The sequence below is a fragment of the Pseudomonas sp. SDO55104_S430 genome (genome assembly GCF_054070595.1).
In genome coordinates this window covers 1-54163 of record NZ_JBSVXG010000010.1, presented here as the reverse complement: position 1 = coordinate 54163, position 54163 = coordinate 1, and the positions used below count along the sequence as shown (strand labels likewise).

The following is a 54163-nucleotide window of genomic DNA, read 5'->3' as shown; positions in this document are numbered from 1 at the left end:
GCGCAACGTGCTGACCGATCTCGGCCTGGTCAAGGAGGGCTAAGCATGAAGCATTTAGTGACCCGCCTGGCATTGGCGGCAGGTCTGGCTGCGCCGATATTGCTGGCGCAGGCCGATGATCAGGTCAAGCGCGGCGAATACCTCGCCCGCGCCGCCGATTGCATGGCCTGCCACACCGCGCCAGGTGGCGCGCCGTTTGCGGGCGGTCTGCCGATCGTCTCGCCGTTCGGCACCATCTACGGTACCAACATCACCCCGAGCAAAGAGCACGGCATCGGCCTGTACAGCGATGACGAGTTCTTCGCCGCGCTGACCGAGGGCAAGCGCCGTGATGGCGCCAACCTGTATCCGGCGATGCCGTACACCTCGTACCACCTGATGCCCCGTGAAGATTCCGATGCGATTCATGCCTATCTGAAGACTTTCGAGCCCATCGAGCGTGCGGCACCGGTGACCAGCCTGAGCTTCCCGTTCAACGTGCGTCCGGGCCTGATCGCCTGGAACATGATGTACGGCAAGGATGTGAAGCTGGAGTCGACCGAGGGCAAGAGCGAAGCCTTCAAACGCGGCCAGTACATGGTCGACGTGCTCGGGCACTGTGGCGAATGCCACACGCCTCGCGGCCAGACCGGAGCGATGCAGCAGGACAAGCGTCTGACCGGCGGAATTCTCAACGGCTATCTGGCACCAAGCCTGCTGGCCACTGACCTGGCCGCTCGCGGCTGGAATCACCAGGACCTGAGTGCGTTCCTCAAGCACGGCATGAGCGCTCAGGGCACGATGTTCAACGAGATGTTCCCGGTGTTCCACAACAGCACCCAGGGCCTGAACGATGCGGACCTGGCGGCCATGGCCACCTTCCTGCTCGGCGATCAGCCGCCAGCGGCGAAAGTGCTCACCGACGTGCCGGTGGACAAGCTCACCGCCAGTGCCCAGCGCGGCCGTCAGGAATATTTGAATGTCTGCGCCGGTTGCCACGCGCCTGAAGGCGAAGGCAAACCGCACATCGCCGTGGCCATGCGTGGCAACACCACGCTGCGCCTGGAAGATCCGCGCAACCTGGTGCGGGTGATCGACGACGGTATCGGCGAGCAGAAATTCGCCGGCTTCGAGCACATGCAACCGATGCCGGGTTTCGCCGAGAAGCTCAGCCACGAGCAACTGACCGACCTGCTGAATTACCTGCGTCAGGGCTGGGGCGGTCAACCGGGTGATCTGGCAGTCAATGCCGTGCAGACGCTGCGCGCCGATGCGCCGCCGCTTGAGCACAAGGCCCACTGACATGCAGCATCTGGATCTGCAAGTGGTGCGCCGGGCGCTGGAGTGGTCGGCAGCGGGGCAGCGCATCTGGCTGTGCACGGTGCTCGCCACCTACGGCTCGGCGCCGCGCGCGCCGGGCTCGTTGCTGGCGGTGAACGTCGCTGGACAGTGGATCGGTTCGCTGTCCGGCGGCTGTGTCGAGGAAGACTTCCTTGAACGCGTCGCCGAAGGCGCCTTCGATCAGGCGGTCAGCGTCGTGCGCTATGGCGAAGGCGATGATCCGCGCTCGCGGGTCAGCCTGCCCTGTGGCGGCGTGCTGGATGTGCTGGTCGAGAAGCTTGAGCCTGATTGCGAGGTGCAGGCGCATTTGCGCGAGCTGGAGTCGGCCCTGTTGGGTCGTCGACGGCTGATCCGCGAAGTGGATCTGGCCAGTGGCGCCCGCAGCCTGTTCGATGATCGCGAGCAGGGTGTGCGTGTCGAGCGCGAGATCGACCGGGTTCGCTTGCGCATCGGTGCGGCTCAGCGTCTGTTGCTGGCCGGGTATTCCAGCGTGGCGCAGGCCTGCGCGGAGTTTGCCGTGGGGTTGGGGTTTGAGGTGATTCTCTGCGATCCCCGGGACGAGGTGCTTGAAGGCGTCGTGCTGGACAACGTGGAGATTCGGCGCCAACTGCCGTCGGTGTTCATCGCCGATGGCGGCTGCCACCGTGACACGGCGGTGGTCGCCCTGACCCACGATCCGCGCATCGACGATCTGGCGATGATGGAAGCGGTGCGCACCGAGGCGTTTTATATCGGTGTGATGGGGTCGGTGCAGACTTCGCAGAAGCGCTTTGAGCGTCTGCGGCGGATTGGCGGGTTGGGGGAGGCGGATTTGGCGCGGGTTCATGCGCCGATCGGCTTGAACCTGGGCAGCAAGACGCCGGCGGAGATTGCTCTGGCGGTGCTGGCGGACATACTGCGGATCCGCAGTGGCATTGCTCGGGATCGTCTCTGACACATCCCCCTGATCTTGCCCTTGTGGGAGCGAGCCTGCTCGCGATGAACCCAATGACTGCGCGGGGCATCTGATGCCCCGCGTTATCGTTGACCTCCATCGCGAGCAGGCTCGCTCCCACAGGGGTTTTGTTCAATAGCCGAACTTGTCCCGCAACCCGTAATACCACGCCCCCAGCGCCGCAAATGGCGTACGCAACAATTGCCCACCCGGGAACGGGTAGTGCGGCAAGTCCGCAAACGCATCAAAACGTTCCGCCTGACCACGCAATGCCTCAGCCAACACCTTGCCCGCCAGATGGGTGTAAGTAACGCCGTGGCCGCTGCAGCCCTGTGAGTAATAGATGTTGTCGCCCAGTCGCCCAACCTGCGGCAGGCGCGACAGGGTAAGCAGGAAATTGCCGGTCCAGGCGTAATCGATCTTCACGTCCTTGAGCTGCGGAAAGGCCTTGAGCATCTTCGGCCGGATAATCGCCTCGATGTTCGCCGGGTCCCGCGCGCCATAGACCACACCACCGCCGAAAATCAGGCGCTTGTCGCCCGTCAGGCGGTAATAGTCGAGCAGGTAATTGCAGTCCTCGACACAGTAATCCTGCGGCAGCAGGCTCTTTGCCAAGGCATCGCCCAGAGGTTCGGTGGTGATCACCTGAGTGCCACACGGCATCGACTTCGCCGCCAGTTCCGGCACCAGATTGCCCAGGTACGCATTGCCGGCCACGATAATGAACTTCGCCCGAACCTTGCCCTGTGGCGTATGCACCACCGGATTGGCGCCGCGTTCGATACGCACCGCCGGGGATTGCTCATAGATGGTGCCGCCCAGCGACTCCACAGCCACCGCTTCCCCCAGCGCCAGGTTAAGCGGGTGAATATGTCCGCCGCTCATGTCGAGCATGCCGCCGACGTACTGATCGCTCGCCACCACCTCACGGATGCGGCGCTCGTCCAGCAGCTCGAGCTGCGTATGGCCGAACCGCTCCCAAAGACGCTTCTGGGATTCCAGGTGCCCCATCTGTTTGGCTGTGATGGCGGCGAATACGCCACCGTCTTTCAAGTCGCACTGGATGTTGTACTTCGCAACCCGCTCACGAATGATCCGCCCGCCCTCGAACGCCATCTGCCCCAGCAACTGCGCCTGCTTGGGACCGACACTGCGTTCGATCACATCGATATCGCGGCTGTAGCTGTTGACGATCTGTCCGCCATTGCGCCCCGACGCACCGAAACCGACTTTCGCGGCTTCCAGCACCGTGACCTTGAAACCGCTCTCCAGCAAAAACAGGGCAGAGGACAAACCGGTATAACCGGCACCGATCACACAGACATCAGTCTCAACGTCATCCTGCAAAGCCGGGCGCGGCGGCACAGCATTGGCCGATGCGGCGTAGTAGGACTCTGGGTAGGGGGTGTTCGCCATCCTGCTGCCTCTGTTTAATATATTTTACGAGTGCGTGGATCCTACCCGAGTTAAAAAACCTCCGCCAGCCACCGCAAAATCTTCTTTGCAGCGCCGAAATTAAATATTTTGCATATTCATAGGGTTAGCGCGAAAAAAGGTGTTGACACCCCTACGCAATTCCGTAGAATGCCGCCTCACAGCAGGCACGTAGCTCAGTTGGTTAGAGCACCACCTTGACATGGTGGGGGTCGTTGGTTCGAGTCCAATCGCGCCTACCAAACAAAATCCGCTCTGCTGGGCGGTCTAGAGGGGTCACCGGAAACGGTGACCCTTTTTTGCTTTCTGCGATTTGCAAAACTCCTCTCAGTGCCCCTTTCCGCGCGTAAAGCCTCCGAATGAAAACCAATTCGATTAGAAATTGAACTGTGTGCGCTAAATCGTATCCAACCCTGACAGACCAGATTTTTCGCTGATTTTCTAGCGGGAGAGCGATATGGGGAGGCGAGCGATGTTCAAGTTCTTTGCGGCTTACCTGTCCGTTTGCCTCTTGCTCCAATGGACGGTGGTAGAAGCGTCTCCGTGGATCGCCTCTCATGTGCTGCTCAGATGGATCCTCTAGCCGATTTGGAGGCGGATCGACGTCGCCCCGCTGCTAAATGAACAGAGCCCAGCCATTTCGCCGGGCTCTGTTCATTTGGCCTTTCACCGATGCGTCAGACGATCAGCTCGACCTTGCCTGTCGCCAGACGATACACACCACCCACTATTTTCAACTTGCCGCTGCCGAGTGCATCGGTCAGTAGCGGTGTGGCGTTCTTGAGGCGCTCTACCGAGTTCCTGACGTTTTGCGCGGTTGCGTTTGCCACCAGGTCTCCGGGTTGTTTGATCACTTGTTCGATCGAGGGCTTGAGTGCGTCCGTCAGTTTCGGGATTTTTCCGGGGAAGACGGTGTGATCCTTGACGGCTTTAATGCCGGCCTCGATGGCGCCACAGCTTTCGTGTCCCAACACCAGAATCAACGGTGCGCCAAGCACGGCGACGCCGTATTCCAGGCTTGCCAGGCCTTCATCCGTGACGAAGTTGCCGGCGACGCGGATCGCGAAGAGGTCGCCTCGTGCGGTGTCGAACGCGTATTCGGGAGCGATGCGCGAGTCGGAGCAGCTCAGCACTGCCACGAACGGGTTCTGGCCGGAAACCAGCGCTTCGCGTTCGTCCTTGAAGTCGTGGGTTTCCGAGTTGCCGCTGACATAGCGTTCATTGCCAGCCATCAGTCTTTTCAGTGCCTCATCCGGGCTGATGACGTTTTTCGGTTTGGGCGGCGTGGAGGTTTTCTCGGCTGCCTCAAGGATCCGATCGGGGAGGGCGCCAGCCAGGAGCAGCGCGCCGGCTCCTAATCCGGCAAGACGGAGAAAACGACGGCGTTCATTGTTGTTGGAGGCAGGGTTGGAGGTAGGGTTGGAAGCAGAGTTTGAATCACATGATTTACACATGATTTTGTTCACTCGGGTCAATGCGGTGGGAATTACTGCGGTTGGGGGCAGTGCGGACGCGAGAACATGTCGCACTGGCGTATTGGAGTCTAGTTGGACTCTGTAACGCGATGTCTTGGGCGACCTGCGGTGCAGATCGGTACGTATTTGTTAATCATTGACCGAATGCAAGTCAGCGATTGATGAGCTACTACTGACAGGCTCGATCAACTTGGTCCTGACAGGAGTTACCCAATGCTGGCTCACTGGCTTCTTGCGGCGCTTCACCTATTGGCATTCGGTCTGGGGTTTTGGGCGGTGTTGACCCGAGGTACGAATTTCCGGCGCCTGGCGACTGGCGCAGGGCAGGCTCGCAGCGTGTTGATCGCTGACAATCTCTGGGGGATTTGCGCGCTGATCCTGTTGGTCACCGGTGGTATGCGCGCTTTTGGCGGGTACGAAAAGGGTACGGATTATTACCTGCACCAGCCGTTGTTCCACCTGAAGATGACACTCTTCGTTTTGATTTTGCTGCTCGAAGTGGCGCCGATGGTGACGCTGATCAAATGGCGGGTGGCGCTGGCTCGCGGCGCGGCAATCGACACCGGGCGCGCGACGCTGTTCGCACGGATCAGTCATGTGGAAGGTTTGCTGATGTTGCTGATGGTTATCGCGGCCACTGGCATGGCGCGTGGCTTCACGTTCGGTTAGCCGGATGACGATGACCTAGTGCGGGAGAGGGTGTTGCGGCGCATGAATCTTTAGCCAGCCGTCGTTGCAGGGCCAACGGGCTGGCTACTGACTGCATCAGGATTCAAGGGGTCGGCGGTTTCGCCGGAGCGGTCAGGCCAGCCTGAATGCGCTGATAGATTTCTTCACGATGCACCGCAACGTCCTTTGGAGCGTTGATGCCAATCCTGACTTGCTGACCGCTTACGCCGAGGATGGTGATCGTAATGTCATCACCAATATTTATGCTTTCACCGACTTTGCGGGTGAGTATCAGCATGGTCTTCTCCTTAATTGCTTCGTGGGGCACCTGATTCGGACAGTGCAGAAGTCGGTGGTATGTATAGATTAGTGCGAACTCTCACGGTTTGGGTGCCTCTTTCTGACGCGCAGATACAGCATTAATTCCCAAGGCGTAACTATACAGAGGCCGCATCCATCATTCTCGTTGTTTTGCGCCCATTTTGCGGCACTCGGGAAGTATCCATGAGTGCTAAAATCCGCGCTTTTAGCCTTCAGAGGAAAACGCTGTGCGCAAAATGGTCTTGGTAATGGCGGTATTGGCACTGGCGGGTTGTGGTGATGACAAGCGTACCGAGGCGCCCAAGCCCGCGCCGGCCACGCAAGTCGCACCGGCTCAGGCGTCGGCACCGCAATGGGATCTGGAAGTGCGCGGAGCGACGCCCCAGGCTGTGAGCGACCTGAGCGGCTGGATGATCGAGCACCAGTTCATGGCCAATGTCATCCGGGAAGCCGATGGCAAGACCCGAATCCTGATGGGCCCTTACGCCTCGAAAGCTGAAGCCGAAGCCAAGCAGGCAGAAGTGAACGCAGCGATCGTGCGGGCAAAGAAACAGAATATCGAAGTGCTGGTTCTGGAACGTCCTGCGGCTCAGTAAGGCTTCGACAGCAGCGTACAGTCAGTAAAAACACAAAGGCCTCGGAAACAATTCCGAGGCCTTTGTGTTTTCAGGCGCGGTCAGCCGCAGGTTTTCATGTCGACGGGACCGACAAACTCGTTGCCGCGTCCCATGACGCACGCCACGCGTTGATTGCGTTGACGTTCCCAGGCCTGGGCCGGATAGGTCTTGTTCCAGGCCTCATACAGCTGCCGATCCTGTTTCGACAGGCGCAACCCATACTGCTTGCTCATGTAGAAATACGTCCGGGCGATCATCCCGCGAATGGACGGGCGCGGCATGACCTTCTTCGCCTTGAAGTCGATCTGAGTCAGGCACGAACCGTACTGACCCGATTGCTCCGGCAGCCAGCCGAAGCTGAAATTACTCCGATCGCCGTTCACCTCACCTATGCTCGGCACCAGGTTGTGCAGGTCGGCCTCCGCCTTCTGATAGACCGAATCGTAGCGGGTGCAGTTCTTGCGTCCGCCTTCCTGCCAGCACTGGCGCTGATGGCCGATCTGCCAGGCCGGGACAATGTGCTCCCACTCGATGCGGGCCGCGCGCTTGGCATTCTTGCGCGGCACATATCCGCAGGCCGCCAGGTTGACCTTGTTGCCCGTGTACTTGCAGCCGCAATAGAACTCGGTGGACTGAGGCGCATACAGTTTCCAGGCGACTTTCTTGGCTTCGGTGAACGTGCGCGGCGCCTCGGCCTGGGCGCCCACGGTGAACAGCAAAAACAGCAAACCCAAACAGCGGACACTCTTCAACTCAATCTTCCTTCGGCACAACCCAGAAAACCTGTACACCGCCGTCGTCGCGATAGGCGAGGGTGACGTTGTCGTTTTCATCGATTTCTTCGAGCAGTCGCTCCCATTCATCCATCGGCTCGTCCGGCAGGCGGAAAATCAGCGCGGCCTTGGCTTTTTGAGCGGTGGGAGAGTTGATGATTTTCTGAACGCGCAGGCCCATGCGGACATAGGCATCAGCGGAAGCGGAAGTGGAGTCCATCGAATTATCCTTATTAAGCTGTACGTGCATACAGTATTTAACTGTAGGCATTTTCGCAACTGCTTAAAATTCATGAGAATCCTCTGACAGCAACTTTTCCCATTCGATGTAGGACAAAAAGAATTTTTTTGCAGGAAGGAGCCACTCGCCAAGGCCGGCGAGTGGCGGAACCGGTGCCCGAACGGAATCGCTCGGGCGAGGGCGAATCAGTATTCCCAGAACATCCGCTGCAGTTCTTTGCTGTCGTTGGTCTTGGTCAGGGCGACCATCGCCAGGATGCGAGCCTTCTGCGGGTTCAGGTCATGGGCCACGACCCAGTCGTACTTGTCGTCAGGCTGCTCGGCGTTGCGCAGTACAAAACCGCCGGCGTTGACGTGGGAAGAGCGGATGATTTGCACGCCGTCCTTGCGCAGTGCCTGCAGGGTAGGGACGACGCGCGAAGAGACCGAACCATTGCCGGTGCCGGCGTGGATGATGGCCTTGGCACCCGATTGAGCCAGGGCCTTGTAGGCGGTGTCGCTCACGTTGCCGTAGCCGTAGGCGATTTCCACGTCGGGCAGGCTCTTGATGGACTTGATATCGAACTCGGAATCCATGGTGTGACGCTTGGCCGGCAGGCGGAACCAGTAGGATTTGCCTTCGACCACCATCCCCAGAGGACCCCAGGCGCTCTTGAAGGCCTCGGTCTTGATGTTGACCATCTTGCTCACATCGCGACCCGACTGGATTTCATCGTTCATGGTCACCAGCACGCCTTTGCCGCGCGCCTCTTTACTGCTGGCCACGGCCACGGCGTTGTACAGGTTGAGCATGCCGTCAGCCGACATGGCGGTACCCGGGCGCATGGAGCCGACCACGATGATCGGCTTGTCGGTTTTTTCCACCAGGTTCAGGAAGTAGGCGGTTTCTTCGAGGGTGTCGGTGCCGTGGGTAATCACGATGCCATCGACGTCATTGCTGTCGGCCAGTTCCGCTACGCGACGGCCCAGTTGCAGCAGGTTTTCATTGGTGATGCTCTCGGAGGCGATCTGCATCACCTGTTCGCCGCGAACGTTGGCCAACTGGCCCAGTTCCGGCAGGCCGGCGATCAGTTTGTCGACGCCGACTTTTGCCGCTTGATAGGTCGCGCTGTTGGCGCTGCTCGCCCCCGCGCCGGCAATGGTACCGCCAGTGGCAAGGATCACCACGTTGGCCAGTTTCTGTTGGGTTTCGGCTTCTTTTGCCTGGGAGGCAGTCGGCAGTAGCAGCAGGAGGGCGAGGGCGCCCGGGAGGATGGTCTTGAAAGCAGATGTCATTATTTTTCTCTCTAGTGGTGACGGTGCAGATGCAGGTTCATCTAGATGCGCCCAAACGAATCTGAACGTTTGGAGGCATTGTTGAAGAGCAGGATCTATACCAGTCACATCATGTGTAGAGAAAAGCGTTTAACTGGCTGATTTGTTTATGTTTTTAAACAAACTGAAAGAAGCGCTGCGAGTCTGCTCCGTCCGGGTTTCCGACCGCACGCCGCGATTTCGTTCGGCTCCCCGAAAACATCTTTGTAAATCCTTGCTAAAGAAACCGCTGCCTCGGCCGATGCGGCTGTAAAGGATCTTTTTATCAGGAAGTTCACATGTCACTGACTATCGGTTTTCCACAAGCATCGGTCATCAATATCGGCGGGAAGCCTTCATCGACGACCGACACCTTGAGTGAATCGACCTCGGACACCGCCGCGCAAAGGCTGGGGGTGGAGGAGGAGAAATCCACCATTCTGGGCAAGGACATCAATCGCACCGAGAAAGCTGAAAGCGCCGACAGCAACCAGAGCCCGACCGTGAAGGAACTGCTCAAGCGCATGCGCGAACTGCAGGAGCAATTGCGCGAGCAACAGCAGCAACTGGCGGCGACTCAGGCCGCGTCGTTCCCGACGCCGGAAGCGAAAACCACAGCGATCATGGCGATTCAGGCACAGATCATGTCGACGACTGCGGCACTCATGCAGGTGGTGGCCAGTCTGGCGAAGGAATTGGCGGGCTCCGGAAACGTCGTCAACACTACGGCATGATGTACGTTTGTCTCCCGACTTCGGCAGGAGCAATTCCTGTCGTTGACAAATTTCGACAAGATTCGCATAGTTCGGTCTACGCAAACGTTTGCGAGATGTTTCCGGTGGGCAAAAACTGCCGGTAAAACACCAAGCAGTTTACGTCAGCAAGCGTTGCTCACAATAATCATAAGACCGGAGTAAATCCATGAAGCTGCCATTCGCTGGACGTTTTCTCGCTGTCGCTATGCTGGCTGCCGCCTCCGCCGCGCTGCCAGTCTCTTCCGCATTCGCCCAATCCCCGGAAAAACCCAAAGTCGCGCTGGTCATGAAATCCCTGGCCAATGAATTCTTCCTGACCATGGAAGACGGCGCCAAGGCCTACCAGAAAGACCACTCCGGCGAATTCGACCTGATTTCCAATGGCATCAAGGACGAGACTGATACGACCAACCAGATCCGCATCGTCGAGCAGATGATCGTTTCCAAAGTCGATGCGCTGGTCATCGCGCCCGCTGATTCCAAGGCCATGGTGCCGGTGATCAAGAAAGCGGTGGATGCCGGTATCACCGTGATCAACATCGACAACCAACTGGACCCGGCGGTACTCAAGAGCAAGAACATCAATGTTCCTTTCGTAGGCCCGGATAACCGCAAGGGCGCGCGCCTGGTGGGTGACTATCTGGCCAAGCAGCTCAAGGCCGGTGACGAAGTCGGCATCATCGAAGGCGTTTCGACCACCACCAACGCCCAGGCCCGCACCGCAGGCTTCAAGGATGCGATGGAGGCGGCGCAGATCAAGGTGGTTTCCGTGCAGTCCGGTGACTGGGAAATCGACAAGGGCAACAAGGTTGCCGCTGCCATGCTCAGCGAATACCCGCAAATCAAGGCCCTGCTGGCCGGTAACGACAGCATGGCGGTCGGCGTGGTTTCCGCCGTGCGCGCCGCTGGCAAAGCCGGCAAGGTGCAAGTGGTCGGCTACGACAACATCAATGCCATCAAGCCAATGCTCAATGACGGTCGCGTGCTGGCCACGGCCGATCAGTTCGCTGCCAAGCAAGCGGTATTCGGCATCGAGACGGCGCTGAAGATCATCAAGGGCGAAAAAGTCGACAGCGCCAATGGCGTGATCGAGACGCCGGTAGAGCTGGTTACCAAGTAATCCTCTGGCGACACACTGGCGCTCGTCCGTCCGGGCGAGCGCATGGAGAGTTTTATGTCCGTTCATGCCCCGAACGCTGTCCTGTCGGTCAGCGGTATCGGCAAGACCTATGCCCAACCGGTTCTGACCGGCATTGACCTGACGCTGATGCGCGGTGAAGTGCTGGCGCTGACCGGTGAGAACGGCGCCGGCAAAAGCACGCTGTCGAAGATCATTGGCGGGCTGGTCACGCCGACCACCGGCCAGATGCAGTTTCAGGGGCAGGACTACCGCCCCGGCAGCCGTACCCAGGCCGAAGACCTGGGCATCCGCATGGTCATGCAGGAACTCAATCTGTTGCCAACGCTGTCGGTGGCGGAAAACCTGTTTCTCGACAACCTGCCCAGCAACGGCGGGTGGATCAGTCGCAAGCAATTGCGCAAGGCGGCAATCGAAGCCATGGCCCAGGTCGGGCTCGATGCCATCGACCCGGACACCCTGGTCGGTGACCTGGGCATCGGTCACCAGCAAATGGTCGAGATCGCCCGCAACCTGATCGGCGATTGCCACGTGCTGATCCTCGACGAACCGACCGCGATGCTCACCGCCCGCGAAGTCGAGATGCTGTTCGAGCAGATCACCCGCCTGCAGGCCCGTGGCGTGTCGATCATCTATATCTCCCATCGCCTCGAAGAACTGGCCCGGGTCGCCCAGCGCATTGCGGTACTGCGCGACGGCAATCTGGTGTGTGTCGAGCCGATGGCCAATTACAACAGCGAGCAACTGGTCACGTTGATGGTCGGTCGCGAGCTCGGCGAACACATCGACATGGGCGCGCGCAACATCGGTGCCCCGGCGTTGACGGTCAAGGGCCTGAGCCGCGCCGACAAGGTGCGCGACGTGTCCTTCGAAGTGCGTACCGGCGAGATCTTCGGCATTTCCGGCCTGATCGGGGCAGGGCGCACCGAGTTGCTGCGCCTGATCTTCGGCGCCGATACCGCAGACAGCGGCACCGTGGCGCTGGGTTCGCCCGCGCAGGTGGTCAGCATCCGGTCACCGGTGGATGCGGTGGCTCACGGCATTGCCCTGATCACCGAGGACCGCAAGGGCGAAGGCTTGCTGCTGACGCAATCGATCAGCGCCAACATCGCGCTGGGCAACATGCCCGGCATTTCCAGCGGCGGATTCGTCAACCAGAGCGATGAAACGTCCCTGGCCCAGCGCCAGATCGATGCCATGCGCATCCGCAGCTCCGGCCCGGCCCAGTTGGTCTCGGAACTGTCCGGCGGCAACCAGCAGAAAGTGGTGATCGGCCGCTGGCTGGAGCGCGACTGCTCGGTGCTGCTGTTCGACGAACCGACCCGAGGCATCGACGTCGGCGCCAAGTTCGACATTTATGCACTGCTCGGCGAGTTGACCCGCCAGGGCAAGGCGCTGGTGGTGGTGTCCAGCGACCTGCGCGAATTGATGCTGATCTGCGACCGCATCGGCGTGTTGTCCGCCGGGCGCCTGATCGACACCTTCGAGCGCGACAGTTGGAATCAGGATGACTTGCTTGCCGCCGCATTCGCCGGCTACCAAAAACGTGATGCGCTGCTCAACGAAGCAGCGCCTGGGGACCTTCGATGAATACCGCATCTTCAGCCGGCAAACGCAGCGGCAACTTTTACGGCCTGGGGACTTACCTCGGCCTGGCCGGTGCCTTGCTGGCGATGGTCGTGCTGTTCTCCATCCTGAGCAGCCATTTCCTGTCCTATGACACCTTCAGCACCCTGGCCAACCAGATTCCCGACCTGATGGTGCTGGCGGTCGGCATGACCTTCGTGTTGATCATCGGCGGCATCGACCTGTCGGTGGGCTCGGTGCTGGCGCTTGCCGCGTCGACCGTCAGCGTGGCGATTCTCGGCTGGGGCTGGAGCGTTCTGCCGGCGGCTTTGCTCGGCATGGCGGCGGCAGCGCTGGCCGGCACCATCACCGGTTCGATCACTGTGGCTTGGCGCATTCCGTCGTTCATCGTGTCCCTGGGCGTGCTGGAAATGGCCCGCGGCGTGGCCTATCAGATGACTGGCTCGCGCACCGCTTACATCGGTGATGCCTTCGCCTGGCTGTCCAATCCGATCGCCTTTGGCATTTCGCCGTCGTTCATCATTGCCTTGCTGATCATTTTCATCGCCCAGGCCGTCTTGACCCGCACCGTGTTCGGTCGTTACCTGATCGGCATCGGTACCAACGAAGAGGCGGTACGTCTGGCGGGTATCAATCCCAAGCCCTACAAGATTCTGGTGTTCAGCCTCATGGGCCTGCTGGCGGGGATCGCGGCGCTGTTCCAGATTTCCCGCCTGGAAGCGGCGGACCCGAACGCCGGCTCCGGCCTGGAACTGCAAGTGATCGCCGCCGTGGTGATCGGCGGCACCAGCCTGATGGGTGGTCGCGGTTCGGTGATCAGTACTTTCTTCGGCGTGTTGATCATTTCGGTGCTGGCGGCGGGGCTGGCGCAGATCGGCGCCACCGAGCCGACCAAGCGCATCATTACTGGCGCGGTGATCGTGGTCGCGGTGGTGCTCGATACTTATCGCAGTCAACGCGCAAGCCGGCGGAGCTGAGTCATGGCAACAATCAAAGATGTGGCGGCACTGGCGGGCATTTCCTACACCACGGTTTCCCACGTGGTGAACAAGACCCGGCCGGTCAGCGAAGAGGTGCGGATCAAGGTCGAGGCCGCGATCAAGACCCTCGACTACGTACCCAGCGCCGTGGCCCGGTCGCTCAAGGCCAAAACCACGGCCACCATCGGTTTGCTGGTGCCCAACAGCCTCAACCCGTACTTCGCCGAACTGGCCCGGGGTATCGAGGACTACTGCGAGCGCAACGGCTATTGCGTGATCCTCTGCAACTCCGACGACGACCCGGACAAGCAGCGCAGTTATCTGCGCGTGCTGCTGGAAAAACGCATCGACGGGCTGATCGTTGCATCGGCCGGCGGCGATAGCGGATTGGCCGAAGGTCTGGCGGGTGTGCGTACGCCGATGGTGATCGTCGACCGTGGACTGGAAGGCGTCGATGCCGATCTGGTGCGGATCGATCACGAATACGGTGCCTACCTGGCGACTCGGCATCTGCTGGAGCTGGGCCATCGCGACATCGCCACCATCAGCGGTCCTGCAGCCACCAGCGTGGCGCAGATGCGTCTGGCCGGTTTTTGCCGGGCACTGAAAGACGCGGGGCTGAAAGTGCCCGCCGAACGCATGGTGGAAAGCGACTTCACCAGCACCGGCGGCTACAACGCTGCCGCTACGTTGCTGGAAGGCAAGCCGCCGAGTGCGATTTTCGCCGCCAACGACATGATCGGTTTCGGCGTTTTGCGGGCCGCCGCCGAACGCAACATCCGCGTCCCGACGGAACTGTCGGTGATCGGCTTCGACGATATCCAGATGAGCCGTTATGTCTACCCGGCATTGACCACCGTGGGGCAGTCGATCCTGCAACTCGGCGAGATGGCCGCCGGCGTGCTGCTGCGCCGGATCGCCACGCCGGCCCTGGCTACCGAGCAACGAATCGTGACGCCGAGCATCGTGATGCGCGAATCGACTGCACCGCTGGCCGGTGTGTTCACCGAATACCGCTAAAACCGAATGAATGAGTAGTGAGAAATGCCAGCAAAAGTAGTGGTGATAGGCAGCCTGAACATGGACCTGGTGACCCGGGCGCCTCGGCTGCCGCGAGGCGGTGAAACGCTGATAGGCCAGTCGTTCGCCACGGTATCGGGCGGCAAGGGGGCCAATCAGGCCGTGGCCGCCGCGCGACTGGGGGCACAGGTGTCGATGGTCGGTTGTGTGGGCAGCGATGCCTATGGCGCCGAGCTTCGCGCGGCCCTGATGGCCGAGCAAATCGATTGCCAGGCGGTCAGCACCGTGGCCGGTTCCACCGGCGTGGCGCTGATTGTGGTCGACGACAACAGCCAGAACGCGATCGTGATCGTGGCCGGTGCCAACGGTGAGCTGACGCCCGCGCTGATCGGCTGCTTCGATTCGGTCCTGCAATCCGCCGATGTGATCATCTGCCAGTTGGAAGTCCCGTATGCCACGGTGGGCCACGCGCTCAAGCGTGGTCGGGAACTGGGCAAGACCGTGATCCTCAATCCGGCGCCGGCCAGCGGTCCACTACCGGCGGACTGGTACGCCAACATCGATTACCTGATTCCCAATGAGAGCGAAGCGTCGGCCCTCAGCGGCCTGCCGGTGGATTCCCGGGAGACGGCTGAAACCGCCGCGACGCGCCTGATCGAAATGGGCGCCGGCAAAGTGATCATCACCCTCGGTGTCCAGGGCGCGCTGTTCGCCGACGGTCAGCGCTTCGAGCATTCTCCTGCGCCGACGGTGAAGGCGGTCGATACCACCGCCGCAGGCGATACCTTCGTCGGCGGTTTCGCCGCCGCGTTGGCCAACGGTAAAAGCGAAGCCGAGGCGATCCGCTTCGGGCAGGTCGCTGCCGCGTTGTCGGTCACACGCGCCGGCGCGCAGCCGTCGATTCCTACCTTGTCCGAAGTCCAGGCGTTCAACACACCATGAAAAAGACCCCTTTGCTCAACGTCGCGCTGTCGCGACTGATCGCCTCCCTCGGTCACGGCGACAAAGTAGTGATCGGCGACGCGGGGCTGCCCGTGCCGCCGGGCGTCGAATTGATCGACCTTGCCCTGACCCATGGCGTACCGGATTTCATCGGCACCCTGAAGGTCGTGCTCAGCGAAATGCAGGTCGAAAGCCATGTCCTGGCCGAGGAAATCCTGCAGAAGAAACCGACGGCCCTGGTGACCCTGGACGAGCTGAATGCCGAAGGTGCGCTGGGCCGGCGCGAGTTGCTCAGTCACGAGCAGTTCAAGGTGCTCAGTCGACAGGCGAGGGCGGTTGTGCGCACCGGTGAATGCCAGCCGTACTGCAACATCGTGCTGGTCGCCGGAGTGACGTTCTGACGGATTGTTGTTTTCCATTTTGCACAAGGAGTGCGCCATGTATCGTTGTGCCCGCAAACTGCATCACCTGTTTCGGAGTCTGCTGCTTTTGTCCCTGATGACCGCCACTGGCGCCCACGCGGCGGAAAAAATCGATCTGATCATCGACACCGATCCTGGTGCCGACGATGTGGTGGCCTTGCTGTTCGCCCTGGCCTCGCCGCAGGAGTTGAACATTCGTGCGCTGACCACCGTTGCCGGCAACGTGCGCCTGGACAAGACTTCGCGTAATGCGCGGCTGGCGCGCGAGTGGGCAGGGCGCGAAGACGTGCCGGTCTATGCCGGGGCCAAGAAACCGATGATGCGCACTCCCATCTACGCCGAGAACATTCATGGCGTGGAAGGGCTGTCGGGCGTGCCTGTCCATGAACCGAAAAAAGGCCTGGTCGACGGCAACGCCATCGATTACCTGATCGATACGCTGATGTCGGCCAAGCCGCACAGCATCACCATTGCCATGCTCGGGCCGCAGACCAACCTGGCGCTGGCACTGATCCAGGAGCCGGGCATCGTTCAAGGCATCAAGGAAGTGGTGATCATGGGCGGTGCGCACTTCAACGGCGGGAATATCACGCCGGTGGCCGAGTTCAACCTGTTCGCCGATCCGCAGGCGGCCGAGGTGGTGCTCAAGAGTGGCGTGAAACTGACCTATCTGTCGCTGGACGTGACCCACAAGATCCTCACCAGCGATGCTCGTCTGAACAAGATCGCCGCGCTGAACAATCACGCCAGCAAGCTGGTGGTGGATATTCTCAATGACTACATCAAGGCCGACATGGCGCACTACGGCATTCCGGGTGGCCCGGTGCATGACGCGACGGTGATCGCCTATCTGCTCAAGCCCCAGTTGTTCACCGGGCGCGAGGTGAACGTGGTGGTCGATAGCAGCGAGGGTCCGGCGTTCGGCCAGACCATCGTCGACTGGCACGACGGCCTCAAGGCGCCGAAAAACGCGTTTTGGGTCGAGGGCGGCGATGCCGATGGTCTCTTCGATCTGCTGGTGGAGCGTCTGGCGCGGTTGAAGTAGCAGGTTCTTATGCCGGGTCCGCTATGCGACACTGGGTCTTTGAGGACTTTTCAAGGACTGCGCTGTGCAGATCGATCTGAACACCCCTGACGGTTTGACCCTTGAAGCCGTGCGTCAAATGCTCGCGTCCGCCAGCGATGATGAACACACGCAACTGCGTGTGACCAAGGGCGGCATCGCCTATATTTCATCAGGAGTCGTCGGCGGCACCGATATCGATGGCTTGTTGTTTCGCCTGGAAACCTGGGCCAAGGGCTCGGGTTATGTCGGCCGGGTCGCTGCCAGCGACGAGGTCTGGGTCATGCAGATTTTCAATGCGCTGAAGCAGAATTGGCCTAAGCCGGCGTTCGACTATATCGACGTCTATTGAGCGCTGTTCATATTCAGTCACGATTGCAGTGTGAAGGGCGGGGCGATGCTCAGGCAAACTCGCCGTTTATCATCGATAACGGCCTGTGAAACCAATCGCCATATTGGCGGTCGCAAGATCTCAGCTTATCTCTGGAAATAAGGAGGCTTCATGCCTTGGAAGTTCGCGTCATTGGGTGCTTTGTTGGCCGTTGCCATGCTGTCGGGCTGCAGCACAGGTACATCCGAGTCGACCACAAACCCTGAAACGACGACTGACTCGGGTCATAGCCGTTGTGAGGCCAAGGCGGCCGAATTTGCCGTTGGCAAACAGGCTTCGCCCGAACTGCTGGAGCAGGCGCGTACCCGTTCCGGTGCGCAAATGGCCCGGTTCCTCCAGCCTAACGACATGATCACGCTGGAATACCGTTCCGACCGTCTGAACCTCAACACCGATGCCAGTCGGGTCGTGATCCGCGTCAACTGCGGCTGATCATCCGGACGTTTGCATCACCCACAAAAAACCCCGTCACATGGACGGGGTTTTTAGTGCGCCTGGAAATTACTCTGGGCGAACTTGAGCAGCTTGCATACCCTTTTGGCCTTTCTCAGCCACGAAGGATACGGTTTGGCCTTCTTTCAGGCTTTTGAAACCGTCGCTTTCGATAGCTTTGAAGTGTACGAACAGGTCGTCACCGCCACCTTGAGGAGTGATGAAGCCGAAGCCTTTTTCATCGTTGAACCATTTAACGGTGCCGGTTTGGCGATTAGACATGGTGTATCTCCAAGAAACATATATTTTCAGTAGTACTGTGCTGCTCAGGCCAACTGGGCACACCCGGGTATCATAGTCGAAATGTTCGCTTTGGGAGCCCCCCGAGGCAGCTGTTTGCCCTACAGTCGCACATTCTTTGTTGCCCGTTATCGCTGAAAGCCCCGTTTTAAAAGGCTTTCAGCCGAACGTAAAGACGATAAAAAAAGCTGTAAAACCTGCATAAATCACAGGAAAAACGACCTTTCCGGGACTTTTTCCCCTCGGAAAACCCGTTTGCAGGCTCAGTCAGGCTTATTTTTTCGCCGGATTGTTGGCCTTGCACTTGCTGATCTGGGTCAGGGCCTGTTGTTTCAGGGCGTCACTGGCCTGGTTGTCCATCAGAGCCTGAAGGTCCTTGGCCGGGTACGATTTGATCGCGTCGGCCCCGCAAGCGCAGTGGGCTTTTGCCGCGGCTGCACCGATCTGTTGCTCGGCAGCCTGGGTGCACTGCGCCATATACTTCTCGCGCTCGCCCTTGGGCCAGTCGGCGTGGGCGGCCAGCGGTAGCGACAGAACGATAGGTGCGACTACAGCGAATAAACGATTCAGACGCATGCCGGGATGCTCCTTGTGGGTCAATGTCTTGTTATCTGAGGGGTAAAGCGGCGATCTAGTTCATCACTCTGGCATAAAAACGCCGGATTTGCGCCGTCGCCAACCTTCGCGCCGCCACGACCGTTCATCTGTGCTAGGATGCTGCGCTCGGGCGCTTGCAGGCGCCGGTCGACCTTCAGTCCCGGCCGCGGCAGAAACCCGAATAATCCTGATTTGAATCCCAGTCACTCTGGTTCGGTTTCCGGTTGGCCGCAAGGCTCCTGCCGCTGTAAGGCAGGCGTTCGTCATTGAATGGCCTGGATCGGATCTTGTACTGGCTCATCCCAACCCACGTGACCTTTGGTAGGGGTCACCACTAGGAGAGGAGGCGCCATGCCAACTATTACTCTTCCCGACGGCAGTCAACGTTCATTCGACCACCCGGTGTCCATCGCCGAGGTCGCCGCATCCATCGGTGCGGGTCTTGCCAAGGCCACCGTGGCCGGCAAGGTCAATGGCAAGCTGGCCGACGCCAGCGACATCATCGACAGCGACGCTACGCTGCAAATCATCACGCCAAAGGATGAAGAGGGGCTGGAGATCATTCGTCACTCCTGCGCTCACCTGGTTGGCCATGCGGTCAAGCAGTTGTACCCGACCGCCAAAATGGTCATCGGTCCGGTCATCGACGAAGGCTTCTATTACGACATCGCCTACGAGCGTCCTTTCACTCCGGACGACATGGCGGCGATCGAGCAGCGCATGCAGCAGCTGATCGAGAAAGATTACGACGTGATCAAGAAAGTCACTCCGCGCGCCGAAGTGATCGAAGTGTTCAAGGCCCGTGGCGAAGATTACAAGCTGCGTCTGGTCGAGGACATGCCGAATGAACAGGCCATGGGCCTGTACTATCACGAAGAATACGTCGACATGTGCCGTGGCCCGCACGTGCCGAACACCCGCTTCCTGAAATCCTTCAAGCTCACCAAGCTGTCCGGCGCCTACTGGCGCGGCGATGCCAAGAACGAGCAATTGCAGCGCGTCTACGGCACCGCATGGGCTGACAAGAAGCAGCTGGCCGCCTACATCCAGCGCATCGAAGAAGCGGAAAAGCGCGATCACCGCAAGATCGGCAAGCGCCTGGGCCTGTTCCACACCCAGGAAGAAGCGCCGGGCATGGTGTTCTGGCACCCGAACGGCTGGACCCTGTATCAGGTGCTCGAGCAGTACATGCGCAAGGTGCAGCGCGACAACGGCTACCTCGAGATCAAGACGCCTCAGGTCGTTGATCGCAGCCTGTGGGAAAAGTCCGGCCACTGGGCCAACTACGCCGACAACATGTTCACCACCGAGTCGGAAAGCCGCGACTACGCCATCAAGCCAATGAACTGCCCTTGCCACGTGCAGGTGTTCAACCAGGGCCTGAAGAGCTACCGCGAGCTGCCGATGCGCCTGGCCGAATTCGGTGCCTGCCACCGTAACGAGCCATCGGGTGCCTTGCACGGCATCATGCGCGTGCGTGCGTTCACTCAGGACGATGCTCACATCTTCTGCACTGAAGAGCAGATGCAGGCCGAATCTGCCGCCTTCATCAAGCTGACCATGGATGTCTACGCCGACTTCGGCTTCAAGGACATCGAGATGAAGCTGTCCACTCGTCCGGAAAAACGCGTCGGTTCCGACGAGTTGTGGGATCGCGCCGAAGCTGCCCTGGCCGCAGCCCTCGATAGCGCGGGCCTGCCGTACGATCTGCAGCCGGGTGAGGGTGCGTTCTACGGTCCGAAGATCGAATTCTCGCTGAAAGATTGCCTGGGCCGTGTCTGGCAGTGTGGTACCCTGCAGCTCGATTTCAACCTGCCTGTCCGTCTGGGTGCCGAGTTCGTATCCGAGGACAACAGCCGCAAGCATCCGGTGATGTTGCACCGGGCGATTCTTGGCTCGTTCGAGCGTTTCGTCGGAATTCTGATCGAACACTACGAGGGTGCATTCCCTGCGTGGCTCGCGCCGACGCAGGCTGTGGTGATGAATATCACTGATAAACAGGCAGATTTTGTCGCCCAGGTAGAAAAAACTCTCAACGAAAGCGGGTTTCGTGCCAAGTCTGACTTGAGAAATGAAAAGATCGGCTTTAAAATCCGCGAGCATACCTTGCTCAAGGTTCCCTATCTCTTGGTTATTGGAGATAAGGAAGTCGAGACGCAGACTGTCGCTGTGCGCACTCGTGAAGGTGCTGACCTGGGCTCGATGCCCGTCGCCCAATTCTCCGAGTTCCTCGCGCAAGCGGTTTCCCGGCGTGGTCGCCAAGATTCGGAGTAATTATTATTAAGCGTGATATGAGACAAGATAAACGAACTGCACCGAAAGCCCCGATCAACGAGAATATCTCGGCACGCGAGGTTCGGTTAATTGGCGCTGACGGCGAGCAGATTGGCATCGTCTCGATTGATGAAGCGCTTCGTATTGCTGAAGAAGCCAAGCTTGATCTGGTAGAAATTTCCGCTGACGCAGTCCCGCCTGTTTGCCGGGTGATGGACTACGGCAAATCGATCTTCGAAAAGAAGAAACAGATTGCAGCGGCGAAGAAGAACCAGAAGCAGATTCAGGTAAAAGAAATCAAGTTTCGTCCAGGGACGGAGGAAGGGGATTACCAGGTAAAACTACGCAACCTGGTACGTTTCCTGAGTGACGGGGACAGGGCCAAGGTATCCTTGCGATTCCGCGGCCGTGAGATGGCCCACCAGGAGCTGGGGATGGAACTCCTCAAGCGAGTTGAAGGTGACTTGCTCGAGTACGGTTCGGTCGAACAGCATCCTAAGATGGAAGGACGCCAGCTGATCATGGTCATCGCCCCGAAAAAGAAGAAATAATCAACAGGGCACGGCAGGCCTTCTGATTATGTTTATCAACTGAATGCGGAGTATCCGAACATGCCAAAGATGAAAACCAAAAGTGGTGCAGCTAAGCGGTTTCTGAAAACTGCTAACGGCATCAAGCACAAACACGCTTTCAAGAGCCACATCCTGACCAAAATGTCGACCAAGCGTAAGCGTCAACTGCGCGGTAGCAGCTTGCTGCATCCGTCCGACGTGGCAAAAGTCGAGCGCATGCTGCGCCTTCGTTAATTTTAGTCAAGAATAGAGGAAGTAACTCATGGCTCGTGTAAAGCGTGGCGTCATTGCCCGTAAGCGTCACAAAAAAATTCTGAAACTTGCTAAAGGCTACTACGGCGCTCGTTCGCGCGTATTCCGTGTTGCCAAGCAAGCGGTAATCAAGGCAGGCCAATACGCCTACCGTGACCGTCGTCAGAAAAAACGTCAGTTCCGCGCTCTGTGGATCGCTCGTATCAACGCTGGTGCTCGTATCAACGGTCTGTCCTACAGCCGTTTCATCGCCGGCCTGAAAAAAGCGTCCATCGAGATCGACCGTAAGGTTCTGGCTGATCTGGCAGTGAACGAAAAAGCGGCGTTTGCTGCGATTGTCGAGAAAGCTAAAGCCACCTTGGCTTAAGTACCCCCGACAGTCACCCGACCTCACCTCTGTGGGGTCAGGTGTTAAACGTCATAAATAGGGGAAGAGCCTTCAAGCTCTTCCCCTATTTCGTATCTGGAGTCTGTACATGGAAAACCTGGACGCGCTCGTCTCGCAAGCACTAGAGGCTGTGCAAAGCGCTGAAGATATCAATGCCCTGGAGCAAATCCGGGTTCACTACCTTGGCAAAAAGGGTGAATTGACTCAGGTGATGAAGACCCTGGGGAATTTGCCGGCAGAAGAGCGCCCACAAGTCGGCGCGCTGATCAACGTTGCCAAGGAGCGTGTCACAGAGGTTCTCAATGCGCGCAAGGCGTTATTCGAGGAGGCCGATCTTGCGGCCAAGCTCGCCGCCGAATCCATTGACGTGACCCTGCCTGGCCGCGGCCAGACCTCTGGCGGTCTGCATCCGGTTACCCGGACTCTGGAACGTATCGAGCAGTTCTTCACCCGCATCGGCTACGGCATCGCCGAAGGCCCGGAAGTCGAAGACGACTATCACAACTTTGAAGCGCTCAACATCCCAGGCCACCACCCGGCCCGGTCGATGCATGACACCTTCTATTTCAACGCCAACATGTTGCTGCGCACCCATACCTCGCCGGTACAGGTCCGCACCATGGAATCGAAACAGCCGCCGATCCGCATCGTCTGCCCAGGCCGTGTGTACCGCAGCGACTCAGATATCACCCACTCGCCGATGTTCCACCAGGTCGAAGGCCTGCTGGTCGATCGCGATATCAATTTCGCCGACCTTAAAGGCACCATCGAAGAATTCCTGCGCGTGTTCTTCGAAAAAGAGCTGGCCGTGCGTTTCCGTCCTTCCTACTTCCCGTTCACCGAGCCATCTGCTGAAGTCGACATGGAATGCGTGATGTGCAGCGGCAAAGGCTGCCGTGTGTGCAAGCAGACCGGCTGGCTGGAAGTCATGGGCTGCGGCATGGTTCATCCGAACGTGCTGCGCATGTCCGGGATCGATCCGGAAGAGTTTTCGGGCTTTGCCTTCGGCATGGGCGTCGAGCGTCTGGCCATGCTGCGTTACGGCGTGAACGACTTGCGTCTGTTCTTCGACAACGACTTGCGGTTCCTCGCGCAATTTCGCTAGTCGTAACGAATTCTTAGGAGAGCAGGATGAAATTCAGTGAACAATGGCTGCGTGGCTGGGTTAGCCCGCAGGTAAGTCGCGATGAGCTGGTTGCTCGTCTGTCGATGGCCGGTCTCGAGGTCGATAGCGTCACTCCGGCCGCCGGCGAATTCAGCGGCGTGATCGTGGGTGAGGTGCTGAGCACCGAACAGCACCCCGATGCCGACAAACTGCGTGTTTGCCAGGTCAGCAATGGCTCGGAGACTTTCCAGGTCGTGTGCGGCGCGCCAAACGTGCGTCCAGGCTTGAAGGTCCCGTTTGCCACCCTCGGTGCCGAACTGCCGGGCGACTTCAAGATCAAGAAAGCCAAGCTGCGTGGCGTTGAGTCCAACGGCATGCTGTGCTCTCAAGCCGAACTGCAAGTGGGCGAGGGCAACGATGGCCTGATGGAACTGCCGGCCGATGCGCCAGTGGGCCAGGACATCCGTGAATACCTGAAACTGGACGATGCCAGCATCGAGGTCGACCTGACCCCGAACCGTGGCGACTGCCTGTCGCTGGCGGGTCTGGCCCGTGAAGTCGGCGCACTGTACGCCGCTCCGGTGACTCGTCCCGTCGTTGCCGCCGTTCCTGCTGCGCACGACGAAGTGCGTCCGGTCGAAGTGCTGGCACCTGCTGCCTGCCCGCGTTACCTGGGTCGTGTGATCCGTAACGTCGACTTGTCCAAGCCAACACCGCTGTGGATGGTTGAGCGTCTGCGTCGTGCCGACGTGCGCAGCATCGACGCTGCCGTCGACATCACCAACTACGTGATGATCGAGCTGGGTCAACCGCTGCACGCCTTCGATCTTGCCGAAATCAACGGCGGCATCCGTGTGCGCATGGCCGAAGAAGGCGAGAAGCTGGTACTGCTCGACGGTCAGGAAGTCAGCCTGCGTAGCGATACGCTGGTGATCGCCGACCACACCCGCGCTCTGGCGATTGCCGGCGTCATGGGTGGCGAGCACAGCGGCGTCAACACTGCGACCACGCGCGACATCTTCCTGGAAAGCGCTTTCTTCGATCAGATCGCCGTCGCTGGCAAGGCCCGTTCCTACGGCCTGCACACCGATGCCTCGCACCGTTACGAGCGTGGCGTGGACTGGCAGCTGGCCCGTGAAGCCATGGAGCGCGCCACCGGCCTGCTGCTGGAAATCACCGGTGGCGAAGCCGGCCCGATCATCGAGACCGTCAGCGAGCAGCACCTGCCGTCGGTTGCCCCGGTCACCCTGCGTGCCCAGCGCATTACCCAGATGCTGGGTATGGAAATGGATTCGACCGAAGTCGAAAGCCTGCTGAGCGGCCTGGGTCTGCTCGTCACGGCTGAAGGGGCAGGGCAGTGGCGCGTGGAAGTGCCAAGCCATCGCTTCGACATCAGCCTGGAAGTCGACCTGATCGAAGAGCTGGCCCGTCTGTACGGCTACAACCGCCTGCCGGTTCGTTACCCGCAAGCGCGCCTGGCGCCACAAGCCAAGGCCGAAGCCCGCAGCGATCTGCCGGAGCTGCGTCGTCTGCTGGTTGCCCGTGGCTATCAGGAAGCGATCACCTACAGCTTCATCGATCCGAAACAGTTCGAGCTGTTTAATCCGGGTGTCGAGCCGTTGCTGTTGGCCAACCCGATTTCCAACGACATGGCCGCCATGCGTTCGTCGCTGTGGCCGGGTCTGGTCAAGGCGTTGCAGCACAACCTGAACCGTCAACAGGATCGCGTTCGTCTGTTCGAGAGCGGTCTGCGTTTCGTGGGTCAGCTGGAAGGCTTGAAGCAAGAGCCGATGCTGGCGGGTGTCGTTTGCGGTAGCCGTCTGCCGGAAGGCTGGGCGCAAGGTCGCGACGTGGTCGACTTCTTCGACGTCAAGGCTGACGTGGAAGCGGTACTGGGCTTCGCCGGTGCACTGGATGCGTTCACTTTCGTACCGGGCAAGCACCCGGCGCTGCACCCGGGCCAAACCGCGCGGATCGAACGTGAAGGTCGTCTGGTCGGTTTCGTCGGCGCCATCCACCCTGAATTGTCGAAAACCTTGGGTCTGGATCGTCCGGTTTTCGTTTTCGAGCTGGTTCTGGCGGAAGTGGCCTCGGGCAAAATGCCGAAATTCCACGAGTTGTCGCGCTTTCCTGAAGTGCGTCGTGACCTTGCACTGATTGCGCACCAGGACGTTGCAGCCTCGGCTGTACTGGACGTAATCCGTGAAAATGCAGGCGAATGGCTGACAGACCTCAGGCTATTTGACGTGTATCAGGGTAAAGGCATTGATCCTGATAGAAAAAGCCTCGCCGTCGGCTTGACCTGGCAGCATCCATCGCGCACTCTTAATGACGATGAGGTGAATTCCACAACGCAAAACATCCTCACCTCGCTCGAACAAAGGTTGAACGCCACGTTAAGGAAGTGACGTATGGGGGCTTTGACGAAAGCTGAGATGGCGGAACGTCTGTATGAAGAGCTGGGCCTGAACAAGCGGGAAGCCAAGGAGTTGGTCGAACTGTTTTTCGAGGAAATCAGGCACGCTCTTGAAGACAACGAGCAGGTCAAATTGTCCGGTTTCGGCAATTTCGACCTGCGGGACAAACGCCAGCGGCCTGGCCGCAATCCGAAAACCGGGGAAGAAATTCCAATCACGGCTCGCCGTGTGGTCACCTTTCGTCCAGGGCAGAAGTTGAAGGCCCGAGTTGAGGCTTATGCTGGAACCAAGTCATAACGACGAGCTTCCCGTCATCCCAGGCAAACGCTACTTCACCATCGGTGAAGTCAGCGAGCTGTGTGCGGTAAAACCGCACGTGCTGCGCTATTGGGAGCAGGAGTTTCCTCAACTCAACCCCGTCAAACGCCGCGGAAACCGCCGGTATTATCAGCGCCAGGACGTGCTGATGATCCGGCAGATCCGCGCGCTTCTTTACGATCAAGGATTCACCATCGGCGGCGCACGCCTGCGCTTGTCCGGCGATGAAGCCAAAGACGACACCACGCAATACAAACAAATGATTCGCCAGATGATCGCTGAGCTCGAAGATGTTCTGGTGGTCCTCAAGAAATAAAATTACTGCTTTTAAATACTTCCAGTTTTCAAAAGCTTGCGATATATTCTTGAGCGTTCTTCGAGGTGAAGAACAGGTTTCACGCCTAGTCGGGGCGTAGCGCAGTCCGGTAGCGCACTAGCATGGGGTGCTAGGGGTCGAGTGTTCGAATCACTCCGTCCCGACCATATTTTTCAAATGACTTAGCCGAACTCTCATCAGTTCGGCTTTTTCATGCGCAGGGAATTTTGCGGGGGATTCTGTTTTCCTCCCTCAGAATGGCCAGAGCTGGGCCACCTGATTCAGTCGCTGACACTTTGTTTGCCTCAAACGTGTTCGTGGTGAGTGGAGGCTCCGATACAGTTCTGTCCAGCCAGGGCATCGAACAACAGACCGAACGATGGTCGAGAACCGGGACGAAGCATCTCTCGATGCTTTGAATGGATCATATCGGGGGAGTGGATCGAGTCAGGATCGGCTAAAGTCGCACAACTCTACCTCTCTGCTGAACCGATCTGTCAGAGATTTTTTGATCGTGCATGCACGCTTTTCAGGATATGGAAATTCTATGAAAATCACTAAAACCCTATTCGTCGCCTCGTGCTTTATTGGCGTATCGCTGCTGAGCGGCTGTGCGGCCAAAGTGAAAAGCGGTGGCACCGAGTCGCTTGCCATTCCTGAGTCAGCTAAACACAACCTGATCGTAAATTTCCAAGGCAACAACAAGGTTCAGCAGAATGAGGATTGGCCTCGTCTGAAGCAAGAGTGGACCGAAGCTCTGCACAACGAAGCAACTCGTGCTGGCTATAGCCTTCTGGATACTAAAGCTTCTATCCCCGCTGACAAAGACGGCGTAGGCATCAGGATCAACGTGACCAACTTTCGATACATCACCCCGGGTGCGCGCTATGGTGCGGGCGTGATGGTCGGTAACGCCTGGGTTAACTCCAGCGCGGATTATTCAGATATTAAGTCGGGACGCCTTATTGGCACTCGGACTTACGACACTTCGTCGTCTGCTTGGGAGGGAATCATGTCAGCCATGACCAAGGAGCAGGTTGAAGCTATCGCTCAGCAAATCATCAGCGATATCAAGAGCGCTAAAGCTAAGTAAGCTGATGTTCAATGACTAGCCCAATCTGAAAAGGTTGGGCTTTTTCATGTCTAAAAAACGCTTAAGCCTCACCTCCCTGAATACCTATTGCCTTCGACGAATCTGAATGTCGCCTTGCTCATACTGCAGATAGCCGGTGTAAGGAAGGAGAATCGTGTCTGCAATACCGGAAACTGCCATGTCCAGAACAATGGGCGGTGCGGCCCAGTGAGGGCCCGACCGGGCTGGTCCATTCAAATTGCAGAATTGATAAGCGGCGCCGCTGTAGGCGCGAGGGATAGTCTGGCAATTTGACTTCCACCTTGCCAGGTTGTCGCTGGCGCCTTCCTCGTCCGTCAGCGTTTTGATGGTGCCGCAACCTGATACTGCCGCGGCGAGACAAACTGCGATCCATAGCTTCATGCGTGTCATCCATTTCGGTTCGGGCATGAATGATAATTTGCAGTCCCATTGCCTCGCCATCTAATGGACCTCTTCATGCTTGGGGTAAAGTGATGCCAGTTGCTACAGCAGTGGTACCTGGAGAGATCACTTCACGATTCAGCGGGCGATCATATGGGGTAGCAGAAAGTCGTCAACGAGGCATCCGAAATGCCCCCGGTTCCAGCTCAATCATGCGACGTTCCAAGTCGTCACAAACCGTCTTCCGGAAACTTCGACCATGCCAAACAAACTCACAAAACCCCCACCACCCGCCACTGCCGCCGAAATCGAGCGCGCCATCCAGGCTTTGAACACAATGGCCGAACGTCTCTGGGGCAACGGACGCGAGGCCGAGGCGAAGGCGTTGCTTGATGCCCTGGATGCGCTGAATCGGGCGTTGGACAGGATCAGGATTGGTGAGAGTCGCAGGGCGTTGACGCTCCACTGAACAGATGGTTGGGTCGCGAGTCGGGTGATGTCTGCACTGAACGATCCAACGTGATGTAGTCTTCCGGGCGATTCGCTCACAGGAAGGATGGAAATGGCTCACTCACTCCGATACCAGGTAGGAGAATCCGTTCGCTCGATTGAGACGGAGATCGGGAAGCTGCTGGATTTGGCCGCAACGCTCAAGCAGGCCGGAAACGATGAGTTGGCGGAGGCAGTTTCGATTCAGGCGCACAAGCTGCTTGAGGCTTCGGTTGCACTCAGAATGGCGATGGCGGATTGAATGCTCTGGATCGATCAGGCATGCGGTCATTCTTCCCGCATGCTTGATCGATGGGTCCGGCTGCGCTGGTAACTCATCAACCATCACACCTCGCTGACTTTCACCCAGCGCTCCTCCCGCGCAGCCAGACGAATCGCCGTCGCCAATCGTTCCACTTCAAAGGCCTGCTCGAAATCGGTGCCGGTCTGTCCTTGCCCGGCCAGGGCCATGATCAGTTCGTGCACCTCCAGCGTCTTCAACTCGTTGTAACCCAGCTGATGCCCCGCTGCGGGACTGAACGCGGCGTAACCGGGCAGGTTCGGGCCGGCCAGCAGTCGCTGGAAACCCTCCTGTCCGACGCGACACAGACGTAGTTCATTCAAGCGTTCCTGATCGAATGACAGGGTGCCCCGGGTGCCACTGATCTCGAAACTCAGGTGATTCTTGTAGCCGTGCTTTAGCCAACTGCTGCTGAACGTGCCGCTGGTGCCGCGGGTAAAACGCAGCAGTGCATGGACCTGATCGTCGACGGCAATGGCGCGCAGTTCCTGGCTCCCGGCTGTTGCCGGACGCTGACCGTGGACGGTCTGCAATTGGGCGCAAACCGCTTCCACCTCGCCGATCAGATAGCGCGCCATGGCCAGCAAGTGGCTGCCCAGATCCGCCAGCGCGCCGCCCGCGTGCCCGGCCTCGCAGCGCCACGACCAGGGTGATGCGGGATCGGCCATGAAGTCTTCGCTGAATTCGCCCTGAAAACTGACGATCTCGCCGAGTTCACCGCTCAGGATCAGTTCCCGGGCCAGGCCGATGATGGGATTGTGCTGGTAGTTGTAACCGACACGGGTGACTACGCCCGCATTTCTGGCCGCCAGGTGCATGGCGTTGGACTGTTCGAGGCTCACCGACAGCGGTTTTTCACAGTACACCGGCTTGCCCGCGGCAATCGCGGCCATCGCCATCGGGTAGTGCAAATGGTTGGGGGTGGTGATGGCGATCAGGTCGACTCTCGGGTCGTCAATCAAGCGCTGCCAGTCGTCATAGGCCTGCTCAAAGCCCCAGGCCTGGGCGCAGGCTTGCGCGCGGGTGGGATCGGCATCGGCCAACGCGGCCAGGCGAATTGTGAAGGGCAGTTCGAATGCCGCACTGACGTTGCGAAAAGCCAGGGCGTGGGCGCGGCCCATGAAGCCTGTACCGATAAGTCCGATTCCGAGTTCGCGCATGACGGGAGCCTTTTGAATTTTCAGTTTCAGAAGGCTCATTTGTAGAATAAAAATTCTTTCTAATCAAATTATAGAAAAAATATTTACATCACATGATCCAATGTTCCACCTCGTCAGTCTTCGAACCCCACCTGCTCGTGAATCTCATCGACCTTCAGTTCCAGTCGATAGGCCACGGCGATGAACAGCGCCTGGCACAGACACAGAGTCGCACTCAATGAACGGAACGCGAACGAACTGCCTTCGTTGACCAGCAGCAGAGTGTTGGCGCGTTTGGCCAGAGGCGAGAGATTGCTGTCGGTGATGATCAGGGTTTTCGCCTGATGATGCTGGGCGATGCGCAGGCAGTGCTGGGTTTCCTTGCCGTACGGGGTAAAGCTGATGGCGATCACCAGGTCGTTGGCGCGCACGCTGCGCATCTGCTCGCGATAGGTGCCGCCCAGGCCCGACACCAGGTGGATGCGCTTGTTGGTGTGCTGCAGGTTGTAGACCAGATAGTCGGCGACCGCGAACGAGCGACGCACGCCGACCACGTAGATGTTGTCGGCATTGACCACCAGGTCCACAGCCTTTTCGAAAGCCTGGTCATCCAGTTCCTGTCCGAGCCGTTCGATGCCCGACAGGGTGGCATCGATGCACTCGCGCGCCAGGTCGCCGCCGCTGGCTTTCTGCGACTTGTTGGCAATCAGGCTGCGAATGCGCTGCTGGTAGTTCTGCACCGGCGTGGTTTTGTGGGTATACGCCTCGCGGAACAGCGCCTGCATTTCGCTGAAGCCGCTGAAGCCGAAGCGCTGGGAGAACCGCACGATGGCTGACGGGTGTACTTCGCACTCGCGGGCGATGTCGCTGATGCGGTCGACCATGATCCGATCGCTTTGCTGGCTCATGTAACTGGCGATGCTTTTGAGCTGGCGTGGCAGGCTTTCGTATTCGTTGGTGATCAGTTGCAACAGGCGCTCGGCGTTGATCGGGGGGCTGACGAGATCGCTGTCTGACGTGCTCTCGGTCGAAGCCGGCTGATCGGTGCGGGACATAGGGAATCCTTCTGGCTTGTTCTTATGGGGACGATGCTGTGCGTCGTCCCCTGACAATAGGTTGGCTGTGCGCAGTCTACAGGCTAGGCCCGGACAAAATCTTGAGCTTGCGGGCAGGGCTCGGTTGCTGAAACGATGCACCGCGCCAGCTTGGCTTGAATCGAAGTCTATTGGAAAAAATATTCCACGTAAAAAATAATTGGAATAATTATTGATTTATCGTTTCCGCTCGTTTTAGTCTGATTCCACCAAGCGTGTGCGACACGTTGATCGTCGTGAACGCAGGCTGATAAAAACAACAGGAGCCAGCATGGGCCAGACTCGTTTTGCCAGTGGACGTCAATTGGATCTGATTTGCCTGGGGCGTCTTGGCGTCGACCTTTACGCGCAGCAAGTCGGGGCGCGACTGGAGGATGTGAGCAGTTTCGCCAAATACCTCGGTGGATCGTCCGCCAACATCGCTTTCGGCACCGCGCGCCTGGGGCTCAAATCGGCGATGCTGAGCCGGGTGGGAGACGATCACATGGGACGCTTCTTGCTGGAGTCCCTGGCTCGGGAGGGATGCGACATCAGCGCCGTCAAGGTCGATCACGAGCGCCTGACGGCAATGGTGCTGCTCGGTCTCAAGGACCGCGAAACCTTCCCGCTGGTGTTCTACCGTGAAAACTGCGCCGACATGGCGTTGCGCGCCGAAGACATCAGCGAAGCCTATATCGCCTCCAGCAAGGCCTTGTTGATCACCGGCACGCATTTCTCCACCGACGGCGTCTACAAGACCAGCGTCCAGGCGCTGGAATATGCGCACAAACACAACGTCAAACGGATTCTGGATATCGACTACCGCCCTGTGTTGTGGGGGCTTGCCGGCAAGGCTGACGGCGAAACCCGGTTTGTGGCCGACCAGAGCGTCAGCCAGCACGTGCAGAAAATCCTCCCGCGCTTCGATCTCATTGTCGGCACCGAAGAAGAGTTCCTGATCGCCGGCGGTGCCGGGGATTTGCTCACCGCACTGCGCAATGTCCGCCGATTGAGCGAAGCGACCCTGGTGGTCAAGCTCGGTGCGCAAGGTTGCACAGTGATTCACGGGGCGATTCCACAACGGCTCGAAGACGGTGCGATTTATCCTGGCGTGCGAGTCGAAGTGCTGAACGTACTGGGCGCCGGGGATGCCTTCATGTCGGGCTTTCTAAGTGGTTGGCTGGAGGATGCCAGCGATGAGCGCTGCTGCCAGTTGGCCAATGCCTGCGGTGGCCTGGTGGTTTCACGCCATGCCTGCGCTCCGGCGATGCCGACCCGCGCCGAACTCGATTATCTGTTCAGCAGCCCGGTGCCGATCACGCGACCGGATCAGGACGCCACCCTGCAACGCCTGCATCAGGTCAGCGTGCCGCGCAAACAATGGAAGCAACTGTTCATTTTCGCCTTCGATCATCGCCGGCAACTTGTGGAGCTGGCGCAAAAGGGCGGGCGCGATCTCAACGCTATCTGCGAACTCAAGCAACTGTTCATTACGGCCGTCGAACGGGTCGAAAGCGATTTGCGCGAACAGGGCATCGAGGCTGACGTCGGCCTGTTGGCGGACCAGCGATTCGGTCAGGACTCGCTGAACGCCGCCACCGGTCGTGGCTGGTGGGTGGCGCGGCCTGTGGAGGTCCAGGGCTCCCGACCGCTGGCGTTCGAACACGGGCGATCGATCGGCAGCAATCTGATTGCCTGGCCACAGGAGCAGATCATCAAATGCCTGGTGCAATTCCATCCCGACGACGAGCCCCTGTTGCGCCTTGAGCAGGAGGCCCAGATCAAGGGGCTGTACCAGGCCTCGCAAGTCAGCGGTCATGAACTGCTGCTGGAAATCATCCCGCCCAAGGACCACCCCTCGACGCACCCGGACGTGCTGTATCGCGCGCTCAAGCGACTCTACAACCTGGGCATCTACCCGGCGTGGTGGAAGATCGAAGCGCAAAGTGCCGAGCAGTGGAAGCAACTGGACGATTTGATTCAGGAGCGCGATCCGTACTGCCGTGGCGTGGTGTTGCTGGGCTTGAACGCTCCGGCGACGGCGTTGGCCGAAGGGTTTGCGCAAGCCAGCAAGAGCCGGACCTGTCGCGGTTTCGCCGTGGGCCGCACGATCTTCCAGGAGCCGAGCCGCGCGTGGCTGGCCGGTGAGATCGACGATCAAACGCTGATCCGCCAGGTGCAAGGCATCTTCGTTGAACTGATCGATGCCTGGCGCAGTGCCCGGAGCTGAACATTTCAGATACATGAACACTGATCCTGTGGGAGCGAGCCTGCTCGCGATGCTCTTGGCGGCCTCTTAGGCCTGATCGCGAGCAGGCTCGCTCCCACAAGGGTCCATGTCACGTTTCAAGGTGCTGGAAAAACAATAAAAGGTACAGCCATGCCCGCAATCCGAATTGGCATCAACCCGATCTCCTGGAGCAATGACGACCTGCCGTCCCTCGGTGGCGAGACGCCGCTGAGCACCGCGCTGAGCGAAGGCAAGGAGATCGGTTACGAAGGTTTCGAACTCAACGGCAAGTTTCCCAAGGATGCCAAGGGCGTGGGCGATGTGTTGCGTCCCTATGACCTGGCGCTGGTATCGGGCTGGTACTCCAGCCGCCTGGCTCGCCGTTCCGTGGCCGAGGAAATCGACGCCATCGGCAGTCATGTCGAGTTGCTGGCGAAGAACGGCGCCAGTGTGCTGGTGTACGGTGAGGTTGCCGACTCCATCCAGGGCCAGCGTATTCCACTGGTCGAGCGCCCGCGGTTTCACACCGAACAGGCGTGGCAGGAATACGCCGACAAGCTCACTGAACTGGCGCGTTTCACCCTGTCCCAAGGCGTGCGCCTTGCCTATCACCACCACATGGGCGCTTACGTCGAATCGCCGGCGGACATCGACACTCTGATGGCGTTGACCGGCAGCGAAGTCGGCCTGCTGTTCGATTCGGGCCATTGCTACATGGGCGGCGGTGAACCCTTGCAGGTGTTGCGCAAACACATCGGGCGAATCTGCCACGTGCATTTCAAGGATGTGCGCAAACCCGTGGTGCAGTTGGCGCGCAACAACCTGTGGAGCTTCCCGGACTGCATCATCAACGGCACCTTCACCGTTCCGGGCGATGGAGATATCGACTTTCGCGCACTGCTCGATGTGTTGCTGGACGCCGATTATCACGGCTGGCTGGTGGTCGAAGCCGAGCAGGACCCGGCGGTGGCGCCGAGTTATGTCTACGCGAAAAAAGGCTACGACACTTTGCGTGCGTTGCTCGACGAGAGGGTCGCGCCATGAGTCTGCTGGTGAAAAGCAATGCCCGCGGTCGGACCCAGGTCGAGTTGGGCGAAGGTCAGTTGGAATACGTCGGTTTCGCCGCTTACCGATTGAGCCTCGGCGAGACGCTGCCGGTCAGTGCAGGTGATCAGGAATTGTGCCTGGTGCTGCTCAGCGGAAGGGTCAACATCAAGGGTGAAGCGCCGGAGCAGGGCGCGTTTGCCTGGGACAACATCGGCGATCGTCAGTCGGTGTTCGAAGACAAATCACCTTTCGCCGCCTATTTGCCACCCGGTACTCAGGCGCAGGTGGTGGCCTTGAGTGATGTGCAGATCGCCGTATGCGCCGCTCCGGGTAGCGCCACAACTCAGCTCGGGCCGCGCCTGATCAAACCCGAGACCATGAAACGCAGCGTGCGCGGCAAAGGGGCGAACACCCGTTACGTCTGCGACATTCTGCCCGACAGCGAACCCGCCCATTCGCTGCTGGTGGTGGAAGTACGTACCCCCTCTGGGCACTCGTCGAGCTATCCGCCGCACAAACACGATACCGACGATCTGCCGCACCAGAGCTTTCTCGAAGAAACCTACTACCACCAGATCAACCCGCCGCAGGGCTTCGTGTTCCAGCGGGTCTACACCGATGACCGCAGCATCGATCAGGCCATGGCCGTGGAGAACAACGATCTGGTGGTCGTGCCCAAGGGCTATCACCCGGTCAGCGTGCCTTATGGCTACGAGTCTTATTACCTGAATGTAATGGCGGGACCCAAACGCGTCTGGCAGTTCCACAACGATCCGCAGCACAGCTGGCTGCTCGATCTCTGAACCTCAACGTCTGGCGGAGAACCACAATAATGAGCAAACCCCTGCGTTTCGCCTTGAACCGGATGGTCGCCCCGCGCCTGTCATTGCCGGCGTTCATCGAACTGGCGGCGACCCTCAAGGCGGACGCGATCGAGATCCGTAACGACCTCGAAGGTGTCGAGATCGAGGACGGCACCACGCCTGAGCAAGTGCGCGAATTGTGCGCAGCCAGAGGCATTTGCGTACTGTCGATCAACGCGCTTTATCCCTTTGATGTGTGGAATGCCGAGCGTCGCCTGCAAGCCCTGAAACTCGCCGCCTACGCACGCGATTGCGGTGCCCGGGGGCTGGTGATGTGCCCACTCAATGATCGTGGCGATTCACGCAATGAAGCAGAGCGTGCCGCAGACCTGTACACAGCGTTGACGGAGCTGGCGCCGATCCTGCGCGATCACGGGATTCTCGGGTTTATCGAGCCTCTGGGTTTCGAAGAGTGTTCGCTGCGTCGCAAGCACCCGGCGGTGGAAGCGATCAAGGCCATCGGCGCTCAGGATGTGTTTCGTCTGGTGCATGACACCTTCCATCATCACCTGTCCGGGGAGCAGGAATTTTTCCCCGAGCTGACCGGGCTGGTGCACATCTCTGGTGTCGAGGATGCCCAGGCACCCTTGACGAGCATTCGTGATGGCCACCGGGTGCTTGTAGGCGAGGGCGACATCCTCGGCAACGCGGCACAGATCGAAACCCTGCTCGCCAGCGGTTACGGCGGCTACCTGTCGTTCGAGCCATTCGCCGACAGCATCCACGGCCTGGCGGATATAGAGCGGGCCATCGGCGCGAGCATGGACCATCTGCAGAAATCCCTGAACTGACACCCGACTGTGGGAGTGAGCCTGCTCGCGAAGACGGCGGCACATTCAACAGCGCGATCGCCTGACAGACCGCAATTGCGAGCAGGCGCGCTCCCACAGGATTTCTGGCCGTATTGAAGGAACGAATCATGACCACAACAAGACTGACCATGGCCCAGGCCCTGGTGAAATTCCTCGACAACCAGTACATCGAAGTCGATGGCGTGCAGAGCAAGTTCGTCGCAGGGGTCTTCGCCATCTTCGGTCACGGCAACGTGCTGGGACTGGGGCAGGCTCTGGAGCAGGACAGCGGCGACCTGATCGTCCATCAGGGTCGCAATGAGCAAGGCATGGCCCACGCGGCGATCGGTTTCGCCAAGCAGCACCTGCGGCGCAAAATCTACGCCTGTACGGCGTCAGTGGGGCCCGGCGCGGCGAACATGCTGACCGCTGCCGCCACCGCGACCGCCAACCGCATTCCGTTGCTGTTGCTGCCTGGCGATGTCTACGCCTGCCGTCAGCCGGACCCGGTGCTGCAACAGATCGAGCAGTTCCACGACCTGAGCATCAGCACCAACGACGCCTTCAAGGCCGTCAGTAAATACTGGGATCGCATCAACCGTCCCGAGCAGTTGATGACAGCGGCGATCCACGCGATGCGCGTGCTCACGGACCCGGCGCAAACCGGCGCGGTGACGCTGGCCCTGCCACAAGACGTGCAAGGCGAGGCATACGACTATCCCGATTATTTCCTGCAAAAACGTGTGCACCGCATCGAACGCCGTCCAGCCACCGAAGCGATGCTGGGGGATGCGCTGGCGCTGTTCAAAGGCAAGCGCAAACCGCTGATCATCTGCGGTGGCGGGGTCAGGTATTCCGGCGCCAACAGCGCATTGCAGGCCTTCGCCGAGCGCTTCGATATTCCTTTCGCCGAAACCCAGGCCGGCAAGAGTGCGGTGGTTTCCAGCCATCCGCTGAACGTGGGCGGCATCGGCGAAACCGGTTGCCTGGCGGCGAACCTGCTGGCCGCGGAGGCAGATCTGATCATCGGTATCGGCACCCGCTACAGCGACTTCACCACCTCATCGAAATCATTGTTCCAGCACCCGGATGTGCAATTTCTCAACCTCAACATCTGCCCGTGCGACGCCCTGAAGCTCGACGGCGTGCAACTGCTGGCGGACGCCAGAACCGGTTTGCTGGCGCTGGCCAAAGCGCTGGGCGACTTCCGCTCCGAATGGGGCGATCAACCGCGACTGGCCAAAGCCCGGCTGGACGAGGAAGTGCATCGCCTGAACCGGATCGAATACCAGACCCGGGATTTCGAGCCGGAAATCAACGACCACATGGACCCGGCGGTGCTGCGTGAGTTCATTGAGCTGACCGGCTCCTGCCTGACCCAGAGCCGCGTGCTGGGTGTGCTCAATGACGGCCTCGCCGATGACGCGGTGATCGTCGCCGCCGCCGGCAGCCTGCCGGGTGACTTGCAGCGCAGCTGGCGCAGCAAGGGCGTGAACACCTACCACGTCGAGTACGGCTATTCGTGCATGGGCTATGAGATCAACGCCGCACTGGGCGTGAAGCTCGCCGAACCCGAGCGCGAAGTCTATGCGCTGGTGGGCGATGGCTCCTACATGATGCTGCACTCGGAGCTGGCGACCTCGATTCAGGAGCGACGCAAGATCAATGTGGTGCTGTTCGACAACATCGCGTTCGGCTGCATCAACAACCTGCAGATGGGCAACGGCATGGACAGCTTCGGCACCGAGTTCCGTTTCCGCAACTCGCAGACCGGCAAGCTCGACGGTGATTTCGTGCCGGTGGATTTCGCCATGAGCGCTGCGGCCTATGGCTGCAAGACCTACAAGGTGACCACCGTTGAAGAGCTGCAGGCTGCGTTGACCGATGCGCGTTTGCAGGCGGTGTCGACGCTGATCGACATCAAGGTGCTGCCCAAGACCATGATCCACGGGTATCTGTCGTGGTGGCGGGTCGGCGTGGCCCAGGTGTCCACCAGCGCTCGCACCAATGCAGTGGCGCAAACCATTAACGAACGACTGGCCAAGGCCCGTCAGTACTGATTGCTTTGAATCGAACAATAAGGAGTTCTCACATGTCACTGCTTTCCAGTCCTTTACGGTTAGGCGTCATCGGCACCGGCGCCATCGGTCAGGATCACATCCGTCGTTGCAGCCAGACACTGCTCAACAGCCAGGTCGTGGCTGTCACCGACATCAATCTGCAGCAGGCGACCAAGGTCGTAGCCGATCTGAAGCTGACGGCCGAGGTCTATCCCGACGGCCATGCGCTGATCAAGGCGCCGGAGGTCGATGCGATCCTCGTCACTTCCTGGGGCCCTAGCCACGAAGAATTCGTGTTGGCAGCGATTGCCGCGGGCAAGCCGGTGTTCTGCGAGAAACCGCTGGCCGTCACCGCCGAAGGTTGCCGCAAGATCGTCGAAGCGGAAGTGGCCCACGGCAAGCGGCTGGTACAGGTCGGTTTCATGCGTCCGTACGATGAAGGCTATCGTGCGTTGAAATCGGTGATCGACAGCGGCCAGATCGGCGAACCGCTGATGCTGCACTGTGCGCACCGCAATCCCACGGTGGGCGAGCACTACAAGACCGACATGGCGATCACCGACACGCTGATCCATGAACTGGATGTGTTGCGTTGGTTGCTTGATGACGATTACGTGTCGGTGCAAGTGGTGTTCCCGCGCAAGAGCAGCAAGGCCCTCGCACATTTGAAAGACCCGCAGATCGTGCTGCTGGAAACCGTCAAGGGCACCCGAATCGACGTCGAGGTTTTCGTCAATTGCCAATATGGCTACGACATCCAATGCGAGGTGGTGGGGGAGACCGGCATTGCCAAACTGCCGGAACCTTCCCAGGTGCAAATGCGCAGCGGGGCGAAGCTGTCCAACGCCATCCTGATGGACTGGAAGGATCGCTTCATCGCCGCCTATGACGTCGAGTTGCAAGCGTTCATCGACGGAGTTCGCGCCGGGCGGATTGGTGGGCCGTCGGCCTGGGATGGCTTCGCCGCCGCGGTGGCCGCCGATGCATGCATCGAGGCGCAGACCAGCGCAGCGATCGTCAAGGTTGCCCTCCCTGATCGCCCGAGCTTCTACAACTGACACCGATTTCCCGTAGGAGCGAGGCTTGCCCGCGAAGGCGTCCGGCCAGTCGCACTGATGCTGAATGTGCCTGGCTCTTCGCGGGTAATCCTGCTTCCAAGGCTCGGCCACGGCTCACCTGAAAAGGAGTTGATTCATGCGTATCGGACTCGTCGGTTACGGCCATGGCGGTCGGTTCTTTCATGCGCCCTTGATCAGCAGCTTGCCGACGGCGATTTTCGTGGGCGTCGTCACCCGTTCAGCGCTGCGCCGACAATTGTTGGCGACTGACCATCCAGGTGTGCCGGCTTTCGACAGCATCGGCCAGTTGGTGGAGGCTGGCATCGATGTGCTGGTGGTGTCCACGCCACTCAAGGGGCGTCCGGCGCTGGTGCTCGACGGCATCGAGCATGGTGTCGCCGTGGTCAGCGACAAGCCGTTCGCGGCCGATGCGCAACAGGCGCAGACCCTGATCACCATGGCCGAGCGCCAGGGCGTGTTGCTTAGCGTTTATCAGAATCGACGCTGGGACTCGGACTTCCTGACGGTGCGCAAACTCATCGAGTCGGGCGCGCTCGGTCAGGTCAGGCGTTTCGAGTCGCGGATCGAGCGTTACGCTCCCCAGGCGGTGAACGACGCCAGTGGCGGCGGTTACTTGCGCGATCTCGGCAGTCATCTGGTGGATCAGGCCTTGCTGCTGTTCGGTCCGGTGGCTCAGGTATACGCCGAACTTGATAACCGGGACCCGAGCCAGGCATTCGATAACGGCTTCTTTGTGTCACTGACCCATGCCAGTGGCGTGATCTCGCATCTGACCGGCAACTGCCTGCAAAACACTCCCGGCCCGCGCTTTCGCGTGACTGGCACTCAAGGCTGCTACAGCGTCGAGGGTCTGGATGGGCAAGAGGCGTTGGCGCTGGCCGGGCTTTCGCCGCAAACCGAAGGCGAACGTTGGGGCGTGGAGGAGCATCGGCGCTGGGGCTGGTTCGAGCATGGCGAAGAACGCGAACGGGTGCCGTCCGAGCGAGGTGGTTGGAATCAGTTCTATCTGCAGCTGCAACGTGCGTTGCAAGGCGCTGGTCCGCTGCCCGTGGATCCTCGTGACGCCCTGGCGACCACCCGCGTGCTAGACGCCGCGCGACTGAGTTTCGAACAACAGCAAGTGGTGCGATTGAGCCCGTTTGCGAGCCACGGAACAAAATCAGAATAAAATTCTAAAACCGATTGATATGGAAAAAATTTTCCAATACAGTCATTTCCAGAAAATCCATACACACCTGTTTACCGCTCCTCCAGCTTGTCCGCTTACTGAAATCGTCACGCCTCATCCATAAAACCAACAAGAATGTGGAGAAAGACTTTTCATGAAGACCAAGATCCGTTTTGCCTCCCTTGCCCTGTCGCTGATGTTCGCCAGCGGCGTTGCCCTGGCCGATATGAAGATCGGCGTCAGCATGTCCCAATTCGATGACACCTGGCTCACCTATCTGCGCGAATCCATGGACAAGAAAGCCAAGTCCTACCCCGATGGCGTCAAGCTGCAGTTCGAAGACGCCCGCAGCGACGTGGTCAAGCAACTGAGCCAGGTCGAAAGCTTTATCAGCCAGAAAGTCGATGCCATCGTGGTCAACCCGGTGGATACCGCCGCCACCAAAAAAATCACCGAAGCCGCGGTGAAGGCCGGCATTCCCCTGGTCTACGTCAACCGTCGCCCCGATGACCTGAACCTGCCAAAAGGCGTGGTGACGGTCGCCTCCAACGACCTGGAAGCCGGTGAAATGCAGATGCAGTACCTGGCCGACAAGATGGGTGGCAAGGGCGAAATCGTGATTCTGCTGGGGGACCTTGCGAACAACTCCACGACTAACCGCACCAAGGGCGTCAAGGAAGTACTGGCCAAGTATCCGGACATCAGGATCGAGCAGGAGCAGAGCGGCACCTGGCTGCGCGACAAAGGCATGACCCTGGTCAACGACTGGTTGACCCAGGGCCGCAAGTTCGACGCAATCGTCTCCAATAACGACGAGATGGCCATCGGCGCCGCCATGGCCTTGCAGCAGGCCGGCGTTGAAAAAGGCAGTGTGTTGATTGCCGGTGTTGACGGCACGCCAGACGGTTTGAGTGCCGTGAAGAAGGGTTCCCTGGCGGCCTCGGTGTTCCAGGACGCCCAGGGCCAGGCCGATGGTTCGATCGATACTGCCGTGAGAATGGCGAAGAACGAGCCGGTAGAGCCGGCGGTCTGGGTGCCGTTTCGCCTGATCACTCCGCAGAACGTCGATCAGTTCAAATAGCCCGTCCGTTCAATAACAACAATGAGCAGGCAGGGCGGCGATTGCCGCCTTGCCGATGGAGTACCTGATCATGTTCGCTTCAGCGACCGTTTCGAGCACCCCTTTGAACGCTGCCCAGCCCGCTGCAAACACTGCCGAAGAGCCATATCTGCTCGAAATCATCAACGTCAGTAAAGGATTTCCCGGTGTGGTGGCGTTGTCCGACGTGCAGCTGCGGGTCCGTCCCGGTTCAGTGCTGGCACTCATGGGCGAGAATGGTGCCGGCAAGTCCACCCTGATGAAAATCATTGCCGGCATCTACCAGCCGGACGCCGGCGAGCTGCGCCTGCGGGGCCAGCCGGTGGTATTCGAAACACCGCTCGCGGCGCTGCAGGCCGGGATCGCGATGATCCACCAGGAGCTCAACCTGATGCCGCACATGAGCATCGCCGAAAACATCTGGATCGGTCGCGAGCAGCTCAATGGCTTGCACATGATCGACCACCGGGAAATGCACCGCTGCACGGCGAAACTGCTGGAGCGTCTGCGGATCAATCTCGATCCGGAGGAGCAAGTCGGCAATCTGAGCATCGCCGAACGGCAGATGGTCGAGATCGCCAAGGCCGTGTCCTATGACTCCGACATCCTGATCATGGACGAACCGACCTCCGCCATCACCGACAAGGAAGTCGCGCATCTGTTTTCGATCATTGCCGACCTGAAGAATCAGGGTAAAGGCATCATCTACATCACCCACAAAATGAACGAGGTGTTTGCCATCGCCGATGAAGTGGCGGTGTTTCGCGACGGCGCCTACATCGGTTTGCAACGGGCCGACAGCATGGACAGCGACAGCCTGATCTCGATGATGGTCGGCCGTGAGTTGAGCCAGCTCTTTCCAGAGCGCGAAAAACCGATTGGCGAGCTGCTGCTGTCGGTGCGCGATCTCAGGCTCGATGGCATTTTCAAGGAGGTTTCTTTCGACCTGCACGTTGGCGAAATCCTCGGTATCGCCGGGTTGATGGGATCGGGGCGGACCAACGTCGCCGAAGCGATTTTCGGCGTGACCCCAAGTGACGGTGGCGAGATTCGTCTGGATGGCGAGGTGGTGCGCATCAGCGATCCGCATATGGCAATCGAGAAGGGCTTCGCTCTGTTGACCGAAGATCGCAAACTCAGTGGCCTCTTTCCCTGTCTCTCGGTGCTGGAAAACATGGAAATGGCGGTGCTGCCGCACTACGCCGGTCACGGGTTCATCCAGCAGAAAGCCTTGCGCGCATTGTGCGAAGACATGTGCAAAAAGCTGCGGGTCAAGACTCCGTCTCTGGAGCAGTGCATCGACACCCTGTCCGGTGGTAATCAGCAGAAAGCCTTGCTGGCGCGCTGGCTGATGACCAACCCGCGAATCCTGATTCTCGATGAGCCTACCCGGGGGATCGACGTCGGCGCCAAGGCCGAGATCTACCGGCTGATTTCCTGTCTCGCCAGTGAAGGTATGGCGGTGATCATGATTTCCTCGGAGCTGCCGGAAGTACTCGGCATGAGTGACCGGGTGATGGTCATGCACGAGGGCGATCTGATGGGCACTTTGGACCGCAGCGAAGCGACTCAGGAACGCGTGATGCAATTGGCATCGGGCATGTCCGCGGTTCACTAATGGATGCGGCGGTGGCCTGGCCACGGTCGATGACGCGATAGAAGGGTGAGGGCTTATGAACGCGATACTGGAAAACAAACCGACAACGGCAGCAGCCAAGAGCCGGCGGCGCTTTCCGACCGAGCTGAGCATTTTCCTGGTGCTGATCGGCATTGGCCTGGTCTTCGAATTGTTCGGCTGGATCGTGCGGGATCAGAGCTTCCTGATGAACTCCCAGCGACTGGTTCTGATGATCCTGCAAGTGTCGATCATCGGCCTGCTGGCGATTGGCGTGACCCAAGTGATCATCACCACCGGCATCGACCTGTCGTCGGGCTCGGTGCTGGCGCTGTCGGCGATGATCGCCGCCAGTCTGGCGCAGACCTCGGATTTCGCCCGGGCGGTGTTTCCCTCGCTGACCGATCTGCCCGTGTGGATTCCCGTGATCGCAGGTCTGGGCGTCGGGCTGCTGGCGGGCGCGATCAACGGCAGCATCATCGCCATTACCGGGATCCCGCCATTCATTGCCACCCTGGGCATGATGGTCTCGGCCCGGGGCCTGGCGCGCTACTACACCGAAGGCCAGCCGATCAGCATGCTGTCGGAGCCGTACACGGCCATCGGTCACGGCGCGATGCCGGTGATCATTTTCCTGGTGGTGGCGGTGATCTTCCACATCGCCCTGCGCTACACCAAGTACGGCAAATACACCTACGCCATCGGCGGCAACATGCAGGCGGCGCGTACCTCGGGGATCAACGTCAAGCGCCATCTGGTCATCGTCTACAGCATCGCCGGGTTGCTGGCGGGGCTGGCGGGCGTGGTGGCATCGGCCCGCGCGGCGACAGGTCAGGCAGGGATGGGCATGTCGTACGAACTGGATGCGATCGCCGCAGCCGTCATCGGCGGCACCAGCCTGGCGGGCGGAGTAGGGCGCATCACCGGCACGGTCATCGGCGCCCTGATCCTTGGCGTGATGGCCAGCGGGTTCACCTTCGTCGGGGTCGACGCGTACATTCAGGACATCATCAAGGGCTTGATCATCGTGGTCGCGGTGGTCATCGATCAGTACCGCAACAAGCGCAAGCTCAAACGCTGAAATTGCACGATATTCGGTATTTGCCATCAAGAGCTGAAGCACATAGATTTAGTCGCATTCAGTAGTTTGGCGAATTAATCATGCAAGCAGGTGATGTCGAGATCGATTTGCTGCGCGCGTTCATTGCCGTGGCGGAAACGGGCAGTTTTACTGCGGCGGCGGATGTCATTGCGCGGTCGCAATCGGCGGTGAGCCAGAAAATCATCCGGCTTGAAGAGGTTTTGGGGCTGAAGGTTTTTGAACGTACCAGCCGGGTGCTGACCCTCACGCCGGACGGTGAGCGCCTGTTGGTCGGGGCGCGCAAGATGATGGTGCACTTCGACGATTTCCTTCGCGATATCCGGGAGCCTGCGGCGGTGAATCTTCTGCGTCTGGGGATCTCCGAAAATCTGGTGCCGACACAGTTGCCGAAGTTGCTTTCGCGCTTCACGAAGCTGTATCCCGATCTGCAACTGGAGCTCACCACGGGGCTGAGCAACGATCTGTTGGCCGATTACGAAGCCGGGCAGCTTGATGTGGTGATTGCCAAACGCAAGAAAAGCGCGACCGCGCAACGCGGCCGGGTGATCTGGCGTGAGCCACTGGTATGGATCTGCGCAAAAGACTATGAAATCGAGCCGTCTCGTCCCGTGCGCCTGGTGATGATGCGTCCACCGTGCGCTTACCGCGCGATAATGATCGAGGCGATGGCGTCGGTGCGGCGCGAATGGTCTTCGGCCTGTCTTGCCAGCAATCTGATCGGCGTGCAGGCGGCGGTCGCGGGAGGGCTTGGGATCACTGCGCTTGGTACGTCGTTCCTGCAGGAAGGCATGCGGATCATTGAGCCTTCGGAGAAGTTGCCGACCCTGCCTACCACCGAAGTCGCGGTCATCGGCGACGAGGCCCGCACTCAGCACCTGGTGCAACCTCTGGTGTCTTTGCTGACCGAGGGCTTGATGTCGAGCAGCAGCCTGACCTGATCGACCATTGTGCTTTGCGCAAACTGACGACAAGCTGGCGGGCTGTGCGCAACGCTCAAGTAAAACGGATCAAGGAAGACAACAAATGACCCAATGGCGACACCAGGGATTCTGGAGCAAGTTTTGGTACTACACCGTTCTCGTGGGCGGCGCGTTGTTCATCTGGTACAGCGGCGCGATGTGGCTGGGGGACGGTGGTTCTTCCGGGCGCAAGCGCGTTTTCAGCACCGGCTTTGTCGTGCTTTGCGTTATCGTGGCGGTTATTGAACTGATACTGCTGAACCACTTCTTTGGCGCGAAGGGGAGATGATCCCGGTCGCGCGACTTTTCAATTCACCCCAACCTGATGTTGTCCCTTGAACTCTCTCTGGAACCAGTCCGAGAGCATGGCTTTCTCTGAATAGAGGCGGTCGCTCCTGCTGGCCCGACCCGGACGTTGCAGGTAGTTCTGATCAAGGACCCGGGCGTCTTCCTGGCTCACGATCTGGCCATTTTGTTTGAGCACGTAGTGCAAGTCGATGCTCGGCCAGGTGATTTCGCGCATGAAGCGCACTTCATAGGCATACGGGCGCCAAGGCTCGAAGCGGCCGGCCAGGTCGATGTTGCGTATTTCAATTTGCAGTTGCTGGTCGGGTGGCAGGTAGCGTTCGCCCAGCTTCTGGAAGTAGCTGCGCAGCTCTTTCATGACGTAGGCGTCGGCACCGCGCTCGTAGCCCGGGCTGTCGAGGCTGGCATCGGTGTATTTTTCGGGATTCTTGAAGTCGACTTCGACCGAGGACACTGCGTTGGCGGGCGGCAGCATGAACAGTGAGAGCAATACGATCGAGGCGCTGGTGATTGTTGAGCGCATGGCATCACCTCCAGGTGCAGCACTATTGATGCGTGCCGCACCTCTTCAGTTTACGCTCAAGGTGTATTTCGAACAGTTCCAGTCCGGTAAATCCTGCCCAGGGAAATCAGATCAGAAACCCGACCACCTGTCCGCCATGGCCATCCTGCGCCCCGGCGATCAAATGCAGCGGCACTTTCTGTTCATTCTCCAGCGACGGAATTTCAATGCTGCCCACGATGTGCAGCTGTCGCTCGCTCAGTCGAAGCGCCTCCTCTTCCTTTGCCTTGGCCATTCTCGCGTGGTTCGCTGCGATTTCATTGAGAGTTGACACGTTCCTTCTCCGGTGACTGACCAAGCGTGTTGCTGGTGCCCTTAAGCGTTAGTTTGAGGTGCTGCCGTGTCAGAAATATGTCGTTCTGCGGCCGCTACGCCCGCCTGTGCAAGCCGCAAGCCAGAGCTGGCGGCGGATTGCGCCCCTCGTTTGATTTACGACGAAAGGTTATGCGACAGAGTCGGGGCCGAGCTGTCAGCGACTACAACCGGTATTTGATGACGATTCCCTTGAGCTTGCGTCCTTCCACAGCTCTCACGTCGCGAGCCCACAATGGCCCGCTGGCATAGGCGCCGACGGTGCCGATATGGTCGTAGACCACCACCACGGCATCACCGCCCAGCTTGGCGGCTTCCTCGCGCAGTTTCTGTTCGACTTCGGTAATCGGTGGGGCGGGATCGACGCTGGCGTCGATCAGCACTTCACCCAGACGGATGTGCGGGCGAAGGGGTTCGGAGCGCAGTACGGTGACTTCGCTGGGCAACGTAGGTGCCGGATGTTCGACGCCGACATAGGCGGTGGTCTGGGCGTCGACGGTGGCGCAGCCGTTGAGCGTAAGCAGCGCGGCGATGAGGCCGCCCGCCAGGAGCGAAAATTTGACGCGGGCAGACCAGGACGCGGCAGGGGCGAGTGCGGGCATGGCGGATCTCCTCCGGACGAACGGCTGCTGAGCGAACGTTGCAAGGTAGACGTTAGCAGACGAGCGGGGAGTTGCCAGAAAGCCTGTGGGAGCGAGCCTGCTCGCGATGGAGGTCAACGATCAAGAGTGCCGCCTGAATGCACGCGTTGGCCGTGCTTTTTTCGCGAGCAGGCTCGCTCCCACAGAAAAGCCGACGGCAGGCGAATTACTGATCCTTCTCGCAATTGACCATCCACGACACACCAAAGCGATCCACCAGCATGCCGAAGCGCGCCGCCCAGAACGTGGCTTCCAGCGGCATTTGCACGTTGCCGCCGTCCGCCAGCGCAGAGAACACCTGTTCCGCCTCTTTGATGCTGTCGACATTCAGCGATACGGAGCAGGCACTCATGGCATCGACGGGGCGGTCCGGTGTGGTGTCCGAGCCCATGATCGCCTGGTCGCCCACGGACAGGCGGGTGTGGATGATCAGGTTGTGCAGGTCCTTGGGGAAGTGTTCGGCGGCAGGGGATTCGCCGAAGGTCATCATGACTTCGAGCTGGCCCTTGAGGGCTTGGGCGTAGAAGGTGAAAGCGGCTTTGCAGTCGCCGTTGAAGATGAGGTAGGGATTGATTTTCATGGCTTGGCTCCCGATGGTTGATGAGGTTCATCGATCTGTAGGAGCGAGCATGCTCGCGATGGTCGTCAACGATTACGCTGGAAATCTGATGCCCCGCGGTGTCCTTGCGTCCATCGCGAGCAAGCTCGCTCCTACAGGATAGGGGACGGTCTTGCCAGGGTGAGGGTTTCGGACGCACGTCGTGGTGCCAGCACGCGCTCGATGGCGCCGCTGAGCATGTTTTCCAGCAACTCGTCCTGCGCCTGTTCATCCAGCGAATGATCAGACATCCAGCTCGGCGCATTGTTGAGCAGTGCGGCAATCGCATGCCCGGCGGCCAGCAGGCCAGGCTCTTCGAGGCGGGAGCGGGCGACGAGCATCTTCAGCAGCCGGCGCTCGTACTGCTCGCGCAACTGCCGAACCCGCGCCTGCTGCTCTTCGTTCAGGCAGCCACCATCACGCTCCACCAGGCGGAAATGGCAGGGCATTTCACGGTGCAGGTTCAGGTGCGCGCGGATCAGATTGGCGAGCCGGTCCCGCTTGGCCGGCGCCTTCTGTTCGATTCGGCCGAGGGTGGCCAGCAGTTCCTCATAGAACTCTTCGATCAAATCCAGCAGCAGGTGCTGTTTGCTCGGGTAATGGTGATACAACGAGCCCGGGGACAGCCCCAGGCACGTGGCGAGCTCACGCATGCCGACCTGACCGAAACCCTTGCTGGCGAACAACTCCAGCACCTTGTCCCGGTATTCGGCGAAACGCGAGCAACGCTCAGGCATAGGCATGGAAGCCGCGCCCCGTTTTGCGTCCCAGATAACCGGCGGCAACCATTTCCTTGAGCAGCGGCGCCGGACGGTATTTGCTGTCGTTGAAACCGTCGTAGAAGGCTTGCAGGATCGCCAGCAGGGTATCTAGGCCGATCAGGTCGGCCAGGGCCAGCGGGCCGATGGGCTGGTTGCAGCCCAGGCGCATGCCGGCGTCGATGTCTTCAGCGCTGGCCAGGCCTTCCTGGAACACCAGGATCGCTTCGTTGATCATCGGCACCAGAATCCGGTTGACCACGAACCCAGGGCGGTTGCCGGCGGTGATGGCGGTCTTGCCCAGGGCGGTGGCCATGTGCAGCGCCAGGGCGTGGGTGGCGTCGCTGGTTTGCAGGCCACGGATCACTTCGATCAGGCCCATCACCGGCACCGGGTTGAAGAAGTGCAGGCCGATGAAGCGCTCGGGCTGGCTGACGCTGGCGGCGAGCTGGGTGATCGACAGCGACGACGTGTTGGACGCGATCACGCAGTCGGCGCTGACCTGCGCGGCGATCTGTTGCAGCACGCGCAGTTTCAGTTCGAGGTTTTCGGTGGCGGCTTCGATCACCAGCTGCGCGTTGGCCAGTTGGCTGTAGTCGGTGCTGGTGCGGATCTTGTCCAGGGCAGCGGCTTTCTGTTCCTGGGTCAGGGTCTCTTTGGTCACCTGACGATCGAGGTTTTTGCCAACGGTGGCGACGGCTTTTTGCAGCGCGCTCTCGGAGATGTCGAGCAGGGTCACGTTGAAACCGGCCAGCGCACAGACTTGCGCAATACCGTTGCCCATGGTGCCAGCGCCGATCACGCCGATGTTTTGCAGATTCATCTTGCCGTCCTTCGTCCTAACCGCTGCGATACCTTCGCCGCGGTGGCGGTCGAAAGCGTACTATTGCCGCGAGTCTAGAGCTGGCAGGTCGGTTGTCCTATGCCGAAACTGTTCAACGGCGCTGGCGTTTTTTGCCATTTCCAACCCTGGGGAGAGAAGCATTTACATGCGGGAAAAGGACTCGGTGGCCACCTATTTCGTGCAGGCAATGATTCACGGGCTGCGCGATCCGCAGCGGGTGCAGGCCGTGCTGGAAGAGGCCGGGGTGGACCCGGCATTGATCGGGCAGCCCACCGCGCGGGTGCCGGCCAACGCCTTCGCGGCGTTGTGGCTGATACAGATCCGCGAATTCAATGACGAGTTCTTCCGGCTCGATTCCCATGGCATGCCGCCGGGCGCGTTCGCCCTGATATGCCGCGCCCTGATTCAGGAGCCGGACCTGCACAAGGCCATGCGTCAGTGCCTGGCCAACTTCGCCCTGTTCCTGCGCGACTTTCGCGGCACCCTGACCGTGCGCGGCAAGCGCGCGATCATCAGCCTGGAAAGCCAGGCAGCAGACAATGACGTCAGCCGTTTCGGCGAAGAAACCTTCCTGGTGCTGATGATCAGCCTGCTGTGCTGGCTGGGTGGCCGACGCATTCCCATCGACCGCGCCGACTTCCGCCACCAGCGCCTGCCCCTGAGCGACGACCCCTTGCTCTGGGGCCCGAACCTGACCTTCGGCGCCGAGCGAACCGAGATCGAATTCGCCAGCCACTTCCTGCGCCTGCCGGTGGTTCAGGACCTGGCGTCGCTCAAGGTGTTCCTGCGCACGGCGCCGCAATGGCTGGTGATCCGCTTCCGCAATCAGCATGGCTTGGCGTCACAGGTGCATCAGCGCCTGCGCAAAAGCCATTACAGCGACTGGCCGACCCTGCAGGCCTTCGCCCTCGAACAGCACCTGAGTCCCAGCACTTTTCGCCGAAAGCTGGAGCGCGAAGGCTGCTCCTATCAGGAGATCAAGGACGAAGTGCGCCGGGCGGTGGCGTTCGAGCAGCTGCGCCAGAGCCGCGCGAGCATCAGCGACATCGCCGAGCACCTGGGCTTTCAGGAGCCGAGTGCGTTTCATCGGGCGTTCAAGAAGTGGACGGGCGAGAGCCCGGGGCGTTATCGGGCGCGGTTTCAGGAGGAGCGGGTCGAGGCTTCGGCGGAGCCTGAGGCGTGAAGCCGATCCTGGGGCGCGTGTCCTCGTTGTTTGACCAGGCAAGGCGCGCGTTGCTGCTGGTCTGGGGCACTTCCCGCGGTCTGTTCCTCGGCCTGGTGCTGGCCACCCTGATCGCCGGGATGTTGCCGGCGTTGGCAGCCTGGCTGGGGCAGCGGATTGTTGACGCCGTGGTGTTCGCCATGCAGTTGCACACGCAGCAGGGCAGTGCGCCTTTGTGGCCGGTGCTGCGTTATGTCCTGATGGAGGCGGGCGTGCTGGCCTTGCTGTCCGCCAGCCAGCGGGCGCTGTCGGTTCAGCAGTCGTTGTTGCGGGTGCAGTTGGGACAGAAGGTCAACACGATGATTCTGGAAAAGGCCCAGACATTGTCGTTGGTGCAATTCGAAAATTCCGAGTTCTACGACAAGCTGGTGCGTGTCCGACGGGAAGCCTCGACCCGGCCATTGGCGTTGGTAATGAAGTCGCTGGGGCTGATCCAGAACCTGATCATGTTGATCAGCTTCGGCGTGTTGCTGGTGCATTTTTCGCCGTGGGCGCTGGCGCTGCTGGTGATCGGCGCGCTACCTGTGTTTTTTGCCGAAGCCCGTTTCTCCGGCGATGCCTTCCGCCTGTTTACCCGACGCGCGCCGGAGAGCCGCCAGCAGACCTACATCGAGACGCTGCTCTCCCATGAGGCCTACATCAAGGAGGTCAAGCTTTTCGGCTTCGCGCCGCTGTTGCTCAAGCGCTACCGCGACACCTTCCTGCGCCTGTATGCCGAGGATCGACGCCTGACGCTGCGCCGCGATGGCTGGGGATTTGTCCTTGGCCTGCTCGGCACCGCAGCGTTTTACCTGGCCTATGCCTGGGTAGTGATCGATGCGATTCACGGCCATATCAGCCTGGGGCAGATGACCATGTACCTGGTGCTGTTCAAGCAGGGGCAGTCTGCGGTCAGCAGCAGCCTCAGTGCCATCAGCGGTCTTTATGAAGACGGCCTGTATCTGTCGAGTCTCTATGAATACCTTGCCGAACCCGTGGTCATCGACACCGGGCGACTGACTGTTGGCGCGCTGCCAGGGGATGGTTTGCGTTTCGAGAACGTCGGCTTCCGCTATCCGGGTGCCAGTCGCGCTGCAGTGCAAGACGTCAGCTTTCATCTTGCCCCCGGCAGCAGCCTGGCGCTGGTGGGCGAGAACGGTTCGGGCAAGACCACGCTGATCAAGTTGTTGACCCGCCTTTATCGTCCCGATCAGGGTCGGATCGTGCTGGATGGCAGTGATTTGCAGGAGTGGCAGGAAGATGCACTGCGGCGTCGCATCGGGGTGATTTTTCAGGATTACATTCGCTACCAGTTCACTGTCGGCGAGAACATCGGCGTGGGCGACACCCTGGCTTTTCAGGATGAGCAGCGCTGGCACGACGCCGCTGCCGAGGGCATGGCCGCGTCGTTCATCGAGCGGCTGGATCGCGGCTATGCCACGCAGTTGGGACGATGGTTTGCCGGTGGGCAGGAGCTGTCCGGCGGGCAGTGGCAGAAGATCGCGTTATCCCGCGCCTATATGCGTCGCGATGCCGACATCCTGATTCTCGACGAGCCCACTTCCGCCCTCGACCCGGCAGCCGAAGCGGCGGTGTTCGAGCATTTCAGCCGGCATACCCGCGAACGCATGACCCTGCTGATCTCCCATCGGTTTTCCAGCGTGCGCAATGCCGATCACATCATCGTGCTCGATCAGGGGACGATTCTCGAGCGCGGTGATCATGCGCACCTGCTCAGCCGTGGCGGGCGCTACGCCCAGTTGTTTGATTTGCAGGCGCAGGGCTATCGCTAGCTTTCAGGAGTCCTGCGCGCTGCGTGACAGCGTCGGCCCGGCAATCTGCGGTTTGACTTTCATCAGGTTGTCGAGCGCCTGGCGATACTGACTGCCACCCAGGCTCATGCTGTTGTTGTGCGTGCCGCCGGGGATCAGCAGCAAGCGCTTGGGCTCGTTGGCGGCATTGAACAACTGCTGGCTGAAACGCGACGGCATGAACGGATCGGCCAGGCCGTGGACCACCAGCAGCGGCATGTCGATGTCGGTGATCTTGTCGATGGAATCGAATTTCTGCGACAGCAGCCAGCGCACCGGGAGCCAGTTGACCGGCAGGTTGTTGCCGGCCACTTCGGCCACGGCATCACCTAATGAAGTGAAGGTCGATTCGATCACCAGACCGCGCACCGGCACCGCGGTCTTGTCTTTTTTCGCCCGCGCGGCCAGATCCGCCGCGAGGTCGATGGCCACGGCGCCACCCAGAGAGTGACCGTAGATAAGGCGTTTGTTGGCGTCCGGTTGCATCTGCGTGAAGCGCTCCCAGGCGGCCCGGGCGTCTTCGTAGACGCTGGCCTCGGAGGGCAGGTCGCCCTTGCTCTGGCCGAATCCGCGGTAGTCGATCGCCAGCACCGAATAGCCCATGGCGCGCAATTGTTCGATGCGGAACGCCTGACCGGTGAGGTTCCAGCGCACGCCGTGCAGATAGAGGATCGACGGCGCATCGCGACGGGCGGCAGGCCACCACCAGGCATGCAGGTTTTGCCCGGCCTTGAAGCTGGCGGGTTTGATGTCGAATTCCTGAACATCCTGCGGCAAGCCGCGATACCAACCCGCCGTGCCCGGTTCGATTCGGAACAGCAGTTCGCGCTCTTTGTATTTGAGTGCGCCGCAACTCACCGGCAGGCCGACGACCAGCAAGGCCATGCACAGCAATGGCAGCCAGCGTTGGCGCAGACGGGTGAAAAGGGCAGCAGGCATGGGGGCGGGCACCGGCATGGACGGGAAGTTCGCGTTTTAACAGATGTGCGCCGGATATGGGGATAATTTCGACCATCCGCATTCGTTGCGCGCACCCATTCCCGGATACAACCGCGGACCCTGTAGGAGCGAGCATGCTCGCGATGGTGGCAAAGGCACCGCGGGGTGTCAGGTTTCCCGCGTTATCGTTAACGACCATCGCGAGCATGCTCGCTCCTACAGAGGGCAGTGCATGTCAGTGGGTCGCGCTGAGCACAATCTTGCCCACATGATCCCCAGCCTCCATCCGCTCATGGGCCAGCGCTACATCGGTCAGCGGGTAAACCTTGTCGATCATCGGCAAACACCGACCCGCCGCCAGCACCGGCCAGACGTGTTCACGCAGTTGCCGGGCGATCTCGGCCTTCTCTTCCTTCGTCCGTGAACGCAACAACGACCCTGTGACCGAAGCACGCTTGGCCATGATCGCCAGCAAGTTGACATCCTTGGCCACCGCGCCACCGAGGAAGCCCAGCATCACCAGTCGACCTTCCATCGCCAGGGCCGTGACGTTGTCGTTGAGGTACGAGCCGCCCATGATGTCGAGCACCACGTCGACCCCGCGTCCGGCGGTTTTTTCAGCGATGACCTGGGCAAAATTCTGCTCGCGATAGTTGATCGCTTCGGCGCCCAGTTCGCGCACGACCGCGCATTTTTCCCCGCTGCCTGCGGTAGCGAAGGCTTCGATGCCGAACTCGCGGCAGAGCATCAGCGCGGTGGTGCCGATGCCGCTGGTGCCGCCGTGAATCAATGCACTCTGGCCCTTGCGCGCGCCACCCATCTCGAACAGGTTGGCCCAGACGGTGAAGTAGGTTTCCGGAATTGCCGCGGCGTGCAGCCAGTCCATGCCCTCGGGGATCGGCAGGGCCTGACTAGCCGGCACCACGCTGTATTGTGCATAGCCGCCGCCGTTGGTCAGCGCACAGACCCGGTCGCCGACAGCGAACTCGCTGACACCGGCACCGACGCCCACCACTTCACCGGCCACTTCCAGCCCGGGAATCGGGTTCATGCCGGGTTTCATCGGGTACTGGCCGGCGCGTTGCAGCACGTCGGGGCGGTTGACTCCGGCTGCGTGTACGCGGATCAGCAGTTCGCCTGCCTCTGGGGTGGGAACCGGTACCTGGCGCGGTTGCAGGACGTCGGGGGCGCCGGGGTGGGTGATTTCGATGTGGGTCATGGTTTGGGGTAGTGTCATTTTTCGTACCTATAGAGAATTTCAGTTCATACACCGATTCATTGTGGGAGCGGGCTTGCTCGCGAATGCGTAGTGTCAGCCACCATCTACGGAGACTGG

59 protein-coding genes and 2 tRNA genes (1 of these 61 cut by a window edge) are annotated in these 54163 nt (G+C 59.9%); 42 read left to right on the top strand and 19 right to left on the bottom strand.

Annotated elements, in window-relative coordinates:
• The 3 genes in view from ACW9JE_RS03520 to ACW9JE_RS03510 are tightly spaced (at most 2 nt apart) and all read left to right on the top strand, a layout consistent with a single transcriptional unit that may run on beyond the window.
• On the top strand, window positions 1–43 hold the 3' portion of the coding sequence (locus tag ACW9JE_RS03520) for a (2Fe-2S)-binding protein (RefSeq protein WP_224533735.1). The gene continues 497 nt to the left of window position 1, outside the view; 43 of the gene's 540 nt are visible here — the last part of the coding sequence; the start codon falls outside the window, past its left edge; its stop codon occupies window positions 41–43.
• A gap of 2 nt (window positions 44–45) precedes the next feature.
• Complete coding sequence (locus tag ACW9JE_RS03515) at window positions 46–1281, top strand: c-type cytochrome (RefSeq protein ID WP_457431914.1); 1236 nt, start codon at window positions 46–48, stop codon at window positions 1279–1281.
• Window position 1282: 1 nt separating this feature from the next.
• On the top strand, window positions 1283–2254 hold the full coding sequence (locus tag ACW9JE_RS03510; RefSeq protein ID WP_457431913.1) for an XdhC family protein: 972 nt from the start codon (window positions 1283–1285) through the stop codon (window positions 2252–2254).
• A gap of 132 nt (window positions 2255–2386) precedes the next feature.
• Here the strand turns inward: ACW9JE_RS03510 and ACW9JE_RS03505 are convergent, their stop codons facing one another.
• A complete protein-coding gene (locus tag ACW9JE_RS03505) occupies window positions 2387–3670 on the bottom strand; it encodes an NAD(P)/FAD-dependent oxidoreductase (protein ID WP_457431912.1) in 1284 nt (427 codons plus the stop codon).
• A gap of 183 nt (window positions 3671–3853) precedes the next feature.
• On the opposite strand from ACW9JE_RS03505, the gene ACW9JE_RS03500 reads away from it, so the two are divergent.
• Window positions 3854–3930: transfer RNA gene (locus ACW9JE_RS03500), tRNA-Val, on the top strand.
• Window positions 3931–4365: 435 nt separating this feature from the next.
• On the opposite strand, the gene ACW9JE_RS03495 is transcribed toward ACW9JE_RS03500, so the two are convergent.
• Complete coding sequence (locus ACW9JE_RS03495; protein WP_457431922.1) at window positions 4366–5142, bottom strand: carbonic anhydrase; 777 nt, start codon at window positions 5140–5142, stop codon at window positions 4366–4368.
• Window positions 5143–5376: 234 nt separating this feature from the next.
• On the opposite strand from ACW9JE_RS03495, the gene ACW9JE_RS03490 reads away from it, so the two are divergent.
• Entirely contained in the window at window positions 5377–5832 is a 456-nt protein-coding gene (locus tag ACW9JE_RS03490; RefSeq protein ID WP_224533719.1) for a DUF2214 family protein, read from the top strand.
• A gap of 103 nt (window positions 5833–5935) precedes the next feature.
• On the opposite strand, the gene csrA is transcribed toward ACW9JE_RS03490, so the two are convergent.
• On the bottom strand, window positions 5936–6130 hold the full coding sequence (gene csrA / locus ACW9JE_RS03485) for a carbon storage regulator CsrA (RefSeq protein WP_077044507.1): 195 nt from the start codon (window positions 6128–6130) through the stop codon (window positions 5936–5938).
• A gap of 250 nt (window positions 6131–6380) precedes the next feature.
• On the opposite strand from csrA, the gene ACW9JE_RS03480 reads away from it, so the two are divergent.
• A complete protein-coding gene (locus ACW9JE_RS03480; RefSeq protein WP_175377519.1) occupies window positions 6381–6749 on the top strand; it encodes an SPOR domain-containing protein in 369 nt (122 codons plus the stop codon).
• An 80-nt stretch (window positions 6750–6829) separates the two neighbouring features.
• On the opposite strand, the gene ACW9JE_RS03475 is transcribed toward ACW9JE_RS03480, so the two are convergent.
• The 3 genes from ACW9JE_RS03475 to ACW9JE_RS03465 all read right to left on the bottom strand — a co-directional run bounded on the left by ACW9JE_RS03475 (window position 6830) and on the right by ACW9JE_RS03465 (window position 9058).
• The gene (locus tag ACW9JE_RS03475; RefSeq protein ID WP_457431911.1) at window positions 6830–7522 is read right to left on the bottom strand and encodes an endonuclease; all 693 of its coding nucleotides are present in this window, start codon (window positions 7520–7522) and stop codon (window positions 6830–6832) included.
• Window position 7523: 1 nt separating this feature from the next.
• Window positions 7524–7763 (bottom strand): DUF1654 domain-containing protein, encoded by a 240-nt coding sequence (locus tag ACW9JE_RS03470; RefSeq protein ID WP_175377517.1) that lies wholly within the window; start codon window positions 7761–7763, stop codon window positions 7524–7526.
• Window positions 7764–7969: 206 nt separating this feature from the next.
• A complete protein-coding gene (locus ACW9JE_RS03465) occupies window positions 7970–9058 on the bottom strand; it encodes an asparaginase (protein WP_224533717.1) in 1089 nt (362 codons plus the stop codon).
• Between the two features lie 317 nt (window positions 9059–9375).
• Between ACW9JE_RS03465 and ACW9JE_RS03460 the strand changes: the two genes are divergently transcribed.
• The 10 genes from ACW9JE_RS03460 (at window position 9376) to ACW9JE_RS03415 (ending at window position 17806) form a co-directional block, all read left to right on the top strand.
• Window positions 9376–9810 (top strand): hypothetical protein, encoded by a 435-nt coding sequence (locus ACW9JE_RS03460; RefSeq protein WP_457431910.1) that lies wholly within the window; start codon window positions 9376–9378, stop codon window positions 9808–9810.
• Between the two features lie 187 nt (window positions 9811–9997).
• Window positions 9998–10951 (top strand): substrate-binding domain-containing protein, encoded by a 954-nt coding sequence (locus ACW9JE_RS03455; protein WP_457431909.1) that lies wholly within the window; start codon window positions 9998–10000, stop codon window positions 10949–10951.
• A gap of 54 nt (window positions 10952–11005) precedes the next feature.
• On the top strand, window positions 11006–12559 hold the full coding sequence (locus ACW9JE_RS03450; protein ID WP_457431908.1) for a sugar ABC transporter ATP-binding protein: 1554 nt from the start codon (window positions 11006–11008) through the stop codon (window positions 12557–12559).
• Window positions 12556–13533 (top strand): ABC transporter permease, encoded by a 978-nt coding sequence (locus tag ACW9JE_RS03445; protein WP_175377512.1) that lies wholly within the window; start codon window positions 12556–12558, stop codon window positions 13531–13533. Before ACW9JE_RS03450 ends, ACW9JE_RS03445 begins: the two co-directional genes overlap by 4 nt.
• 3 nt (window positions 13534–13536) lie before the next feature.
• The gene (locus tag ACW9JE_RS03440; RefSeq protein WP_457431907.1) at window positions 13537–14556 is read left to right on the top strand and encodes a LacI family DNA-binding transcriptional regulator; all 1020 of its coding nucleotides are present in this window, start codon (window positions 13537–13539) and stop codon (window positions 14554–14556) included.
• 24 nt (window positions 14557–14580) lie between these two features.
• Window positions 14581–15498, top strand: a complete 918-nt coding sequence (gene rbsK / locus ACW9JE_RS03435) for a ribokinase (RefSeq protein ID WP_457431906.1) — start codon at window positions 14581–14583, stop codon at window positions 15496–15498.
• A complete protein-coding gene (gene rbsD, locus ACW9JE_RS03430) occupies window positions 15495–15899 on the top strand; it encodes a D-ribose pyranase (RefSeq protein WP_457431905.1) in 405 nt (134 codons plus the stop codon). Before rbsK ends, rbsD begins: the two co-directional genes overlap by 4 nt.
• A 37-nt stretch (window positions 15900–15936) precedes the next feature.
• Complete coding sequence (locus ACW9JE_RS03425) at window positions 15937–16965, top strand: nucleoside hydrolase (RefSeq protein WP_457431904.1); 1029 nt, start codon at window positions 15937–15939, stop codon at window positions 16963–16965.
• A 64-nt stretch (window positions 16966–17029) separates the two neighbouring features.
• Window positions 17030–17335, top strand: coding sequence for a hypothetical protein (locus tag ACW9JE_RS03420; protein WP_175377507.1), 306 nt, complete (start codon window positions 17030–17032; stop codon window positions 17333–17335).
• Between the two features lie 150 nt (window positions 17336–17485).
• Window positions 17486–17806, top strand: coding sequence for an I78 family peptidase inhibitor (locus tag ACW9JE_RS03415; protein WP_224533708.1), 321 nt, complete (start codon window positions 17486–17488; stop codon window positions 17804–17806).
• Between the two features lie 69 nt (window positions 17807–17875).
• Here the strand turns inward: ACW9JE_RS03415 and ACW9JE_RS03410 are convergent, their stop codons facing one another.
• Together ACW9JE_RS03410 and ACW9JE_RS03405 are read right to left on the bottom strand one after the other, a co-directional pair.
• On the bottom strand, window positions 17876–18088 hold the full coding sequence (locus ACW9JE_RS03410) for a cold-shock protein (RefSeq protein WP_003179963.1): 213 nt from the start codon (window positions 18086–18088) through the stop codon (window positions 17876–17878).
• Window positions 18089–18379: 291 nt separating this feature from the next.
• Window positions 18380–18682, bottom strand: a complete 303-nt coding sequence (locus ACW9JE_RS03405; RefSeq protein ID WP_224533707.1) for a hypothetical protein — start codon at window positions 18680–18682, stop codon at window positions 18380–18382.
• 372 nt (window positions 18683–19054) lie between these two features.
• On the opposite strand from ACW9JE_RS03405, the gene thrS reads away from it, so the two are divergent.
• The 10 genes from thrS (at window position 19055) to ACW9JE_RS03355 (ending at window position 27438) form a co-directional block, all read left to right on the top strand.
• Window positions 19055–20977, top strand: a complete 1923-nt coding sequence (gene thrS / locus ACW9JE_RS03400; protein WP_110967417.1) for a threonine--tRNA ligase — start codon at window positions 19055–19057, stop codon at window positions 20975–20977.
• Window positions 20977–21528, top strand: a complete 552-nt coding sequence (infC, locus tag ACW9JE_RS03395; RefSeq protein ID WP_178076697.1) for a translation initiation factor IF-3 — start codon at window positions 20977–20979, stop codon at window positions 21526–21528. Before thrS ends, infC begins: the two co-directional genes overlap by 1 nt.
• A gap of 60 nt (window positions 21529–21588) precedes the next feature.
• Window positions 21589–21783, top strand: coding sequence for a 50S ribosomal protein L35 (gene rpmI / locus ACW9JE_RS03390; RefSeq protein ID WP_002553160.1), 195 nt, complete (start codon window positions 21589–21591; stop codon window positions 21781–21783).
• A gap of 28 nt (window positions 21784–21811) precedes the next feature.
• Complete coding sequence (gene rplT, locus ACW9JE_RS03385; RefSeq protein ID WP_007905879.1) at window positions 21812–22168, top strand: 50S ribosomal protein L20; 357 nt, start codon at window positions 21812–21814, stop codon at window positions 22166–22168.
• Between the two features lie 109 nt (window positions 22169–22277).
• Window positions 22278–23294, top strand: a complete 1017-nt coding sequence (gene pheS / locus ACW9JE_RS03380; RefSeq protein WP_110967418.1) for a phenylalanine--tRNA ligase subunit alpha — start codon at window positions 22278–22280, stop codon at window positions 23292–23294.
• Window positions 23295–23320: 26 nt separating this feature from the next.
• A complete protein-coding gene (pheT, locus tag ACW9JE_RS03375) occupies window positions 23321–25702 on the top strand; it encodes a phenylalanine--tRNA ligase subunit beta (protein WP_457431903.1) in 2382 nt (793 codons plus the stop codon).
• Window positions 25703–25705: 3 nt separating this feature from the next.
• Window positions 25706–26008, top strand: coding sequence for an integration host factor subunit alpha (ihfA, locus tag ACW9JE_RS03370; protein ID WP_002553164.1), 303 nt, complete (start codon window positions 25706–25708; stop codon window positions 26006–26008).
• Entirely contained in the window at window positions 25989–26345 is a 357-nt protein-coding gene (locus ACW9JE_RS03365) for a MerR family transcriptional regulator (RefSeq protein WP_003179985.1), read from the top strand. The genes ihfA and ACW9JE_RS03365 overlap by 20 nt, the downstream gene beginning before the upstream one ends.
• A 90-nt stretch (window positions 26346–26435) precedes the next feature.
• Window positions 26436–26512: transfer RNA gene (locus ACW9JE_RS03360), tRNA-Pro, on the top strand.
• A 380-nt stretch (window positions 26513–26892) separates the two neighbouring features.
• The gene (locus ACW9JE_RS03355; RefSeq protein WP_224533705.1) at window positions 26893–27438 is read left to right on the top strand and encodes a hypothetical protein; all 546 of its coding nucleotides are present in this window, start codon (window positions 26893–26895) and stop codon (window positions 27436–27438) included.
• Window positions 27439–27522: 84 nt separating this feature from the next.
• Here the strand turns inward: ACW9JE_RS03355 and ACW9JE_RS03350 are convergent, their stop codons facing one another.
• Entirely contained in the window at window positions 27523–27840 is a 318-nt protein-coding gene (locus ACW9JE_RS03350) for a YceK/YidQ family lipoprotein (RefSeq protein ID WP_224533704.1), read from the bottom strand.
• Between the two features lie 259 nt (window positions 27841–28099).
• Between ACW9JE_RS03350 and ACW9JE_RS03345 the strand changes: the two genes are divergently transcribed.
• Window positions 28100–28309, top strand: coding sequence for a hypothetical protein (locus ACW9JE_RS03345; RefSeq protein ID WP_224533703.1), 210 nt, complete (start codon window positions 28100–28102; stop codon window positions 28307–28309).
• Between the two features lie 93 nt (window positions 28310–28402).
• Entirely contained in the window at window positions 28403–28591 is a 189-nt protein-coding gene (locus ACW9JE_RS03340) for a hypothetical protein (protein WP_457431902.1), read from the top strand.
• An 83-nt stretch (window positions 28592–28674) separates the two neighbouring features.
• On the opposite strand, the gene ACW9JE_RS03335 is transcribed toward ACW9JE_RS03340, so the two are convergent.
• Complete coding sequence (locus tag ACW9JE_RS03335; protein WP_457431901.1) at window positions 28675–29790, bottom strand: Gfo/Idh/MocA family protein; 1116 nt, start codon at window positions 29788–29790, stop codon at window positions 28675–28677.
• Between the two features lie 113 nt (window positions 29791–29903).
• On the bottom strand, window positions 29904–30824 hold the full coding sequence (locus ACW9JE_RS03330) for a MurR/RpiR family transcriptional regulator (protein ID WP_224533700.1): 921 nt from the start codon (window positions 30822–30824) through the stop codon (window positions 29904–29906).
• Window positions 30825–31134: 310 nt separating this feature from the next.
• Here ACW9JE_RS03330 and ACW9JE_RS03325 point away from each other — a divergent pair, with 310 nt between their 5' ends.
• The 12 genes from ACW9JE_RS03325 (at window position 31135) to ACW9JE_RS03270 (ending at window position 45144) form a co-directional block, all read left to right on the top strand.
• On the top strand, window positions 31135–33072 hold the full coding sequence (locus ACW9JE_RS03325) for a bifunctional 5-dehydro-2-deoxygluconokinase/5-dehydro-2-deoxyphosphogluconate aldolase (RefSeq protein ID WP_224533699.1): 1938 nt from the start codon (window positions 31135–31137) through the stop codon (window positions 33070–33072).
• Window positions 33073–33222: 150 nt separating this feature from the next.
• A complete protein-coding gene (iolE, locus tag ACW9JE_RS03320; protein ID WP_224539712.1) occupies window positions 33223–34116 on the top strand; it encodes a myo-inosose-2 dehydratase in 894 nt (297 codons plus the stop codon).
• Window positions 34113–34922 carry a 5-deoxy-glucuronate isomerase gene (gene iolB, locus ACW9JE_RS03315; protein WP_224539710.1) on the top strand — a complete coding sequence of 270 codons (810 nt, stop codon included), beginning with the start codon at window positions 34113–34115 and terminating at the stop codon, window positions 34920–34922. Before iolE ends, iolB begins: the two co-directional genes overlap by 4 nt.
• 29 nt (window positions 34923–34951) lie before the next feature.
• Window positions 34952–35773, top strand: a complete 822-nt coding sequence (locus tag ACW9JE_RS03310; RefSeq protein ID WP_224539708.1) for a TIM barrel protein — start codon at window positions 34952–34954, stop codon at window positions 35771–35773.
• A 128-nt stretch (window positions 35774–35901) separates the two neighbouring features.
• Complete coding sequence (gene iolD, locus ACW9JE_RS03305; protein WP_457431900.1) at window positions 35902–37833, top strand: 3D-(3,5/4)-trihydroxycyclohexane-1,2-dione acylhydrolase (decyclizing); 1932 nt, start codon at window positions 35902–35904, stop codon at window positions 37831–37833.
• Window positions 37834–37865: 32 nt separating this feature from the next.
• Window positions 37866–38891: a Gfo/Idh/MocA family protein gene (locus ACW9JE_RS03300; protein WP_224539705.1), complete on the top strand. Its 1026-nt coding sequence runs from the start codon at window positions 37866–37868 to the stop codon at window positions 38889–38891.
• A 136-nt stretch (window positions 38892–39027) separates the two neighbouring features.
• Window positions 39028–40080 (top strand): Gfo/Idh/MocA family protein, encoded by a 1053-nt coding sequence (locus tag ACW9JE_RS03295; protein ID WP_457431899.1) that lies wholly within the window; start codon window positions 39028–39030, stop codon window positions 40078–40080.
• A 154-nt stretch (window positions 40081–40234) separates the two neighbouring features.
• Window positions 40235–41161: a sugar ABC transporter substrate-binding protein gene (locus tag ACW9JE_RS03290; RefSeq protein WP_224539700.1), complete on the top strand. Its 927-nt coding sequence runs from the start codon at window positions 40235–40237 to the stop codon at window positions 41159–41161.
• Window positions 41162–41231: 70 nt separating this feature from the next.
• On the top strand, window positions 41232–42797 hold the full coding sequence (locus tag ACW9JE_RS03285) for a sugar ABC transporter ATP-binding protein (protein WP_457431898.1): 1566 nt from the start codon (window positions 41232–41234) through the stop codon (window positions 42795–42797).
• A gap of 55 nt (window positions 42798–42852) precedes the next feature.
• Window positions 42853–43875, top strand: coding sequence for an ABC transporter permease (locus tag ACW9JE_RS03280; protein ID WP_224539696.1), 1023 nt, complete (start codon window positions 42853–42855; stop codon window positions 43873–43875).
• Between the two features lie 107 nt (window positions 43876–43982).
• Window positions 43983–44834, top strand: a complete 852-nt coding sequence (locus ACW9JE_RS03275; protein ID WP_457431897.1) for a LysR substrate-binding domain-containing protein — start codon at window positions 43983–43985, stop codon at window positions 44832–44834.
• A gap of 85 nt (window positions 44835–44919) precedes the next feature.
• Complete coding sequence (locus tag ACW9JE_RS03270) at window positions 44920–45144, top strand: hypothetical protein (protein ID WP_224539693.1); 225 nt, start codon at window positions 44920–44922, stop codon at window positions 45142–45144.
• Window positions 45145–45162: 18 nt separating this feature from the next.
• Here the strand turns inward: ACW9JE_RS03270 and ACW9JE_RS03265 are convergent, their stop codons facing one another.
• The 6 genes from ACW9JE_RS03265 to ACW9JE_RS03240 form a co-directional block, all read right to left on the bottom strand.
• On the bottom strand, window positions 45163–45684 hold the full coding sequence (locus tag ACW9JE_RS03265) for a DUF3016 domain-containing protein (protein ID WP_224539691.1): 522 nt from the start codon (window positions 45682–45684) through the stop codon (window positions 45163–45165).
• 106 nt (window positions 45685–45790) lie between these two features.
• Window positions 45791–45997 carry a hypothetical protein gene (locus ACW9JE_RS03260; protein ID WP_224539689.1) on the bottom strand — a complete coding sequence of 69 codons (207 nt, stop codon included), beginning with the start codon at window positions 45995–45997 and terminating at the stop codon, window positions 45791–45793.
• Window positions 45998–46199: 202 nt separating this feature from the next.
• Window positions 46200–46637: a hypothetical protein gene (locus ACW9JE_RS03255; RefSeq protein ID WP_224539686.1), complete on the bottom strand. Its 438-nt coding sequence runs from the start codon at window positions 46635–46637 to the stop codon at window positions 46200–46202.
• Between the two features lie 205 nt (window positions 46638–46842).
• Window positions 46843–47256 (bottom strand): VOC family protein, encoded by a 414-nt coding sequence (locus ACW9JE_RS03250; protein ID WP_224539684.1) that lies wholly within the window; start codon window positions 47254–47256, stop codon window positions 46843–46845.
• Window positions 47257–47387: 131 nt separating this feature from the next.
• Complete coding sequence (locus ACW9JE_RS03245; protein ID WP_224539682.1) at window positions 47388–48017, bottom strand: TetR/AcrR family transcriptional regulator; 630 nt, start codon at window positions 48015–48017, stop codon at window positions 47388–47390.
• Window positions 48004–48855 carry a 3-hydroxybutyryl-CoA dehydrogenase gene (locus tag ACW9JE_RS03240; protein ID WP_457431896.1) on the bottom strand — a complete coding sequence of 284 codons (852 nt, stop codon included), beginning with the start codon at window positions 48853–48855 and terminating at the stop codon, window positions 48004–48006. The genes ACW9JE_RS03245 and ACW9JE_RS03240 overlap by 14 nt, the downstream gene beginning before the upstream one ends.
• Before the next feature lie 166 nt (window positions 48856–49021).
• On the opposite strand from ACW9JE_RS03240, the gene ACW9JE_RS03235 reads away from it, so the two are divergent.
• Both ACW9JE_RS03235 and ACW9JE_RS03230 read left to right on the top strand, forming a co-directional pair.
• A complete protein-coding gene (locus ACW9JE_RS03235; protein ID WP_457431895.1) occupies window positions 49022–50059 on the top strand; it encodes an AraC family transcriptional regulator ligand-binding domain-containing protein in 1038 nt (345 codons plus the stop codon).
• The gene (locus tag ACW9JE_RS03230; RefSeq protein WP_457431894.1) at window positions 50056–51870 is read left to right on the top strand and encodes an ABC transporter ATP-binding protein; all 1815 of its coding nucleotides are present in this window, start codon (window positions 50056–50058) and stop codon (window positions 51868–51870) included. The genes ACW9JE_RS03235 and ACW9JE_RS03230 overlap by 4 nt, the downstream gene beginning before the upstream one ends.
• 3 nt (window positions 51871–51873) lie before the next feature.
• Here ACW9JE_RS03230 and ACW9JE_RS03225 read toward each other — a convergent pair whose 3' ends face one another.
• Window positions 51874–52827 (bottom strand): alpha/beta hydrolase, encoded by a 954-nt coding sequence (locus tag ACW9JE_RS03225; RefSeq protein WP_457431893.1) that lies wholly within the window; start codon window positions 52825–52827, stop codon window positions 51874–51876.
• 235 nt (window positions 52828–53062) lie between these two features.
• On the bottom strand, window positions 53063–54064 hold the full coding sequence (locus ACW9JE_RS03220; protein ID WP_457431892.1) for an NAD(P)H-quinone oxidoreductase: 1002 nt from the start codon (window positions 54062–54064) through the stop codon (window positions 53063–53065).
• Window positions 54065–54163: the final 99 nt, after the last annotated feature.

What these genes read in the sequence shown, in the direction of transcription:
- ACW9JE_RS03515 (WP_457431914.1), top strand. Translation starts at nt 46, where the DNA reads ATGAAGCATTTAGTGACCCGCCTGGCATTGGCGGCAGGTCTGGCTGCG.
- ACW9JE_RS03510 (WP_457431913.1), top strand. Translation starts at nt 1,283, where the DNA reads ATGCAGCATCTGGATCTGCAAGTGGTGCGCCGGGCGCTGGAGTGGTCG.
- ACW9JE_RS03505 (WP_457431912.1), bottom strand. Translation starts at nt 3,670, where the DNA reads ATGGCGAACACCCCCTACCCAGAGTCCTACTACGCCGCATCGGCCAAT.
- ACW9JE_RS03495 (WP_457431922.1), bottom strand. Translation starts at nt 5,142, where the DNA reads ATGTGTAAATCATGTGATTCAAACTCTGCTTCCAACCCTACCTCCAAC.
- ACW9JE_RS03490 (WP_224533719.1), top strand. Translation starts at nt 5,377, where the DNA reads ATGCTGGCTCACTGGCTTCTTGCGGCGCTTCACCTATTGGCATTCGGT.
- csrA (WP_077044507.1), bottom strand. Translation starts at nt 6,130, where the DNA reads ATGCTGATACTCACCCGCAAAGTCGGTGAAAGCATAAATATTGGTGAT.
- ACW9JE_RS03470 (WP_175377517.1), bottom strand. Translation starts at nt 7,763, where the DNA reads ATGGACTCCACTTCCGCTTCCGCTGATGCCTATGTCCGCATGGGCCTG.
- ACW9JE_RS03465 (WP_224533717.1), bottom strand. Translation starts at nt 9,058, where the DNA reads ATGACATCTGCTTTCAAGACCATCCTCCCGGGCGCCCTCGCCCTCCTG.
- ACW9JE_RS03460 (WP_457431910.1), top strand. Translation starts at nt 9,376, where the DNA reads ATGTCACTGACTATCGGTTTTCCACAAGCATCGGTCATCAATATCGGC.
- ACW9JE_RS03455 (WP_457431909.1), top strand. Translation starts at nt 9,998, where the DNA reads ATGAAGCTGCCATTCGCTGGACGTTTTCTCGCTGTCGCTATGCTGGCT.
- ACW9JE_RS03450 (WP_457431908.1), top strand. Translation starts at nt 11,006, where the DNA reads ATGTCCGTTCATGCCCCGAACGCTGTCCTGTCGGTCAGCGGTATCGGC.
- ACW9JE_RS03445 (WP_175377512.1), top strand. Translation starts at nt 12,556, where the DNA reads ATGAATACCGCATCTTCAGCCGGCAAACGCAGCGGCAACTTTTACGGC.
- ACW9JE_RS03440 (WP_457431907.1), top strand. Translation starts at nt 13,537, where the DNA reads ATGGCAACAATCAAAGATGTGGCGGCACTGGCGGGCATTTCCTACACC.
- rbsK (WP_457431906.1), top strand. Translation starts at nt 14,581, where the DNA reads ATGCCAGCAAAAGTAGTGGTGATAGGCAGCCTGAACATGGACCTGGTG.
- rbsD (WP_457431905.1), top strand. Translation starts at nt 15,495, where the DNA reads ATGAAAAAGACCCCTTTGCTCAACGTCGCGCTGTCGCGACTGATCGCC.
- ACW9JE_RS03425 (WP_457431904.1), top strand. Translation starts at nt 15,937, where the DNA reads ATGTATCGTTGTGCCCGCAAACTGCATCACCTGTTTCGGAGTCTGCTG.
- ACW9JE_RS03415 (WP_224533708.1), top strand. Translation starts at nt 17,486, where the DNA reads ATGCCTTGGAAGTTCGCGTCATTGGGTGCTTTGTTGGCCGTTGCCATG.
- ACW9JE_RS03410 (WP_003179963.1), bottom strand. Translation starts at nt 18,088, where the DNA reads ATGTCTAATCGCCAAACCGGCACCGTTAAATGGTTCAACGATGAAAAA.
- ACW9JE_RS03405 (WP_224533707.1), bottom strand. Translation starts at nt 18,682, where the DNA reads ATGCGTCTGAATCGTTTATTCGCTGTAGTCGCACCTATCGTTCTGTCG.
- thrS (WP_110967417.1), top strand. Translation starts at nt 19,055, where the DNA reads ATGCCAACTATTACTCTTCCCGACGGCAGTCAACGTTCATTCGACCAC.
- rpmI (WP_002553160.1), top strand. Translation starts at nt 21,589, where the DNA reads ATGCCAAAGATGAAAACCAAAAGTGGTGCAGCTAAGCGGTTTCTGAAA.
- rplT (WP_007905879.1), top strand. Translation starts at nt 21,812, where the DNA reads ATGGCTCGTGTAAAGCGTGGCGTCATTGCCCGTAAGCGTCACAAAAAA.
- pheS (WP_110967418.1), top strand. Translation starts at nt 22,278, where the DNA reads ATGGAAAACCTGGACGCGCTCGTCTCGCAAGCACTAGAGGCTGTGCAA.
- pheT (WP_457431903.1), top strand. Translation starts at nt 23,321, where the DNA reads ATGAAATTCAGTGAACAATGGCTGCGTGGCTGGGTTAGCCCGCAGGTA.
- ihfA (WP_002553164.1), top strand. Translation starts at nt 25,706, where the DNA reads ATGGGGGCTTTGACGAAAGCTGAGATGGCGGAACGTCTGTATGAAGAG.
- ACW9JE_RS03365 (WP_003179985.1), top strand. Translation starts at nt 25,989, where the DNA reads ATGCTGGAACCAAGTCATAACGACGAGCTTCCCGTCATCCCAGGCAAA.
- ACW9JE_RS03355 (WP_224533705.1), top strand. Translation starts at nt 26,893, where the DNA reads ATGAAAATCACTAAAACCCTATTCGTCGCCTCGTGCTTTATTGGCGTA.
- ACW9JE_RS03350 (WP_224533704.1), bottom strand. Translation starts at nt 27,840, where the DNA reads ATGAAGCTATGGATCGCAGTTTGTCTCGCCGCGGCAGTATCAGGTTGC.
- ACW9JE_RS03345 (WP_224533703.1), top strand. Translation starts at nt 28,100, where the DNA reads ATGCCAAACAAACTCACAAAACCCCCACCACCCGCCACTGCCGCCGAA.
- ACW9JE_RS03340 (WP_457431902.1), top strand. Translation starts at nt 28,403, where the DNA reads ATGGCTCACTCACTCCGATACCAGGTAGGAGAATCCGTTCGCTCGATT.
- ACW9JE_RS03335 (WP_457431901.1), bottom strand. Translation starts at nt 29,790, where the DNA reads ATGCGCGAACTCGGAATCGGACTTATCGGTACAGGCTTCATGGGCCGC.
- ACW9JE_RS03330 (WP_224533700.1), bottom strand. Translation starts at nt 30,824, where the DNA reads ATGTCCCGCACCGATCAGCCGGCTTCGACCGAGAGCACGTCAGACAGC.
- ACW9JE_RS03325 (WP_224533699.1), top strand. Translation starts at nt 31,135, where the DNA reads ATGGGCCAGACTCGTTTTGCCAGTGGACGTCAATTGGATCTGATTTGC.
- iolE (WP_224539712.1), top strand. Translation starts at nt 33,223, where the DNA reads ATGCCCGCAATCCGAATTGGCATCAACCCGATCTCCTGGAGCAATGAC.
- iolB (WP_224539710.1), top strand. Translation starts at nt 34,113, where the DNA reads ATGAGTCTGCTGGTGAAAAGCAATGCCCGCGGTCGGACCCAGGTCGAG.
- ACW9JE_RS03310 (WP_224539708.1), top strand. Translation starts at nt 34,952, where the DNA reads ATGAGCAAACCCCTGCGTTTCGCCTTGAACCGGATGGTCGCCCCGCGC.
- iolD (WP_457431900.1), top strand. Translation starts at nt 35,902, where the DNA reads ATGACCACAACAAGACTGACCATGGCCCAGGCCCTGGTGAAATTCCTC.
- ACW9JE_RS03300 (WP_224539705.1), top strand. Translation starts at nt 37,866, where the DNA reads ATGTCACTGCTTTCCAGTCCTTTACGGTTAGGCGTCATCGGCACCGGC.
- ACW9JE_RS03295 (WP_457431899.1), top strand. Translation starts at nt 39,028, where the DNA reads ATGCGTATCGGACTCGTCGGTTACGGCCATGGCGGTCGGTTCTTTCAT.
- ACW9JE_RS03290 (WP_224539700.1), top strand. Translation starts at nt 40,235, where the DNA reads ATGAAGACCAAGATCCGTTTTGCCTCCCTTGCCCTGTCGCTGATGTTC.
- ACW9JE_RS03285 (WP_457431898.1), top strand. Translation starts at nt 41,232, where the DNA reads ATGTTCGCTTCAGCGACCGTTTCGAGCACCCCTTTGAACGCTGCCCAG.
- ACW9JE_RS03280 (WP_224539696.1), top strand. Translation starts at nt 42,853, where the DNA reads ATGAACGCGATACTGGAAAACAAACCGACAACGGCAGCAGCCAAGAGC.
- ACW9JE_RS03270 (WP_224539693.1), top strand. Translation starts at nt 44,920, where the DNA reads ATGACCCAATGGCGACACCAGGGATTCTGGAGCAAGTTTTGGTACTAC.
- ACW9JE_RS03265 (WP_224539691.1), bottom strand. Translation starts at nt 45,684, where the DNA reads ATGCGCTCAACAATCACCAGCGCCTCGATCGTATTGCTCTCACTGTTC.
- ACW9JE_RS03255 (WP_224539686.1), bottom strand. Translation starts at nt 46,637, where the DNA reads ATGCCCGCACTCGCCCCTGCCGCGTCCTGGTCTGCCCGCGTCAAATTT.
- ACW9JE_RS03250 (WP_224539684.1), bottom strand. Translation starts at nt 47,256, where the DNA reads ATGAAAATCAATCCCTACCTCATCTTCAACGGCGACTGCAAAGCCGCT.
- ACW9JE_RS03245 (WP_224539682.1), bottom strand. Translation starts at nt 48,017, where the DNA reads ATGCCTATGCCTGAGCGTTGCTCGCGTTTCGCCGAATACCGGGACAAG.
- ACW9JE_RS03240 (WP_457431896.1), bottom strand. Translation starts at nt 48,855, where the DNA reads ATGAATCTGCAAAACATCGGCGTGATCGGCGCTGGCACCATGGGCAAC.
- ACW9JE_RS03235 (WP_457431895.1), top strand. Translation starts at nt 49,022, where the DNA reads ATGCGGGAAAAGGACTCGGTGGCCACCTATTTCGTGCAGGCAATGATT.
- ACW9JE_RS03225 (WP_457431893.1), bottom strand. Translation starts at nt 52,827, where the DNA reads ATGCCTGCTGCCCTTTTCACCCGTCTGCGCCAACGCTGGCTGCCATTG.
- ACW9JE_RS03220 (WP_457431892.1), bottom strand. Translation starts at nt 54,064, where the DNA reads ATGACACTACCCCAAACCATGACCCACATCGAAATCACCCACCCCGGC.